This window comes from Aeromonas sp. FDAARGOS 1416 (assembly GCF_019048085.1).
GTDB lineage: Bacteria > Pseudomonadota > Gammaproteobacteria > Enterobacterales > Aeromonadaceae > Aeromonas > Aeromonas veronii.
Genome location: NZ_CP077301.1, coordinates 3,554,054 through 3,610,704, shown reverse-complemented (window position 1 = coordinate 3,610,704; position 56,651 = coordinate 3,554,054). Strand labels below are relative to the sequence as shown.

The window sequence follows — 56,651 nt, the reverse complement described above, 5'->3', positions numbered from 1 at the left end:
TTGTTATGGGTATGCCAGCGTGGTGCATTCTATCGACAGCAAAAGAATCCGATTGTGAGCAGGCTGGCAATTCGGGCTAATTACCCTCCTGTTAATAGAGTTATGATTCTGATTTTCATCTGTTTTTTCTGGTCGCTACCCTCGCTGCTTTTCCGCCGTTAGTCACCGCCGTGCGGTCGGGGCAAGCGGCCAAGCGCTTCTGCGAGGCTGTAATGGTTGGTTACAGATCTCCATTCGACTGATAGATGACCTTTCCCTTAAATTCAGCGGCGATTGATTGCATCTAAAAAATTACAAAGCGACAGCAAGGAATAAAACCTCATGAAAATGCACAACAAAGCGCTGCTGGCCATCGCCTGCGCTGCTGCCCTGTCTGCCTGTGACAGCGAAAAAGCTGCCAACAGCATTGCCAAGCGGGTGCCACTGGCCCTGCCGGAGGCGGGTCTTTACCAAGCGAATCTGATGAGCCGCGACGGCGACAAGGCGACGCCGCGCATGATCAAGGATCTGGATGGTCTGGCGCTGGTCTACCCGAAGGGTGAAACCGTGCAGTACTGGGGTGTCTGGGTGGATCATCAGGTGGGCAAGGTCGAGACCAACAGCCAGTGGCTGGGTCAGGCTGACCAGAAAGCCGACAAAGACGGGATCTACCCGGTGCAGTTGATCCGCAACAGCGAGCGGCTCGGCACCAGCACGGCGCTCAGCTCGGTGACCAACGACCACAACCTCATCACCTTCCAGGATCAGCCGGTCATCGATCTGCAGGGCAAGGAGATCAAGCGCTGGGTTTTTGATTTCACCCGCACCGGCACCAAGTTCTCCGACAACTCCCCCATCTATTCCGGTTTCAGCGGTCATGTGGCGGTGACGGCCCTGACCACCAAAGCGGTGACCACGGCCAGCTGGAGTGCCACGGACAGCGATGGCTTCAGCAGCGACATGGTGGGCAAGGTGGATACCACCAACAACGGCGGCAAGCTGACGGTAGCGATCGAGTTCCCGGCGGCAGGTTGTACGCTGGTGGGCGAGGGGAGTGCCGCTGCAGGGTTGAGCAAGCTGACCATGACCGGGTTTGGCAAGTGCAACTTCAAGCAATCCGCTGCCGCCACGCCGATCGAAAACCTCTGGAATGCTGCTCTGGCCCGGGGGATGGATAACCGCGTCGCTTATGTCACCACCTATACCACGGATGCCAAAAAAGAGGCGCTGGTCATCGGCTTCCCCGACACCAATGGCTTGCTGATCACCGCTGACAAGCGATAAGCAGCTAACGGCAGGGGTGGGCAAACGCGCCTGAAACAACAAGGGAGCCAGTGGCTCCCTTGTTGTTTTCAACGCACGGTTTACAGCAGGAACAGGGTCGCCAGCCCGAGGAAGATAAAGAAGCCGCCGGTATCGGTGATGGCGGTGATCATCACGCTGGCCCCCACCGCCGGGTCGCGGCCGAGGCGGGTCATGGTCATGGGGATGATGACCCCCATCAGGGCGGCCACCAGCAGGTTGAGCATCATGGCCAGGGTCATCACGGCGCCGAGCGCCGCATCCTGATAGAGCAGATAGGTGGCGATGCCCATGGTGCCGCCCCACACCAGCCCGTTGATAAAGGCGACGCCAAGTTCCCGCAGCAGCAGGAAGGAGAGGTTGCCTGCCTGAATGTGCTGCAGCGCCAGCGCCCGCACTATCATGGTGATGGTCTGGTTGCCGGTGTTGCCGCCGATCCCGGCGACGATGGGCATCAGGGCCGCCAGCGCCACCAGCTGGGAGATGGTGTGCTCGAACAGGCCGATCACCCGCGAGGCGACAAAGGCGGTGCAGAGGTTGATGGCAAGCCAGGCCCAGCGGGTCTTGACCGCCTTGGAGACGGGCGCGAATACGTCTTCATCCTCGCTGATACCCCCCATCCGGCGCAGGTCGGTATCACTCTCCTCATAGACCAGATCTACCACCTCTTCGACGGTGAGGCGGCCCATCAGCTTGCCCTTGCCATCCACCACGGCGGCGGAGAGAAGGTCATCCCGTTCGAAGGTGCGGGCCGCCGCTTCGTCGTTATCCTCCGGATCGAAGGTGACCGGATCCCGCTCCATCACATCGCTCACCAGAGTGGCGGGCTTGTGCAGCAGTACAGTGGTGAGGGCCAGCTCCCCCAGTAGGTGGTTGCGCCGATCGATGACGAACAGCTTGTCGGTGTTGGCGGGGATCTTGCCGCGCAGCCGCAGATAGCGCTGCACCGTGGCCAGACTCACCTCGGGGCGGATGGTGATGATCTCGAAGTCCATCATGGCGCCGACGGTGTGCTTGCCGTAGCGGATCACCTCCCGCACCCGATCCCGCTCGGCGGGGGCCATGTAGGTGAGCAGCCGCCCCATCAGGTTGCGTGGCAGGTACTGGCCCAGATAGATCTGGTCGTCGATATCCAGGGTGCGCAGGGCGTGCAGCAGCTCCTTGTCACTCATCCCGCTGATCAGGCTGTCCCACACCGTCTCCGACGCTTCGACCAGAATCTGGCCGCGCTTCTCCTCCTCCACCAGCGCCCACAGGGCATGACGCTCATCGGGCGGCAGCGATTCCAGCGCATCGGCGACGTCGGCGGCGGGCAACCCGTTGACCAGCGCAGTGAGTTCGCTGGTCTGATCGCGTTGCTCGGCATCCTGCACCACCTGCGGATCGAGCAGGCTGTCGGTGAGGGCATCATCGCGCAGCAGCAGGGTGAGAATGCGGGATCTGTCATCCGCGCGCTGCCGGGCGCTGTTTTTGATGGGAAGAGACATGAAGAGGTTCCTGAGCTGGTGGCCATAAGGCCGAATAGCCATAGGATAACAGACCTACCCCCTCTTGTTATGGGGAAGGACGGCCAGTGCAGCGGGCAGAAAAAACGCCTCGTGGAGGAGGCGTCTTGCTATGGAGTTGAGCGGTTCGCTTACAGGATCTTCAACCCCGCAGATTATGATCAGTCTGTTACAGAATAAAGCGGCTCAGATCTTCATCCTCGACAAGCGCACCGAGGTGGGCGTTGACGTAGTCGGTGTCGATGACAAAGGTCTCGCCGGACTTCTCGGAGGCGTCGTAGGAGATGTCTTCCATCAGGCGTTCCATCACGGTGTGCAGACGACGGGCACCGATGTTCTCGGTACGCTCGTTGACCTGCCAGGCCGCTTCGGCCAGACGGCGGATGCCATCCTTGGTGAACTCGATGTTGACCCCTTCGGTGGCCATCAGCGCCTTGTACTGGTCGGTCAGGGAGGCATTCGGTTCGGTCAGGATGCGCTCGAAGTCATCGGTGGTCAGCGCGGTCAGCTCGACCCGGATCGGCAGACGGCCCTGCAGCTCGGGGATGAGGTCAGACGGCTTGGCGATCTGGAAGGCGCCGGAGGCGACAAACAGGATGTGGTCGGTCTTGACCATGCCGTGCTTGGTGTTGACGGTGCAACCTTCAACCAGCGGAAGCAGGTCGCGCTGTACCCCTTCACGGGAGACATCGGGGCCCGAGCTCTCGCCGCGCTTGCAGATCTTGTCGATCTCGTCGAGGAAGACGATGCCGTTGTTCTCGACCGCGGCGATCGCTTTCTGCTTCAGCTCTTCCGGATTGACCAGACGGGCCGCTTCCTCTTCGATCAGCGCCTTCATGGCCTCTTTGACCTTGATCTTGCGCTTCTTCTTCTGGTTCTGGCCCAGGTTCTGGAACAGCCCCTGCAGCTGGTTGGCCATCTCTTCCATGCCCGGCGGGGTCATGATTTCGACACCCATCGGGGAGGCGGAGAGCTCCAGCTCGATCTCCTTGTCATCCAGCTGACCTTCCCGCAGTTTCTTGCGGAAGATCTGGCGGGTGTTGGAGTTATCGGCTTTCTCTTCTTCACCCCAGGTGTTGCGCGGGTTGGGCAGCAGGGCGTCGAGGATGCGCTCTTCGGCGGCTTCCTCGGCGCGGTATTTCATCTTCTCCATCTCGGTCTCGCGCACCAGTTTGATGGCGGCATCGGTCAGATCGCGGATGATGCTGTCCACTTCTTTGCCGACATAGCCCACTTCGGTGAACTTGGTCGCTTCCACCTTGATGAAGGGGGCGTTGGCCAGCTTGGCCAGACGACGGGCGATCTCGGTCTTGCCGACACCGGTCGGGCCGATCATCAGGATGTTTTTCGGGGTCACTTCATGGCGCATCTCTTCGTTGAGTTGCATCCGGCGCCAGCGGTTGCGCAGGGCAACGGCAACGGCGCGCTTGGCATCGGCCTGACCAATGATGTGACGATCCAGCTCGTGGACGATTTCTCTCGGGGTCATCTCGGACATGATGGTGTTCCTGTATCCGGGGCGGGCAGTGCCCACCCCTTGGGAAATTGGGTTTGGCTGGCGGCCTTATTTGGCGGCGTAGTCCAGCACTTCGATGGTGTGGTTGCCGTTGGTGAAGACGCAGATGTCGCCCGCAATCTTGAGGGACTTCTCGACAATGGTCCTGGCATCCAGCTCGGTGTTTTCCAGCAGCGCGATGGCGGCAGACTGGGCGAAGTTGCCGCCGCTGCCGATGGCGATGAGATCGTGCTCCGGCTGCACCACGTCACCGTTGCCGGTGATGATGAAGGATTTGTGTTCGTCGGCCACGGCCAGCAGCGCTTCGAGGCGGCGCAGGGCGCGATCGGTGCGCCAATCTTTGGCCAGCGCCACGGCGGCGCGCTCCAGATTACCCTGATGGGCCTGCAGTTTTGCTTCGAAACGTTCGAGCAGGGTGAAGGCGTCGGCGGTACCGCCAGCGAAACCGGCCAGCACCTTGCCGTTGTAGAGACGATGAACCTTGCGGGCGTTGCCCTTCATGACGGTGTTGCCAAGAGAGACCTGGCCATCGCCACCGATGACGACCTGACCGTTGCGGCGAACTGAAACTATGGTAGTCACTTTACTTACCTCGCTTGAGCCGAATGACGGCCTGACTGTGCATGGCAAGAAAGATGGGGATGGCAAACGGGCTTTTCAACCCTGCCTTTGGTCGGGATAAACGGGGTAGTAAAGAGCGTGGGTGCGAGTGACACCAAAAGAACAGGGCCGGGTGTTGCCACCCGGCCCTGCGTCATCGGTAAGCGTATTACCCTTTCTTGGGAATGCAGCCGCTGATGCCGGAGCTCTGCAGCTTGCTGTTGGCCGCGTCGGCGGCCGCCTTGCCGTTGAAGGGGCCCACCATCACCTTGTAGACGGTGCCGTTGGCGCCATTGATCACCTGCAGGCTGGAAGAGAGGCCGGCGGTGAAGGCGATACGTGCCTTGAGCGACTCTGCGGAATCCTGCGAGCGCAGGGCGGCGCACTGCATCATGTAGCGACCGCTGTCGGCGGCTGCGGTCTGGGCTGGCGGAGTGGCCGCTTTGGCCTTGGCCGCTTCGGCCCGCTCCCGTTCCAGCTCGGCACGGATCTCCCGCTCCATCCGTTCCCGTTCAGCCTTGCGGTCGATCACCTGCTCTTGCGCACTGGCAACCGGTGCACCCGAGGTGGAAGGGGTGGTCGCCGGATTGGGCTGATAGGGCTTGGGCTGGCCGATGGGCGTTCCCGGTTGGGGAATGTCGGTCGGCACCGGCTGCGGCAGCTTCTCCGGCTGCAGGGTCATGGTATCTGCCGGTGGTGGCGGCAGCACACCCGGCTGGGGCGGTGGCTCGATAACATCGACCTGCTTGTTCTCAAGCCGTTCGATGTAGCTCCACTTCTCCTGAGGCAGCCCGTTATTCTGCGCTTTTGGCTTGTTGGCCTTTACCTGCTCCTCAATGGTGGGGGCGTCGTTGCCCTTGCCATTGATCATGTAAAGGAAGCCACCAAAGCCAGCCAGCAGTGCCACGACCAGCAGCACTGGAATAACAGGAAAGCGGCGAGGGGCCGCTTTCTTGGTATTGCGGCCACCCGCCCGACGTCGCGGGCGGCTGCCGACATAATCCCGGGTTGCCATCTATTACATGCGCTCCAGGGTATGGATGCCCAGTACGCCGAGGCCCAGTTTCAGTACCTTGGCGGTGGCGGCGCACAGCAGCAGACGGCTCTGACGGGTTGCTTCGTCCACGCCATCCTTGTTGATCGGGCAGGCTTCATAGAAGGTCATGAAGTTGCCGGACAACTCGTACAGGTAGGTACAGAGCAGGTGCGGCATGCCTTTGTCGGCCACGCCGTTGACCGCGTCGGAGAACTGGATCAGCTTCTGGGCCAGCACCTCTTCGGCCTCTTCGTTCAGGGCCACGTTGCCGGTCAGCGTCTCGGCATCGATGTTGGCCTTGCGGAAGATGGACTGGATACGGGTGTAGGCGTACTGCAGGTAAGGGGCAGTGTTGCCTTCAAAGGAGAGCATCAGATCCCAGTCGAAGATATAGTCGGTGGTGCGGTTCTTGGAGAGATCCGCATACTTGACCGCGCCCATGGCGATGGCGTTGACCACATTGGCCTTCTCTTCGGCAGAGAGGTCGCTGTTGCGGCTCTCCAGCAGGGCGGCGGCGCGCTCTTCCGCTTCGTTCAGCAGATCAACCAGCTTGACGGTGCCACCGGAGCGGGTCTTGTAGGGACGGCCATCCTTGCCCAGCATCATGCCGAAGGCGTGGTGCTCAAGCGGCACTGATTCCGGCACATAGCCCGCCTTGCGGGTGATGGTCCAGGCCTGCATCAGGTGCTGGTGCTGACGGGAGTCGATGAAGTACATGACACGGTCGGCGCCCAGGGTCTCGTAACGGTATTTGGCACAGGCGATATCGGTGGTGGTGTAGAGGAAACCGCCATCGCTCTTCTGGATGATGACGCCCATGGCCTCGCCATCCTTGTTCTTGAACTCGTCCAGGAAGACAACGGTGGCGCCTTCGCTCTCGACCGCCAGCCCCTTGGCTTTCAGGTCGGCCACGATCTCCGGCAGCATGTCGTTGTACATGGACTCGCCCATGATGTCCTTGTTGGTCAGGGAGACATTCAGGCGGTCGTAGTTGATCTGGTTCTGTTCCATGGTCATGTCGACCAGCTTCTTCCACATGGTACGGCAGTACTCGTCGCCGCCCTGCAGCTTGACCACGTAGTTACGGGCGCGCTCGGCGAAGGCTTCGTCTTCGTCGTAGCAACGCTTGGCCTGGGTGTAGAAGGCTTCCAGATCCTTGAGTGCCATGTCGCTGGCGTGCTCGTTGGACATCTTTTCCAGATAGGCGATCAGCATGCCGAACTGGGTGCCCCAGTCACCGATGTGGTTGGCACGGATCACTTTGTGGCCGAGGAATTCCAGCGCGCGCGCAGCTACATCACCGAGTACGGTGGAGCGGATGTGGTGCACCGCCATCTCTTTGGCCACGTTGGGGGCGGAGTAGTCCACCACCACGGTTTGTGGCGCGGGCAACCGTACGTTGGCGTTGGCAGAGGTCACCATGGCCTCGACCTGACCGGCCAGCCAGCGCTGGTCGAAGAAGAAGTTGATGAAGCCGGGACCGGCGATCTCGACCTTGGCGATCAGGTCGGAGGCAGGCAGATGCTCGATGATGGCAGCCGCCAGCTCACGGGGATTCTTGCGGGCCGGTTTGGCCAGCAGCATGGCCAGGTTGGTAGCCAGGTCGCCGTGAGCTTTTTCCTTGCATCGGTCTACTTGCACGCGGGCTTCCAGGTCCGCCGGCAGGACGCCTGCTGACTTGAGATTGGCTACCGTTTGTTCAAGTAGATGATGAATATGCTCTTTCATAACTGACCACCAAGGTTGCGCGTCGAAAAATGACTGATATATAAGGGCGTGAATTTTACCCGCATCGGCCCGAGAAAACTATAGGGATGACCCGCCGCTCGCTGTCGGGCGGATATTTCACTGCGTTTGGCGCCATATTCCAGAATATTGGGCGGAAATTACGGTGCTTATCCATTTCTACTGCATATCGAAGCGGCTTGTCCAGGCTATTTTCCCCTGATTGTTAAGGGTTTTTCCTTTCCGCTGACGGGAATGATCTCCTCCCTCTGGCCCGGCGTATCAACAGAGGTTCCCAACCGAGGAGTTTGCGATGCGACTGGCACTGTTTCCCCTATCAGCCCACCTGCTGCCCGGCGGCATCATGCCGCTGCGGATCTTCGAGCCCAGATACCTGCGGATGGTGGCCGAAGCGGGGGAGGCGGGCTTTGCCCTCTGCATGGTGGATCCGCGCCAGCCCGACGCCCTGCGCAACATGCTGCCCATCGCCACCCGGGTCACCATCATCGATTTCGACCGGCTGCCGGACGGCATGCTGGGGATCACAGTGCAGGGGATGGAGCGGGTGCAGATAGAGGATCTGTGGCAGGAGCCCGATGGCCTGCGTATCGGCGAGGTGACGCCGCTGACGGCCTGGCCGCCCCGCCGGCTCCATCCCGATCAGCAGCCGCTGGTCGAGGCGCTGCGGGAGGTGTTTGCCGACTATCCCGACTACGCCGCCCTCTATCCCGCCCCCCGCTGGGACGATGGCAACTGGGTGGCCCAGCGCTGGCTGGAGGTGCTGCCGATCCCCCCTGAACAGAAACAACTGCTGCTGGCCTCCGCCGACAATCAGCCCGCCATCGCCCTGCTCAAGGGGGTGCTGGTGGCCAGCCACTGATTTTTTCCTGACCCGCTGATCCGCCACTGCCGCAGCGCCGTACAAGTCATCACCACAGCATGTTCGACAGCACACCAAAGGGATGGCGCAATGGCATATACTGGCCAACCACACTCGACCATACGCAGGACCTCGCCCGTGATGGATAACCCGGATGGCGACCTCAAATCTCTGCTGATCAGGGTGGCAGAGCAGGCCGACAAGGCTGCTTTTGCCCGCCTGTTCCAACACTTTGCGCCGCGCATTCGCAGCTACGGCCTGCGCCACCTCGGCAGCGAAGCCAACGCCATGGAGCTGGTGCAGGAGACCATGCTGCTTGTGTGGCAGAAGGCGCGCCTCTACCACCCCGAGAAGGGGGCACCGACCACCTGGATCTACACCGTGATGCGCAACCAGTGCTTCGACATGCTGCGCCGTCGTCGCGCCAGCAAGGAGGATCTCTGTGCCGAGGAGCTGTGGCCCGTGCTGGAGTTTCAGGCGGAAGAGGAGCACCTGAGCGGGGGTGAGGATGCGGTGCTGACTCGTCAGATGGCCCACTATCTGGGCACCCTGCCTGAGCCGCAACAGCAGGTGGTGCGTGGCATCTATCTGCAGGAGTTCTCCCAGCAGGAGCTGGCGGAGCGCCTTGGCGTGCCGCTCGGTACTATCAAGTCCCGTCTCCGGCTGGCGCTACAGAAACTGAAAGAGCAAGTGGAGCAAGGCCATGATTAAAGCCCATCCGACCGACCCTATGCTGCGCGCCTTCGCCGCCGACGAGCTCCCTCTGCCGCTGGCGGTGGGGCTCTCCGCCCACTGTGAACTCTGCCCCGATTGTGCTGCCCGACTAAAGACATTCGAAGAGGAGCTGGCGCAGCAATATCTTGCTTCGCCAGCAGAGCCCGAGCTGGCCTCCCGCGATGAAGTGGGACTGGACGCCGGATTCGACGCCATGCTGGCGGATATTCTGGCGCAGCCGCTGGCAGAGCCCCTCTCCGAGCCAACACATGACCAGCCCCGAGCCCAGCTCGGCGAGCTGGAGGTAGCCGGTCACGCCTACCGTTTGCCACGGGTGCTGGCCCGCTATCGTTCGCCCAAGTGGCGCCATATCGGGGCCATTCGTCAGCAGAGTCTGCCGCTGGACGAGATGGGGGCGCGCGCCAGCCTGCTCCATATCGAAGCGGGCGGTCGTATCCCCGAGCACACCCATCAGGGCTATGAGCTGACCCTGCTGCTGGCTGGCAATATTCAGGATGGCGATACCCTTTACAAGGCGGGAGATTTCATCTGGCGCGATGCCAGCCACTCCCACAGCCCGCATACGCCGGACGGTTGCCTCTGCTACACGGTGCAGGATGCGCCAGTGCAGTTCACCAAGGGGCTGTCACGGCTGCTGAATGGCATCAGCCAGCACCTTTACTAAGCACTATGACGCCATAGAAAAAGGGACCAGATTGGTCCCTTTTGTCATTTCATTGCTGGTTGCCGGTCAGGCAACAAACACCAGATAGACGGCGAATGCCACGATAAAGCGGTAGATGGCGAACGGGATAAAGTCGATGCGGCGGATCAATGTCAGGAAGGTCTTGATCGCAAACATCGCTACCACGAAGGCGGTGATAAAGCCCACAGCAAACATCGGGAAGTCGGCCATCGAGAGGAAATCGCGGCTCTTGTAGAGATCAAGCCCGCTGGCCGCCACCATCATGGGCACTGCCATGATGAAGGAGAACTCGGCGGCGGCGTGACGGCTGATCCCCATCAGCATGCCACCACTGATGGTGGCGCCGGAGCGGGAGAAGCCGGGCCACAGGGCGAGACACTGGAACAGACCGATGCCGAACGCCTGCTTGTAGCTGATGTCATCCAGGGTTTCAGCTGTGACGGCCGGGCGGAACTTCTCGGCGATGATGAGCAGGATGCCCCCCGCGACCAGCGCGTACATGACGGTCTGTGGGCCAAACAGGTTGGCCTTGATCCAGCTGTGGATGGCCAGACCGACCACGATGGCGGGCATCATGCCGAGGATGACATGCACCAGCGACAGGGTCGCGTGATCCCGGGACGGCTTCTGGCCAAAGTGGATGCCAATCAGGCCAAACAGGCGGCGCCAGAAGACGGCGACCACGGCGAGGATGGAGCCAAGCTGGATCACCACTTCGAAAGTGGCAGCCTTGGGCCCTTCAAAGCCCAGCAGATGGCCGACGATAATCATGTGGCCGGTGGAGGAGACGGGGAGGAACTCGGTCAGCCCCTCGACGACGCCCAGAATAAAGGCGACCAGCAGGCTATAAGTGTCAGTCATCGAACAAACAATCCTTAACTTCGTTGATGTAAAAACGCCCCGAAAGGGTCTCGGGGCGGCATATCTTGCTCGATTGTGACTGCTGAGGCTATGTAAAAATCATGAAACCTTTAAGTCAGTCGCGGATAAAGCGGTAGCGGGTCTGGTGGTGATAACGCCCGCCCGGCAGCAGCCAGGGGTTGCCCAGCTCGGGGCGATTGGGGCTGTCCGGCAGCTGTTGCGCCTCAAGACAGAAGCCGTCGTGATCCCGGTGTGACAGGCCGCTGCGGTTCGGGGTATTGGCCAACCAGTTGCCGGTATAGAACTGCAGCGAGGGCTGGTTGGTGTAGACCTCCATCGCCAGCTGTCTGTCACCCGATACCACGCGAGCGGCCCATTCTGATGTCGGGCCGTTGAGCACAAAGGCGTGATCGTACCCCTTGGCCTGTTGTTGCTGGGGATGGTTCAGCCAATCCTGGCCAATCAGGCGCTCGCGGCGCAGATCGAATGGCCCCTCCACCGGAGTGATGGTGATCGGCAAACCGTTCGGGTCGGTCGGCAGGAAGTGGTCGGCATTGATGCTGATGAGGTGGTCACGGACATCGCCGCCATCAGTTTGCCCATCGAGATTGAAGTAGGCGTGGCTGGTGAGGCTGACCGGGGTTGTGGCATTCGTGCTGGCCACAAAATCGACCACCAGATCGCTCTGCTCCAGCCGGTACTCCAGGGTGACCCGCAGATTGCCGGGAAATCCCTGATCCCCCGCCCGGGAGAGCAACGCCAGCTTGACCCGATCCGCCTCCAGCTCCCTGATTTGCCAGCGCTGGCGATGAAAGCCAGCCTGCCCGCCGTGCAGACAGTTGGGTGCCTGATTGGCATCCAGCGGCCAGCGCTGTCCATCACGCACCAGCTCGGCACCGCCGATGCGGTTGGCAAAGCGTCCTGCCACCGCGCCCAGCCACACCTGCTGGGTGGGATAGGCGTCGTCGGCACAGCCCAGCAGCACTTCACGCCGTTTGCCCGCTACCGGCAGGGTGAGGGAGGTGAGGGTTGCGCCGAAGTCGAGGCCGCGCAGGCGCAGCCCCTCCTCGTTTTCCAGTTCGAATGGCGTCATGGCGCTGCTCATAGCTTGCCTGCACCGGCGCTGGCAGAGCAGACGTAGCAGTCGGCCTTGAGGCCCGAGATGGCCGGATACTCTGCCTCGACGGCAGCGATCACCTCGGCCACCTTCTCCGGGCGCAGCAGGGCGACCACGCAGCCGCCGAAGCCGCCACCTGTCATCCGCACGCCGCCATCTGTGCCGATCCTGGCCTTGATGATCTCCACCAGACCGTCGATGGCGGGCACTGTGATCTCGAAGTCATCGCGCATGGCGGCGTGCGACTCGGCCATCAGCTTGCCGAGGCGGGTCAGGTCGTGGCTGGCCAGCGCATCGGCGGCCGCCAGGGTGCGGGCGTTTTCCCCTACGATGTGGCGGGCACGGCGGTAGCAGGCCTCATCCAGCCCGGCCTTGCCCGCTTCCAGTCCGGCCAGATCGAGATCGCGCAGCGCCTTGACCCCGTAGTGACGGGCGGCCTCTTCACACTGCTGGCGACGAGTGTTGTATTCGCTGTCCACCAGACCGCGGCGTACATTGGAGTTGACGATCAGCACCGCCAGATCGCTGGGCATGGGGATGAGGCGAGTCTCCAGCGAGCGACAGTCGAGCAGCAGGGCGTGGTCTGTTTTGCCGCTGGCGGAGATCATCTGATCCATGATGCCGCAGTTGCAGCCGACGAACTTGTTCTCCGCCTGCTGACCGTTGAGGGCGATCTCGGCCTGGCTGATGTCGAGCCCCAGCGCCTCCTTGAAGGCCTGACCGATGGCCACTTCCAGCGAGGCAGAGGAGGAGAGCCCCGCCCCCTGCGGCACGTTGCCGGAGACCACCAGATCGAGGCCGCGCAGGGCATAACCGCGCTCCTGCAGATACTTCACCACGCCGCGGATGTAGTCGCTCCAACGCTGGCTGGGGTGGTGCTCGATGGGCTGGTCGAGGTCGAACTGGTCGCGCTGGTTGTCGTAGTCGGCGGCGATCACCTGCACTTGCCGGTCATCGCGCAGGCCGATGGCAACGCAGGTCTCGTAGTCGATGGCGCAGGGCAGCACGAAGCCGTCGTTGTAGTCGGTATGTTCACCGATGAGGTTGACGCGGCCGGGGGCGCGCACCAGCAGATCGGGCGCTTTGGCAAATTGCTCGGCAAAAACGGTGCTGACGCGTTGGCTGGGGGTCATAAGGCCTCCTCATTGGTGTGGCTGGTCTGGGTGTAGTGAACGGGGCTCAGGGCACGCAGCCGCTCGGCAGCCTGCTCGGGGGTAAGGTCGCGCTGGGTTTCGGCCAGCATCTCGAAGCCAACCATGAATTTGCGCACGGTGGCGGAACGCAGCAGCGGCGGATAGAAGTGGGCATGCAGTTGCCACGCCTCGGGGCAATCCGATTTGGGCGGCGCAAAGTGCCAGCCCATGGAGTAGGGGAAGCTGCACTCGAACAGGTTGTCGTAGCGGCTGGTGAGCTCCTTGAGCGCCACCGCCAAATCCTGTTGCTGGGCCTTGGTCAGGTTGAGCATGGAGGGGACGTGCGCCTTGGGCAGCAGCAGGGTTTCGAACGGCCAGGCGGCCCAGAAGGGGACGACTGCAAGCCAGTGCTCGGTCTCTACCACGATGCGAGAGCGATCCGCCAGCTCCCGCTCCACATACTCCAGCAGCATGGGGCGGCCATGCTCCGCCAGCCAGTCGCGCTGGTGCTGCTCTTCGCGGGCGATCTCGTTGGGCAGGAAGTTGCTGCCCCAGATCTGGCCGTGGGGGTGCGGGTTGGAGCAGCCCATGACTGCCCCTTTGTTTTCAAAGACCTGCACCCACTGCCACTGGGCCGACAGCTCGGCGACCTGATCCATCCAGGTGGTGATCACCCCCTCGATGGCGGGCAGCGGCAGCTCGGGCAGGGTCTTGCCGTGGTCCGGCGAGAAGCAGATGACCCGGCTGGTGCCGCGGGCGGCTTCCAGCTTCAGCAGGGGATCGCTGGCGCTATTGGCGGCCGGGGTATCCTGCATCAGGGCGGCGAAGTCGTTGGTAAAAACGAAGGTGCCCTTGTAGTCGGGGTTGATGTCGCCGGTGACCCGGGTGTTGCCCGCGCAGAGGAAACAGTCGGGATCGTGGGCCTGTTTGGGGGCCTGACTCACCTTCTCCACCTGTCCCTGCCAGGGGCGTTTGGCCCGGTGGGGGGAGACCAGCACATACTGGCCGGTCAGCGGGTTGAAGCGGCGATGGGGATGATCGACGGGGTTGAACATCATCTCTCCTGAATAAGGTATTGAAAAATAGGGTCGTCTATTAACAGGGAGCAGGCAGGCCTACTCTTCGTAACCGTTCGGATTGGCGGATTGCCAGCGCCAGCTGTCGGCGCACATGGCGTCGATGTTGCGGGTCGCCCGCCAGCCCAGCTCGCGCTCGGCCTTGGCCGGATCGGCCCAGCAGGCGGCGATGTCGCCCGGGCGGCGCGGTTCGATGCGAAACGGCAGCGGCTTGCCACAGGCAGCAGAGAAAGCGGCGACCAGCTGCAACACGCTCTGGCCCTGGCCGGTGCCCAGGTTGTAGGTGTGCACGCCACCCTTGTCGGCGCAGTGTTGCAGTGCCTTGACGTGCCCCTCGGCGAGATCCATCACGTGGATGTAGTCGCGCACGCCGGTGCCATCAACAGTTGGGTAATCGTTTCCAAAGACCGACAGGCAGTCGCGACGGCCGATGGCGACCTGGGTGATATAGGGCATCAGATTGTTGGGAATGCCTTGCGGGTCTTCACCCATGGTGCCCGATTCGTGGGCGCCGACCGGATTGAAGTAGCGCAGCAGGGTCATGCTCCAGTGGGGTTCGGCCAGCTGCAGATCTTCGAGGATCTCCTCGATGATCAGCTTGGATCGCCCGTAAGGGTTGGTGGCGCTGCGAGGGAAATCCTCGCGGATCGGCAGGCTGGCGGGATCGCCGTAGACGGTGGCCGAAGAGCTGAACACCAGATTGTGCACGCCAGCCCGCTTCATCGCCTGTAGCAGAGTGAGGGTGCCGCCGAGGTTGTTTTCGTAGTAATCCAGTGGAATGCGGGTCGATTCACCGACCGCCTTGAGGGCGGCAAAGTGGATCACCGCGTCGATCTGCTGCTCGGCGAAGATCCGGTCCAGCAGAGCCCCATCGCGAATATCCCCTTGATAGAACAAGGGTTGCAGGCCGCTGATGGCGGCGACTCGGGCCAGCACGCTGCGCTTGCTGTTGCCGAGGTTGTCGACCACCACGGGATTCATGTCTGCCGCTTGCAGGGCCAGACAGGTGTGGCTGCCGATATATCCGCAACCGCCGGTGACCAGAACGTTCATCTTGCTCTCCACTGAAAAAGTGTCTGGAAGCAGTCTAGCCGAGGGTGTGGCGACCAAACTGTGAGCTTGCTTGCAAAACAGTGTAAACGATTACACTGTTTTTATGGTCATCCTGACGGCAGATATGCGTTTCACCCCTGTTTTCAATGGGTTTGCTGGGTATAATGGCGCTCTATTGCACAGTGAAAGAAGTGAAAACAGCATGAGCACCATCAAGGATGTCGCCCGTTTGGCCAATGTGTCGGTGGCAACGGTTTCACGGGTGATGAACAACTCCCCCAAGGCCAGTGCCGCGTCTCGCGAAGTGGTGCAGAAGGCCATGGCCGAACTGGGCTACACCCCCAACGCCAACGCGCGGGCACTGGTGAGCCAGACTTGCGACACCATGGGGGTGGTGGTCGGTGATGTAGCCGATCCCTTCTTCGGTGCACTGGTGAAGGGGGTCTCCGGCGTGGCCGTCGAGCAGAACCTTCACCTGCTGATGGGTAACGGTTTTCACAAGGCGCGTCAGGAGCGTGAAGCGATCGAGCTGCTGATCGGCAAGCGTTGCGAGGCGCTGGTGGTGCACAGCAAGGCGCTGAGCGACGAGGAACTTTACGATTACGCCATGCGGGTGCCCGGTATGGTACTGATCAACCGCGATATTCCGGCCCTCAGGGGACGCTGCATCGCTCTCAACAACCGGCTGGGGGCGGCTACGGCGACTCGCCACCTGATCGAACTGGGTCACCGCCATATCGCCTTTATCAGCTCGGATCACGCCATCGAGGATGCCACCTTGCGTCTGCAGGGGTATCAGGATGGGCTGATGGAAGCCGGTCTGGCAGCCGATCCCGAGCTTATCGAGAGTGGCACCCCGAACGAGGAGGGGGGCGAGCGCGCCATGCTCAACCTGTTGGCCAAGGGGCTCAAGGTGACCGCCGTGGTGGCCTATAACGATGCCATGGCGGCGGGCGCCATCTCGGTGCTGGCGGACAACGGCCTGCGAGTGCCGGAGGAGGTTTCGGTGGTGGGCTTCGATGACATCATCTATGCCAGATACCTGAGGCCCAAGCTCTCCACCATGCGCTATCCCATCGAGTTGATGGCGGCCCAGGCGGCCAAGCTGGCCATTCAGCTGGCGGCGGGGGAGAGTGACGCGACCCAGAGCAGGATCTATACCCCCACCCTGATCAATCGCCACTCGGTGGCACCGGTTCGGGCTGGATAGCCCCCTTTTACGGCCCTGTTCGGGGCCGTTTCTTGCATAGTTATTGTTTTACCTGTTTTTAATCATTTTTACTCCGCTTTACTTAACAAAATCAGTGTAATCGTTTACATCTGTGTGAGCGAGATCGCCGTTCCCTGCGTCATACTTCTCTAGACTGAATACGTTTTCCAATCAGCAGGGAGAGAGTGAATGCTCAGGGAGATAGTGGCGCGTCAGGATTGGCAGACTCAGGCTATTACGTCGGTAAATCGGCTGGCAGCCCATGCCCCCATGTTCAGCTGGCGCAGCGAAGCGGATGCCAGGGGTGATCTGGCCTCTTCCTCCCGTCTCTTGCTCGATGGCGAGTGGCGCTTCTCCTTCTTTGCCGCTCCCGAATTGGTGCCCGAGAGCTGGCTGGCGCAGGATCTGGTGGATGCTTGCCCCATTACAGTGCCGGGTAACTGGCAGCTGGATGCCGCCTATCCGGCTGCGCGGCCGCTCACCGATGGCCCCATCTACACCAATATCAAATACCCCTTTCCCTGCGATCCGCCCCGGGTGCCAGCAGAGAACCCCACCGGTTGCTACTCCCGCGAGTTCGATCTGCCCGCCGGCTGGCTGGCAAGCGGTCAGAGCCGGATCATCTTCGACGGGGTAAGCAGTGCCTTCCACCTCTTCTGCAACGGCCGCTGGGTAGGTTACTCCCAGGACAGCCGGCTGCCCGCCGAATTCGATCTGACCCCATATCTGCAGAGCGGTCGCAACCGGTTGGCGGTGCTGGTGCTGCGCTGGTCCGACGGCTCCTATCTGGAAGATCAGGATATGTGGTGGCTGTCGGGGATCTTCCGCTCCGTCAGCCTGTTGCACAAACCGTCCCGCCATCTGATGGATATGCGGGTGACGCCTGAGCTGGATGCCTGCTATCGGGGTGGCCGTCTCAAGATTGCCCTGCAGGTGGCCAATGGGGCTGGCCTGTCAGTGGAGGCCAATCTCTATGACGGCGTTGAGCGCGTTGCGACCCTGCGTCAGCCGATCGGCACGCAAGCGATTGACGAAAAAGGGGCTTACGACGATCGTGCCGAGCTGTGGCTCGACGTGGTTGCGCCGCGCAAGTGGAGCGCCGAGACGCCCCATCTCTATCGCCTGACCCTGACCCTGCTGGACGAGCAGGGTCAGGCCATCGAGAGCGAAGCGTGCGATGTGGGCTTTAGGGTGGTGGAGATCCGTGGTGGCCTGCTGCGGGTCAACGGTCAGCCGCTGCTTGTTCGCGGTGCCAACCGTCATGAACACCATCCCGCCAAGGGTTATGCCATCGATCGCGCCACCATGGAGCGGGATCTGCTGCTGATGAAGCGGCACAACTTCAATGCGGTGCGCTGTTCCCACTATCCCAACCACCCCGACTTCTATCGCCTCTGCGATCGACTCGGTCTCTATGTGGTGGACGAGGCGAATCTGGAGACCCACGGCATGACCCCCATGGGGCGGCTGGCGCGGGATCCCGCCTGGAGCAATGCCTTTCTGGAGCGGGCGACCCGCATGGTGGCACGGGATTTCAACCACCCCTCCATCATCATCTGGTCGCTCGGCAACGAGTCGGGTTACGGCCCGGCCCATGATGCCATGTATGGCTGGATCAAGCGCAGCGACCCGAGCCGTCCGGTGCAGTACGAGGGGGGAGGGGCCGATACCCCGGCTACCGACATCATCTGCCCCATGTATGCCAGAACCCATCAGGATCAACCCTTTCCTGCGGTGCCCAAGTGGGCGCTGGCCAAGTGGATCGGCCTGCCCGGCGAGCATCGGCCGTTGATCCTCTGCGAATATGCCCACGCCATGGGCAACAGCCTGGGGGGCTACGCCCACTACTGGCAGGCGTTTCGCGATCATCCACGCCTGCAAGGCGGGTTTGTCTGGGATTGGGTCGATCAGGGGCTCGACAAATACACCGCCGATGGTCGCCACTACTGGGGCTACGGCGGCGACTTCGGTGATGTGCAAAACGATCGCCAGTTCTGCTGCAACGGTCTGCTGTTCCCGGATCGCACCCCCCATCCTGCCCTGTTCGAGGCAAAGCGTGCCCAGCAGCCGTTCCGCTTCACCCTGCTCGAGCACACCCCGCTGCGGGTGCGGATCGAGAGCGAATACCTGTTCCGGGAAACCGACAACGAGCGGCTTTGCTGGCAGCTGTGCGAGAACGGCCATGTGCAGCAGCAGGGGGAGGTTTCCCTTGAGCTGGCGCCACAGGGAGTGGTCGAGTTGACCCTGAGCGAGAGGCTGCCTCCCTTTGCGGCAGGCTCACTGGCCTGGCTCGATCTGGCCATCGTTCAGCCGCAGGCCACCCCTTGGTCGCAGGCGGGTCACAAGGTCGCCCGTCAGCAGTTCACCCTGCCGAGCCCCCTTGCCCTGCCAGCGCCGGTCGCTGCCGCTACCCTGAGCGAGCAGCCGGATGGCTGGCGGATCACTGCCTCAAACAGCCAGTGGTGGCTCGACAAGCAGAGCGGTCGCATCACCAGTTGGCAAAAATCGGGGCAGGAGCAGTTGCTGGCGCCGATCATGGATCACTTCTATCGCGCACCGCTCGACAACGACATTGGCACCAGCGAAGCGGATCACGCCGACCCCAACTCCTGGATTGCTCGCTGGCAGGGCTGTGGCCTCGGTCAGTGGCAGCACCGCTGTCTGGGGATCGCGGTCGTCGGAGGGGATATCCGGGTCAGCCATGGTTACTTCCACCACGATGAGCTGCTGCTGGTGAGTCACTGGCATCACCACTTTACCGACGATGGCGCCATGAGCCTGGAGATAGAAACCGAGCTGGCACAGGTGCTGCCGTCGCTGCCGCGGATCGGTCTGCTGCTTCATCTGGCCGAGGTACCGGCGCGAGCCGAATGGTTGGGACGCGGCCCGCACGAGAACTATCCGGATCGCCTGCTGGGCGCCGATCTGGGGCGCTGGAGTCTGCCGCTGGAGGCGATGCATACCCCTTACATTTTCCCGAGTGACAACGGCTTGCGCTGTGATACCCGCCAGTTGCAGCTGGGCAGCACGACGGTGAACGGCAGCTTCCATTTCAGTGCCAGCCGCTTCAGTCAGCAGCAGCTGGCCGCCGCCCGTCACCAGAGCGATCTGGTGGCCGAAGAGGGGCTGTGGGTTTGCCTCGATGGCGCCCATATGGGGGTGGGCGGGGATGACTCCTGGAGCCAGAGCGTGCGTCCCGAGTATCAACTGCTTGAGCGCCGTTACCGTTGGGGCTGCACTCTCCGTTAAGCCAGCTATGGAGGCGACTGTCGAGCCAGTGCGCCATTTTGACAACAGACCAGTAACGACTAGCCTCAATGCAGTGGGAAAGATTGAGTCTCAAATCTGATTTTTATTTATATGTATTTGAAAAATAAATATAAAGTTTCAATGTAACAGAGTGTAAACGTTTTCATTTTGTCGTCATGATCACAGAAGAAATGACAACAAACTGATTACATTGATTGGCGCTTGCTCAATTGCTCGCCACCCTACAACACAGATAGACACATCGGAGCACACATAATGAAAAAACTGACCACAGTTGCCGCCCTGCTGATGGGCATGATGGCTGGAGCCAATGCCCAGGCTGACACCCGTATCGGGGTAACCGTCTACAAGTACGACGACAACTTCATGGCGGTCGTGCGCAAGGCCATCGAGAAGGAGGCGGCAGCCACTCCGGGGGTGGAACTGCTGATGAACGACTCCCAGAACGACCAGTCCAAGCAGAACGACCAGATCGACGTGCTGCTGGCCAAAGGGGTGAAGGCGCTGGCCATCAACCTGGTTGACCCGGCTGCGGCACCGGTGGTGATTGAGAAAGCCCGTGGCGAAGATATCCCGGTGGTCTTCTACAACAAGGAGCCGAGCGCTACCGATCTGGCCAGCTACGACAAGGCCTACTACGTGGGCACCGACTCCAAGGAGTCAGGGATCATCCAGGGTCAGCTGATTGCCAAACACTGGAAAGCCCATCCGGAGTGGGACCTGAACAAGGATGGCGTGATCCAGTTCGTGCTGCTGAAAGGGGAGCCGGGCCACCCGGATGCCGAAGCGCGCACCTCCTACGTGGTCAAGACCCTGAACGATGGCAGCGTCAAGACCGAGCAACTGCACATGGATACCGGTATGTGGGATACCGCTATGGCGAAAGACAAGATGGATGCCTGGATCTCCGGCCCCAACGCCAACAAGATCGAAGTGGTCATCGCCAACAACGACGGCATGGCAATGGGTGCAGTCGAGTCACTGAAAGCCCAGGGCAAGACTGCCATTCCGGTATTCGGCGTCGATGCGCTGCCGGAAGCGCTGGCCATGGTCAAGAGCGGTGTCATGGCGGGTACCGTGCTGAACGATGCGGCCAACCAGGCCAAGGCCACCTTCGAGCTGACCAAGAACCTGGCTGAAGGCAAACCGGCCGGTGAAGGCACCAAGTGGAATATCGTCGACAAGGTAGTGCGTGTTGCCTACGTCGGTGTGGATAAAGACAACCTGTCCCAATTCGAGTAATTCCCTCCTCCAGGGCAAGGGAGATCCCCTTGCCCTTTTTTCAACCAGATGTGATGGCTGATATGACAACACAGCAACAATCAGAATGGCTGTTGGAGATGATTGACGTCAGTAAGAGCTTTCCCGGCGTCAAGGCACTCGATAATGTCAATTTACGGGTCCGTCCTCATTCTGTGCATGCGTTGATGGGCGAGAACGGAGCGGGAAAATCCACACTGCTCAAGTGCCTGTTCGGCATTTACGAGAAGGATCAGGGCAAGATCTTCTTCAAGGGGCAGGAGATCAACTTCACCTCCTCCAAAGAGGCGCTGGAAAATGGCGTCTCCATGGTGCATCAGGAGCTCAACCTGGTGCTGCAGCGTACCGTGATGGACAACATGTGGCTCGGCCGCTACCCCACCAAGGGGTGGTTTATCGACCACGGCAAGATGTATGACGACACCAAGCGCATCTTCGATGAGCTGGATATCGACATCGACCCCAAGGTGAAGGTCGCGACCCTGTCGGTCTCCCAGATGCAGATGATCGAGATCGCCAAGGCGTTCTCCTACGACGCCAAGATCGTCATCATGGACGAACCCACCTCCTCCCTGACCGAGAAAGAGGTGAACCACCTCTTCAAGATCATCAACAAGTTGAAGGAGAAGGGGTGCGGCATCGTCTACATCTCTCACAAGATGGAGGAGATCTTCCAGCTCTGTGACGAGATCACCATATTGCGGGATGGCCAGTGGGTGGCAACCCAGCCGCTCAAGGGCATGACCATGGATCAGATCATCGGGATGATGGTCGGCCGTGAACTGACCCAGCGTTTCCCGGAAAAAACCAACCAGCCGAAAGAGGTGATCCTCGAGATCGAACACCTGACGGCGAAGAACCAGCCCTCCATTCAGGATGTGACCTTCAACCTGCACAAGGGGGAGATCCTCGGCATCGCCGGACTGGTGGGGGCCAAGCGCACCGATATCGTCGAGACCCTGTTCGGTATTCGCGATCGCAGCCAGGGCAGCATCAAGCTGCACGGCAAAGAGGTGGCCAACCACAACGCCCACGAAGCGATCCGCAACGGCTTTGCGCTGGTGACGGAAGAGCGCCGCTCCACCGGTATCTACTCCCGGCTCGATATCGCCTTCAACTCCCTGATCGCCAACATGGACAGCTACAAGGGCTCCATGGGGCTGCTCAGCGACAACAAGATGAAGAGCGATACCCAGTGGGTGATCGACTCCATGCGGGTCAAGACGCCGACCCAGCAGACCCAGATCGGTTCCCTCTCCGGGGGCAACCAGCAGAAGGTGATCATCGGTCGCTGGCTGCTGACCCAGCCGGAGATCCTGATGCTCGACGAGCCCACCCGCGGCATCGACGTCGGGGCCAAGTTCGAGATCTACCAGCTCATCCTGGAGCTGGCGAAGAAGGACAAGGGGATCATCATCATCTCGTCAGAGATGCCGGAATTGCTGGGGATCACCGACCGCATCATGGTGATGAGCAATGGCCGGGTCGCCGGGATCGTCAATACCAAAGAAACTGACCAGAGCGAGATACTGCGCCTGGCATCTCTGTACCTCTAGAGACAGGAAGACATTTATGGAGTCGGCTAAAAATTTCAATCTGATGCAGGCGCTCAAGGAAAACGCCATCTATCTGGTGCTGCTGGTGCTGCTCATGGTCATCGTGATCCAGGAGCCCTCCTTCCTGAGCCTCACCAACTTCAGCAACATCCTGACCCAGTCCTCGGTGCGGGTCATCATAGCGCTGGGGGTGGCGGGCATCATCATCACCCAGGGGACGGATCTCTCGGCCGGTCGTCAGGTTGGTCTGGCGGCACTCATAGCGGCAACCATGTTGCAGGCGCTGACCAACGTCAACAAGGTGTTCCCGACGCTGGGAGAGGTGCCCATTCCTGCGGTGATCCTGCTGGTGTGTGTGGTGGGTGCCCTGATTGGTCTGGTCAACGGTCTGATCGTGGCCTACCTGAACGTTACCCCGTTCATTACCACCCTGGGCACCATGATCATCGTCTACGGTATCAACTCCCTCTACTTTGACTCGGTCGGGGCCTCGCCGGTGGCCGGGTTTGACCCTCGCTTCTCCAGCTTCGCCCAAGGGTTTATCCGGATAGGAGGATTCAAGCTCTCCTATCTTACCTTCTACGCGGCCATCGCCAGCGTCTTTGTCTGGGTGCTGTGGAACAAGACCCGCTTTGGCAAAAACATCTTCGCCATCGGTGGCAACCCCGAGGCAGCCAAGGTCTCCGGCGTCAACGTGGCGGTCAATCTGGTGATGATCTATGCGCTGGCAGGGGTCTTCTACGCCTTCGGCGGCATGCTGGAAGCGGGCCGGATCGGTAGCGCCACCAACAACCTCGGCTTCATGTACGAGCTGGATGCCATCGCGGCGTGCGTGGTGGGCGGGGTGTCGTTTGCCGGCGGGGTGGGAACGGTCGCGGGTGTGATTACCGGCGTACTTATCTTCACCCTGATCAACTATGGCTTGACCTATATCGGCGTCAGCCCTTACTGGCAGTTCATCATCAAGGGCGGCATCATCATTCTGGCGGTGGCCCTGGACTCCATGAAGTACGCCAAGAAGAAATAACGATTGGCAGGGAGGGTTGGCGTTGCCAGCCCTCTCTTCTGGAGGGAACCCATGCCATTCAAGGTCAAGATTTACCTCTTGCTGCTATTGGCCATTCTGGTCACCATCGGCACCGCCGGGCTCAGCGTGAATCACTTCATCAGTGGTTACATTCGTACTCAGGCCACCCACAACATCACCGAGCAGATCACTCTGGTCAAAGAGAAGCTGGCCAGCGACATCAATCAGAAGATCCTGTTGGCCGCCAACCTCAACTTCGGGGTGACCAACGTCAAGAAGACCCTGCAAGAGACCGGCTTTCACAACATCGTCAAGGTGATCGGCGACATGGCCTTCGACGTGAGCGGGGTCATCAACGACAACGCCAAGGTCGATGCCCTGCGCAAGCTGATCCCCGCCGCCAACCACCAGATCACCGTCAGCCCGCTGCAACAGGTGGATGGCAAGCCGGTCATCACTATTCTGGTGCCGCGCGGTGCCGATTCCGCCTATCTCTACTACCTCGACATGAGCGAGTTCAAAAGCCTGCTGGAGAAGATGAGTGGCGATGGCCGCTACTTCTCGTTGGCCGACAGTCAGGGCAACAGCCTCTATGACAGCAAGCCGCAAGGGGAGAGTGAAGCGCGCCCCAACCAGCTGGATATTCGCGGCAGCAGCTGGACCCTGACCGGCTACATCGACCTCGATTACATCCGTGCCATGACCCGGGCCCTCAACGGCCAGATCATCATGGCGCTGTTCGGTGTGGCGATCGTGGTGATGGTGCTGGCGATGCTGGCGCTCAATGTGGCCTATCGCCCCATCCTCTCGCTGCGGGATCTGGTGCTGGAGCTCTCCCGCGGCAGCGGCGATCTCACCCGCCGGCTGGCGGTGACCAGCAAGGATGACCTTGGCCAAATCTCGGCCGGCATCAACCGCTTTATCGAGCGGTTGCAGGAGATGATGGGGGAGGTGCGACAGGCGAGCGGCCAGCTCAACAGCGGTATCGAGGGGTTGGCCAGCCAGACCGGCGCCGCCCAGTCCCTGTTGGCGGACCACGTGCGTGAGACCGAGCAGGTGGTGACCGCCATCAACGAGATGAGCCGCACCGCGGTCTCCGTCTCCGAGAGTGCGGCCAGCACCGCCCAGCTCACCGGCCAGAGCCAGCAGCTGGCGAGCCAGTCCCGTCAGGTGGTGGATCAGGCGATGGCCAGCGTGATGGCGCTGGTAGACGAAGTGGAAGCCACTGCCCGCTCCATCGAAGCGATGCAGCAGGATGTGCAGCAGATTGGCTCCGTGCTCGGGGTGATCGGCAGCATTGCCGAACAGACCAACCTGCTGGCGCTCAATGCCGCCATCGAGGCGGCCCGCGCCGGTGAACAGGGGCGCGGTTTTGCGGTGGTGGCAGACGAGGTGCGTTCCCTCGCAGCCCGTACCCAGCAGAGCACAGCCGAGATCCAGACCATGCTGGCCAGTCTGCAGCGGGGCACCCGAACTGTGGTGGATGCCATGGGCAACACCAAGCAGAGCTGTCAGGGGGCTGCCGAGAACACCACCAGGGTCAACGAGTCGCTGGATCTGATGGCCGGAGAAGTGGTGGAGATCAACGATCTCATCAGCCATATCGCCACGGCGGCGGAGCAGCAGAGCGCGGTGGCCGAAGAGATCAATCGCAACATGAGCGCCATCGCTGAAGTGATCCGCCAGCTGACCCACAACGGGGAGGCAACGGTCGCCAGCTCCGTGGCGATGCAGCAGACCTACGACCGGCTGCGGGAGATCGTGGGTCACTTCCGGCTGGAGTGAGGCCGATGTTCAGCCAATAACAAAACAGGGCCATCCGGCCCTGTTGTTGTTTTCCTGTCTGCCTGAATCAACCGGCCTTGCGGCGCAGATAGACCCCGGCTTCCATGTGATGGGTCCAGGGGAACTGGTCGAACAGGGCGAAACGGGCGATTTCGTGGGTTTCGCCCAGCACGGCCATGTTGGCCTGCAGTGTCTCGGGGTTGCAGGAGATGTAGAGGATGTTGTCGTACTCCTGCACCAGCTTGACGGTGGCATCGTCGAGACCGGCGCGGGGCGGGTCGACGAAGATGGTGTTGCACTGGTAGCTCTTGAGATCGATCCCCTTGAGGCGGTTGAACTCCCGTTCACCACGCATCGCCATGGTGAACTCCTCGGCCGACATGCGCAGGATGATCAGGTTGTCGACGCCGTTGGCTGCGATGTTGAACTGGGCGGAGTCGACGCTCGGCTTGGCGATTTCGGTGGCCAGCACCTTGCGGAAGTTCTGCGCCAGCGCGATGGAGAAGTTGCCGTTGCCGCAATAGAGCTCCAGCAGGTCCCCTTCGCTCCCCTTGGTCACATCCAGCGCCCAGGCCAGCATCTGCTCGTTGATGGCGGCGTTGGGCTGGGTGAAGCTGTTCTCCACCTGCTTGTAGATGAGCTGGCGACCCGCCACGTTGAGCTGTTCGATGACGAAGTCATCCCCCAGACAGATCTTCTGCTTGTGGGCGCGGCCAATCAGTTGCAGCTCGAACCCCTTGGCGCGCAGATCGGCCTGCAGCGCTTCGGCGGCCTGTTGCCATTCGGCCTCCAGCTTGCGGTGATAGAGCAGGCTGACAATGATCTGGCCGGACTGGGTGGAGAGGTAGTCGATCTGGAACAGCTTGCGGCGCAGCACCGGGTGTGGGCGCAGCCCCTCCAGCAGCAGCGGCATCAACTGGTTGATGAGGCGGCTGGCGGTAGGGAAGTGGTCTATCTTGATGATCTCTTTGGTCGCCGGGGCATACATGCAGTGGAAGAGGTCATCCCCTTCGTGCCAGATGCGAAATTCGGCGCGCATCCGGTAGTACTCCGCCGGTGAGCTGTGCACTTCCAGCGCCGGGAGGGTGAAGCCGGCAAACAGCTCGGTGAGGCGAGCGCGCTTTTCGTCGAGTTGGGCCTGATAGTCGGCCGCGGTTCTAGGCGCCGGAGCGTTCGCGGAAGGCTGTTGGGATTGGGTCATAAATACCTCACATGCACACCGGCCGGGCCGGGTCGAAATCGGGGGAAGGCAACAGGCCACCCAAAGGGGCCCGATTTTAAAAGCCAGCCGCAGATTGTCCAGCATTTTGTGGTCAAGAAGTGTTCAGTCAGGCCGATAGCTGATCTACAGGCATGGTGGGAGGACACATTATGCAGATCGAAGGCGTGGGCGCAGCCCAACCCAAGGGAGTGGGTGTTTCTCCCAAATCGCCCCAACAGGCGGAGCAGAAACAGGTCAAGAGCGAGGAGGCTGTCTCCTTGCACAAGCCGCCCAAGTGGGCGCAGGTGCTGATCCAGCAGGCATTGCAGTTCTCGCTGGAGATCAATGGCCAGGGCTATCAGGCGCCGAAGGTGAAAGAGCCCGAGGAGATCACGCCGGAGACCCTGTTCGACTTCCAGTCGGTGGCTGACAACGTGCTGCAGTTCGTGACCGGACGGCTCGGTGCCGCGCGGGCCGATGGCAAGTCTGACGACGACCTGACCGGGATGATGGAGCAGGCCCGCAAGGGGGTCGACAAGGGCTTTGACGAGGCGAAGAAGCAGCTCGGCAAGTGGGCGACTGACAACGACGATATCAAAACCGGTATCGATCAGAGCTACAAGCTGATCCAGAAAGGGCTCGAGGAGTTCGAGAAGGAGTTCTTCGGCAAGGTCTCTCCGACCGACATGGGACAGGCCGAGATGGCCAGTCGCCAGCAGGGTTATCTGGAGATCCAGACCAAGGATGGCGACAAGGTGGTGCTGCGCTTCAACGACAGCTGGCAGACCAAGTCCCAGAGCAGCGAGAGCGGCAGCCAGTTCAGCCTCAAGTCGAGCCAGAGCTTCAGCTTCTCGCTGGAGGGGGATCTCAGCAGCGACGAGATGGAGTCCATCGGTACGCTGGTCAAGGGGATCGACGAGCTGGCGGGGAGCTTCTTCTCCGGCAATTTCGAGGATCTGCTGGACAAGGCGGGCGAGCTGAAACTGGATGACAGCCAGCTGGCCTCCTACTCCCTCAAGCTCAAGCAGAGCGTCAAGCTGAGCCAGACCTATCAGGGGGCGCACTCCCTGCAGGATCTGATCAAGCCGTTTGCAGACTACCTGCCCAAGCTGGATCAGGTGCAGAAACAGGCAGATACTCTGCTGCCAGCATCCCAGCAACAGGCGCTGACCCCGGCCGTGCTGGCGGCGAGAGGGGAAGGGGAACCTGTACAGGTCGATCGCTTCACCAGCTTCAACCAGCGGATGCTGGAGGCGCTGCGGATGATCAACCAGTTCCAGCCCTCCACCGAGCCCGCCAGTAAGAACGCCTGAGCCACAGCGCGTAACGCAAGTAATTAGCTGCCGTTTGCCAGCCCTTCCCGGGGCTGGCAAACTGGCCTTTTCTCCAATCCGGTTGCCCCATGAACCCTAAGAAGCCAAGAGACAAGCGCGAGCTCTGCTACCCCTTTATCTTCGAAACCTCGCTCAAATGTGATTTTGAAATCGCCACTGACGAGCTCTGCTGTCAGGTCGGGGCCGTGCTGTCACACCTTGCGCCGGATGCGGATACCGAGCCCATGCTGGCGGATCTCGCGGCGTTGCAGCGACTTATCTACAACCTAAACGGCTCGGTACGCGGCAAGCTGGGGATCTTCGATGCAGACCTTGAGTGGCTCAAGGCCCGTTACGACCACTACAACGAGGCGAGTCGCGGCAGCGTCACCGGTTTCGTGCTGCCGCAGGGGCCGCAGCCCATTCCCACCCTCCATCTGTGCCGCTGTGGCAGCAAGAAGGTGGTGCGGCTGCTGGTCCGGTTGGAAGAGAGCGGGGTGGCCTTCGATCCAATTCTCTATCGCTTCGCCAACCTGCTGGCCAACTTCTTCTTCGTGCTCACCGTCTACCTCAAGCAGCGCTGGCAGGTGCCGGAAGTGCCCTACGTCAGCATCAACTACTGATGGTGGCTGGCTAGGGGCCAGACGTCATGATGGATTGAACGGAATAAAAAACCGGAGCCTTGGGCTCCGGTTTTGTTTTTCAGCGCGTCAGTTGCCCGCTCAGCTGGAGATCAGCACTCTCGCCGAGTTGGCAGGGATGGTGAGCTGCACCTCGCCCTGCACCACTTCGAACTTCTCGCCGTTGAAGGCATCGGTGAAGCGGCTGGCGGGGCTGGCGGTCTGCCACAGGGGCAAGCTGATGGTGCGCGGCTCGCTCGGATGGCGGTTGCAGGCCACCACCACCTGATCGCTTTGCAGGGTACGGGCGAATACATAGCTGTGGGGCCCGGCGTAGAGGGTCTGGATATCGCCACGGCGCAGGGAAGGGCGCTGGCGACGGATCTGGATCAGCCGACGATAGTGGTCGTGCAGCACGTGATCCCAGTCTGTGGTATCCCACGGGAAGCAGCGGCGGCAGTCCGGATCGTTGCCGCCGGAGAGTCCCACTTCATCGCCGTAGTAGATGGACGGCACGCCGATATAGGTGAGCAGCAGGGTGGCGGCCAGCTGCATCCGCTGCTTGTCTTCACCCAGCAGATGGAGGAAACGGGCTGTGTCGTGGCTGTCCAGCAGGTTGAACTGGGCCAGCTGGTTCTTGAACGGGATGTGGGCCCGCGCCAGCTTGAGCCAGCGATCCAGCTCTTCGGCGCTGATCTTGATGGGGTGGTAGGCGATGTCCTTACCGGCCAGGAAGGCGCGGATCGGATGGGCGAAGCCGTAGTAGTTCATGGCGCCGTCCTCCTGATCCCCTTGCAGCCACTGGCTCGCCTCGAAGAAGTGTTCGCCGAGCACATAGGCGTCCGGGTTCTCCTGCTTCACTGCCCCGCGAATGGCGCGCACGTGACTGCGATTGCCCTCGGCGGTGCCGCGCTCGCCCAGCATGTGGATGACGTCAAAGCGCCAGCCATCGATCTGGTAGGGGGCGCGCATCCAGTAACGGAGGATGGCGTCGTCTGCCCGATAGACGGCGTCCTGCACCTTCTCGCAGGAGAAGTCCAGCTTGGGCAGGCTGCGAATGCCCTTCCAGCTGACGTAATCCCCTTCCTTATCAAAGGTGTAGAAGCTGCGCCACGGGGAGTCCGGGTTGCTCTGGGCCCCCAGTGGCGGGCAGAACCAGGGGTGCTCGGTAGAGGTGTGGTTGACCACCGCATCGAGGATGATCTTCATACCGCGCTGGTGCAGGTTGCGGGTCAGCTCGGCGAACTGCTCGTTGCTGCCGAGGTGGGCATCCACCTTGAAGTAGTCCTGGGTGTCGTACTTGTGGTTGCTCGGCGAATCGAAGATGGGGTTGAGGTAGAGCGCCGTCACCCCGAGGGATTGCAGGTAGTGCAGCTTGGCATCGATGCCCGCCAGATCGCCGCCGTAAAATTCGCAGGCGCCGTGGCCCTCTTCATGGCGACTGACCGGTTCGCCCCACGCCTTGCTGATCACCGCTTTGCCGCGATATTCGTACTCGTGATGCTTGACGCTCAGCGACGGATCGCCGTTGCAGAAGCGGTCGGGGAAGATCTGATAGAACACCTGATCCTGCACCCAGGCCGGTGGCTGGTGCAGGCTGTTGAAGCGAAAATGCTGCTCCCGTGGCGGCATGGACGCGCTGACGCCCGCCCCGTGCAGCCACCACTGCTCCTCGTCGGTGAGGCACTTGAAGCTGTAGAGGTGGATATCCTGTCCCTTGATGAGCGGCAGGGTCGCCTGCCACACCTGCAGCCGATCGCGGGTGGAGACCGCCGTCATCGGGATCAGGTACTCCTCGTTATCCGGCTCGTGGCGCAGCCACACCTCGCGGATCGGCGCATCCAGCTCGCTAAAGAGGGTCAATTGCAGTGCGTCGGCGCTCTCTTTGAACCAGGGCGCCACCTGGGGATGAAACAGAAACGGATGGGTCATGATGCTTATTGAGTCAGAAGATCGGCGAGGGCATTACCCTGTTCATGCAATGTTTCGAGCTGGCCTGCCAGCGACTTGGGATCCAGTCCCAACTGGTCGGCGAGCGGTTTGGGGAAGCGGGCGATGATGGCCTGGGCAGGCACGCCCGCGTTCCAGGCGAAGGAGATAAACACGGCGAGGCGGATCAGCACCGCCTCCTTGCTGACCGGATCGTGGGAGAGCGGGTCAAGCTGTTGGGAGATGGCATCGACGAAGGCCTCGGAGAGGTTCCAGCGCCGCGCCAACTCGGCACCGAGCTGGGCATAGTCGTAGCCCAGCATCTCCCGCTGGGCCTCGACCCGGCTGCTGCCGTTCTGGATCGCCATGTTGATGAGCTCGGCCTCTTCCGGCAAGGTGCTCTGGATAAGCAGTTCGCCGATGTTGTGGATCAGGGCGCAGGTGAAGGCGGTCTCGGGATCCATCACCTTGGCCTCCTGCGCCAGGGTTTTGGCGATGGTGGCGACCTGGAAGGTCTCGGTCCAGAACTTGTTCTTGTCGAAGCTGGGCGGGGCCTTGAAGGTGCCGATGATGCCGGAAGCGACCACCACGGAGCGCAGCCGGTTGAAGCCGAGCCGGATCACCGCCTGTTCGATGGAGGTCACTTCATTGCCCCGGCGCAGGGCGGCCGAGTTGGCCATCCGCAGCACCTTGACGCTGATCACCTGATCCATGGCGATCTTGGCCGCAATCTCGTCGATGCGGGCATTCTCGTCGTTGAAGCTCTGCATCAACTCGTGCAGCAGCTTGGGAATAGTGGGGAGTTGTTTGATCTTGTCAAACAGGCGATCCATCGACATGGCTGAGGCAGCCTCCGTTGCGAACTCTGCCTCATATTGTGCCACAGCCGGACAACATGTTCCTGTTTGTGATGCGGCTTTGTGAGCGCTAGAACACCCAGTCGCGCAAGGTGTATTCCAAACGGTGCTGTTTGCCCTGCAGGATCAGGTTCTGACTGGTGCCGCTCAGGGTCGCCCCCTCGGTAAGGGTAGTCAGCACGGCCTGCTCTATGGTGTCCAGCGGCGGCATGCAGGCCATTTCGGTGCTGCCCAGACTGGTGACCCACAGTTTGTCATCTTCCAGATGGCCCTGACCGAAGTAGCGGTTGCAACCGGCGATGCCATTGACGGTGAAGTGCTCGCCGATCTCGAAATCGGGGGGATTGTCGCGGGGGGCCTTGATCGGTTCGCCATCCAGTTTGCTCAGTACCCAGTGGTGATGTTGCAGATCTTGCTGAACAAAGGCGGTCGAGCTGCAGCCAGCGAGCAGTAACAGGGGGATCAGCAAAAAGGGCAATCTGGGCATGAGGGGGCTCCGGTTGGGGGAGCGTCAAGAATACCCTTTTTGGGCAGTCGGGAGCAGGGCGGGAGAGGGGACGACCGACCGCTTCTGTCGCCCCTTGTCCCGCGCGACTGTCGCTTAATGGCAACACACGGGTGATGTTGCCATCGATTTACGCTATCTCAGGGCTCAGTTGGCGAATAGCCGCTCGGCATAACGGGCAAGACCCGCAGCCACCGAGCCGAAGTCATCGCCACCCTCAAGCGGGATGGACGGGAGCTTCTGGCGGATAAAGCTGGCGATCAGCGGCGAGCGGGCGCTACCACCGGTGACGAAGATGCGATCCGGCTGCACACCGGCGGCGGCAATCGCTTCGTCCATCAGCTCGCCAATCTTCTCCAGCAGCAGGGCCGAGGCGTTGGCCAGCTGTTCGCGGGTCAGTTCCGCTTCCAGCCCTTTTTCCAGCTCGGCCAGCGACTGGCGATTGAGTTCCTGCTCCGAGAGGGCGATCTTGCCCTGCTCGGCACGCCACACCAGCTGGTGGCTCAGCTTGTGGGCCCGCAGGCTGGCCAGACGCCCCAGCTTGCTGCCGGGCTGGCTGTCGAGCTGCAGATCCTGCAGCTGGCGGGCGGTGTCGAGGCTATAGAAGCGGCTCTGGGCGCTGACGTCGTTGATGGCGGCCGCATCCCAGAACAGCGGATGGGGCAGCGGCTTGCCGGTCTTGAGGGTCTCGTGCATGCCGAGCAGCGGCATCATCCCCTCCACCGTCAGGCGGATATCGAAGTCGTTGCCGCCGATCCGCTGGCCGCTGTGGCCGAGCAGATCGCCGCTACGATCCAGCTGATCGCGGTAGCTGGGGCCCATCCGCAGCATGGAGCAGTCGGTGGTACCGCCGCCGATATCCACCACCAGCACCACGGCGTCTTCGGTGAGGCGCGCTTCGAATTCAAACCCGGCCGCCACCGGTTCATAGAGGAACTCCACCTGCTCGAAACCGGCCAGACGGGCTGCCTCGGTCAGGATGGCGATAGCTTGCTGGTTACTCTCTTCCCCCGCCAGACCCTGGAAGTTGACCGGACGGCCGATCACCGCCTGGCGGATCGGGGCGCCGAGCTGCTGCTCCGCCTGCTGGCGGACATGGAGCATCATGGCGCAGACGATGTCTTCAAACAGGGCGATCTGGGGGGCCTTGAGGCCATAAGCGCCGAGGAAGGATTTCGGCGATTTGATGTAGTAGCCATCGTCCGGCTCTTCCAGATAGCGCTCCAGCGCGGCACCGCCGAAGCTCAGCTCGTCGATCAGTCCCTCTTCGCGCATCTGGCGGCGAACCATCTGGGCGCGGGTGACCACGGGGCCACGCAGCTTGAGGTACTCCGCCTGCTGGGCGGGTGCCAGCCCTTCGGCCAAAAGACCGGCGATAGCATCCCGGTGGGGGGCATGCAGGGTGGAGGGGAGGTAGCGGGATGCACCTAGATTCAGCAGCCTGGGGCTACCTTGTTCCATCACGGCCACGGCACAGTTGGAGGTGCCGTAATCAAATCCGATAAACATGGGCGCCAGACTCCTGAATAAAAAAGGGGGGCTAGCCTACCCGAAGGCGCCGGGTCTCACAACCCGGCGCGTGACGAAGAGAGGGCGAGCCCCTATTCCACTTCGTTGTCGCAGCGGCCCTGGCTCTCGATGGCGCGGATATTACCGAGGGTGGTATCGGCGATGGCGTGCAGCGCCTCGCGGGTCAGGAACGCCTGATGACCCGTGAACAGCACGTTGTGGCAGGCGGACAGACGGCGGAACACGTCATCGGTGATCACCTCGTTGGACTTGTCGGAGAAGAAGAGATCCTCTTCCTCTTCGTAGACGTCCAGCCCCAGCGCGCCAATTCGGGAGGTCTTGAGCGCCTCGATGGCGGCGTTGGAGTCGAGCAGGCCGCCACGGCTGGTGTTGATGATCATCACCCCGTCCTTCATCTTGGCGAACGCCTCCTTGTTCAACAGGTGGTAGTTCTCTTTGAACAGCGGGCAGTGCAGGCTGATGATGTCGGATTGGCGGAACAGGGTATCGAGATCCACGTACTCGGCCCCCAGCTCGATGGCTGCCGGATTCTGGTAAGGATCGTTGACCAGCAGGCGAACCCCGAAGCCCTTGAGGATGCGCAGGGCGGCCAGACCGATCTTGCCGGTGCCGATGACGCCAACGGTCTTGCCATGCATGTTGAAGCCGACCAGCCCTTCCAGCGAGAAGTTGGCGTCGCGGGTGCGCTGATAAGCCTTATGGATGCGGCGGTTGAGGCACATCATCATGCCGACGGCGTGTTCTGCGGTCGCCTCGGGGGAGTAGGCGGGCACCCGCACCACTTTCAGTCCCAGCTCTTTGGCGGCGGCCAGATCCACGTTGTTGTAACCGGCGCAGCGCAGGGCAATCACCTGGGTGCCGTTGGCAGCCAATTCGGTCAATACCTCGCGGTCAGCATCGTCATTGACGAACAGACACACCACCGGGAAGCCGTGAGCCAGTCGGGCCGTTTTGGCCTCCAGCCGCACATCGAAAAACTCCAGGTCGAAGCCGTACTGGCTGTTGGCCTGGTTGAAATGCTCTTTGTCATAGCTCTTGGTACTGAATACGGCGACTTTCATGGTATGTGCTCCGCAGCGTGTGTGTCGTCAAATTACAACAAAATGGGTCAACTATCACCGGGCAAACCGGCTGGTTATTGTCCCCACGGCATAATGGGAACGGCGCTGACTGCACTCTTGTACGAACCATCCACCAGTTTGGTGCTGTAGGTCAGGTAAACCAGTGCGTTGCGTTTCTTGTCGTAAAAACGCACCACTTTCTGCTCCTTGAACACCAGCGAGGTGCTGACATCGAACACCTCTTCCCCCGCCTTCAGCTTTTCGGGCAGGGTGATGGGGCCGATCTGGTGGCACGACAGGGAGGCGTGGGAGGGATCTTCCGCCAGTCCCAGCCCGCCTTTGACGCCACCTGTCTTGGGGCGCGCCAGATAGCAGGCGACGCCGTCGATGCGCGGGTCGTCGAACGCCTCCACCAGGATCTTGTGGTTGGGGCCGAAGAGCTTGAAGGCGGTGCTCACTTCACCGACCGGGTCAGCCTTGTCAGCCAGCGCCGGGCCGGCAAACAGGGCCCCCAGCAGCAGGGGCAGGGCGCGGCGCAGGGCGTTATGTCGCGTGTGGTTATGTGTCATGGTCTCTCCTGTTGGCCCGGCACTCCTCAATAGGGAATGCCCAGGCGACGATAGAGGCTGGCAAGCACCCAGGCGGGGCCTATCAGCAGAAATTGCAGGTCGGCGAGGAAGGAGGGGCGCTTGCCCTCGATCTTGTGGCCGACAAACTGGGCTATCCAGAGAATCACGAACGCCGCCACCGCGGGCCACAGCAGCGGCCCCTGCCATTGGTGGCAGATCCACAATCCCAGCGCGGTCAGCCCGGCCATCCCCGCGAACAGCGAAAACGACAGTTGCAGATAGAACAGCAGCACCGGAATGGCTGCCACTGCCGCCCAGTTGAGGGGCTCTGGCAAGGGCCCGTGTGGCAGACACCAGAGCAGCGCCAGCGAGCAGAGATAGATGCCCGGTACCGCCAGCTTGTGGATGGCGACGTTTATCGGATTGCGATGGCTCTGGCCGTACTGCGCAAACCACTCCTGGATTCCCTTCATGGCACCTCCCTGGCGCACTGTGTTCTCGCTGCCTGACCTTCGTGGTCAGGCGCTCGTGATGCTTATCCCTGCGGTGGATACTCCCAATATTGGGCCGGAATGGATTTTAGCAACGGGGTCATATCCGGATTGGGCAGGGCGATGGTGACCCGCTGATCGAGGTTGGCGCTGGCGAGCGCTTCGCGGATCTTGGGGTTGTCATTGAAGAACTTCATAAAGCTGCCATCGGCATAGGCCCGCTCCAGCCCGGTCTGAATAGCCTTGGCCAGCTTGGGGTATTCGGGGCTGACGAAGAAGAACTGGGCGAAGGGGTAGCGGATCAGCAGATGCTGCTCGATAGCGAGGTTGGGATACTGCGCCACCAGCTCGCTGCGCTCGGCGAAGATCTCCACCAGGGCGCGCGGGAAGAAGTCGATCTTGTCGCCGTCGTTGATAAGGCGAAACAGGCTGCTGTATCGGCCGGAGAAGGTCGGGATGCCCGCATTTTCCAGAATTTTGTTATCGGCCCAACCGACTCCTTGCGCCGCCTTCAGCTGTTTGAGGTCGGCCAGGGTATTGATCTGGTTGAACTTCTCTTGGGCATCCGCGTGGATGAAGGACAGCCGCAATCCTTCCAGCCCGCGAAACAGCGGAATGGGGACGGCAATCAGGGAGGATTCGAGTGTGCTGGAGGTGCCCATCCAGAAGACGTTGATGGTCTTGCCCTTGCTCAGCTGCTGCTGGAGGGTGAACTGGTTGAGGTCGAGTTCGACAGGCTGGATGCGAAAGGGTTGCCCGGAGCGGGTCAGGGCCAGTTCCAGCAGCTTGTACTGGTACTCCTGGTCAAGATTGTTGACGGGACGGCTGGGGACTTTGACCGTCAGAACCTGTGCTTGTGCCAGCAGTGGCAGGCACAAACACAGCTTGATGAGCCATTTCACTCTCTGTTCTCCTGTAGATTCCGGAAGGTGTCCGGAGTCTAACAGAACTTGTCACCATCTTGCTGCGAGGCGTTGTGCAAGGTTTGAGCGCGGGGCCCTGCCTTGCTGGCGTCTGTTGCACCAGAATGGTGACGGTTCTTCGAAGAATCAGGCGACGCGACGGAACACGTGGGTATCGTTAAATTCCTTGGTGCTCTGGCATTCGACGCAGAAACGGGATTCCGGACGGGCATGCAGCCGCTTGAGGGAGATCTCGTCACCGCAAGATTCGCAGTAACCAAAATCCCCTTCGCTGATGCGCTTCAATGCGCCTCGCAGCTTGCGCAGGTGCAGCTTGTCGTGCTCGATGCGGTTCAGCTCCAGACGGCGGGCTTCCTCGATACTGGCACGGTCAATTTCATCAGCCATCTCGTTGGTGTCGGTGGCGATGGCCTGGCTGGCCTGGGAGTTCAGGCGCTCTTCGAGCTCGACGATCTGTCGCTCGATCTGCCCCTTGTAAAAGGCCAGTTGGTCTTCAGTCATGAAATCACACATACGATTAACTACCAGTCAGTTTACTAACCCAATTATCCCTGTTTATGGGGGCTGTCTGCCTACAGACCAAGCCCTTGTATCCCGATTTGCACCTGTTTCATGCAAGAGAGTGCAAATCAGGGCGGGCCTTGTACCAAAAAAATGCAGCCAAGCAAAGCAAATAGGATAAGGATTGTGCGCCCTTGCAAAAAAATGGTCCGTTCCTGCGGGGGATTGGTCGGGATCTGGCGCCTGCTTCACCCTCTGTTGGCATCGCCTTTGCAACGATGAGAAGGGTGGGCTTCGTACGGATTTGAGTGTTTAGTATTTGGTGCCGCCTTGGTCATTATATACGCCGTTATTTATAGTTTTTTAAACACGCCCGCTTGACATTGCCCTTGATGGCGGGCTTTTATGGTGATGTTGATTACAATTTTATAACAAGGGTGTTCCATATATTAGACACCCTTGCCAATGGCAACCGTAAAGTCGGGGTTTAACATGGACAGTATCAAAGGCTGGATGGAGAGCAATCGCATCACGGAAGTGGAGTGCCTGTTCCCGGATTTCACCGGCAACGCCCGGGGCAAGATCATCCCAGCCAACAAGTTTTTGCGCGAAGGGGGCATGCGTCTGCCCGAGGTGATTTTCACCCAGACGGTGACCGGCGAATATCCGGATGACGACAGCATGATCGACCCGCTGGAGCGGGACATGCAGCTCTATCCCGACCCCAACACCATCCGTTTTGTCCCCTGGGCGCTGGAGCCGACTGCCCAGGTGATCCACGACTGTTTCGACGTCAACGGCAAGCTGATCGACATCGCGCCGCGCTCCGTGCTGCGTCGGGTTCTGTCATTTTACGAGAAGCAGGGCTGGAAGCCGGTGGTGGCGCCCGAGCTGGAATTCTATCTGGTCACCCGAAACGAAGACCCCGACTATCCGCTGGTGCCGCCGGTCGGTCGCAACGGCCGCCCTGAGACCGCCCGCCAGTCGTTCAGTATCGATGCGGTCAACGAGTTCGACCCCATCTTTGAAGACATGTATGACTACTGCGAGGCGCAGGAACTGGAAGTGGACACCCTGATCCACGAGTCGGGCGCCGCCCAGATGGAGATCAACTTCCTGCATGGTGATGCCATCGATCTGGCGGATCAGGTGTTCCTGTTCAAGCGCACCATGCGTGAAGCCGCTCACCGCCACGGCATCTATGCCACCTTCATGGCCAAGCCGATGAGTGACGAACCGGGGTCGGCCATGCACATCCACCAGAGTCTGGAAGATGTGAACGGCCACAACCTGTTCGGTACCCCGAACGGCGGCAACAGCGAACAGTTCATGCACTTCATCGCCGGTCTGCAGAAATACACCCCGGCGGTGACCGCCCTGCTGGCCCCCAACGTCAACTCCTACCGCCGCCTCACCTTTGGCGAGAGCGCGCCGCGCAACGTACAGTGGGGGGTTGAGAACCGCACTTGTGGCCTGCGGGTGCCCTTCTCCGACCCGAGCGCACGGCGGGTGGAGAACCGCTTCGCCGGTGCCGATGCTAACCCCTATCTGGCGCTGGCCGCCACTCTGGCCTGTGGCTATCTCGGCATGATGGAGAAGCTGGAGCCGCTGCCGGAGATGAAGTCGAGCGCCTATGACCTGCCCTACAGCCTGCCCCGCTCGCTGGAGGAGGCACTCAGCCATCTCGAACAGTGCGAGCCCATCAAGGAGATGCTGGGGGAGCGCTTCACCCGCGCCTTCGTCGCGGTCAAACGCAAAGAGTACGAGACCTACTTTGGGGTGATCAGTCGCTGGGAGCGGGAGTTCCTGCTGCTGAACGTTTGATCCCCCTGTAACGGGGAGGCCGGAGTCGGCCTCCCCGGTCCCTGTATCGAAGAGACCGGAACGCGAGTCAGGTGGCGGCTGCCACCTGTGAGTGGTTGTGGCCGAAAGAGCGCTGCGACCTGGATTGATTAACGATTGAATCTTGCCAAATCGAAGGCGCAGGGGAGTAACGAATGCAGCAGACACGCCGTGAGTGACTGTGGCTGCGAACGTGCCGACTCATCTGACTATTTGACGACTGAATCTTGCTAAATCGAAGGAACCGAGGAGCAACAAATGCAGCAGACAACCCGTGAGTGGCAACAACTGGATGCCAGCCACCACCTGCACCCCTTTACCGACTTTCAGGCCCTGAACAAGAAGGGCTCGCGCATCATCACCAACGCCAGCGGCGTCTATCTGGAAGACTCCGAGGGAAAACGCATTCTCGACGGCATGGCGGGCCTGTGGTGCGTCAATATGGGCTATGGCCGCCAGGAGCTGGTGGATGCCGCTACCCGCCAGATGCAGCAGTTGCCCTACTACAACCTCTTCTTCCAGACCGCTCACCCGCCGGTGATCGAGCTGGCGACCCTGCTGGCCGAGGTGACGCCAGCCCATCTCAACCACGTCTTCTTCACCGGCTCCGGCTCCGAGTGCAACGACACCGTGCTGCGGATGGTGCGCCACTACTGGGCCAGCAAGGGTCAGCCTGACAAACAGGTGATCATCAGTCGCCATAACGCCTATCACGGCTCCACCGTGGCGGGGGCGAGTCTGGGTGGCATGAAGGGGATGCATGCCCAGGGCGGACTGCCCATTCCCGGCATAGTGCACATCGATCAGCCCTACCACTTCGGTGAGGGGCAGGGGATGAGTGCCCACGAGTTCGGGCTGGAGCGGGCCCGTCAGCTGGAGCAGAAGATTCTGGAGCTGGGAGTGGACAAGGTGGCTGCCTTTATCGGCGAGCCGATCCAGGGGGCGGGTGGCGTCATCATTCCGCCCGACAGCTACTGGCCGGAGATCCAGCGCATCTGCGATCACTACGGCATCCTGCTCATCGCCGACGAGGTGATCTGCGGCTTTGGCCGTACCGGCCACTGGTTTGCCAGCGAAGGGTTTGGCATCAAGCCAGACCTGATGTGTCTGGCCAAGGGGATCACCTCCGGTTATCTGCCGCTCGGCGCCGTCATGGTGAGCGACCGGGTTGCCAAGGGGCTGGTGGAGGAGGGGGGGGAGTTCAACCACGGCTTCACCTATTCGGGTCACCCGGTCTCTTGCGCCGTTGCGGTGGCCAATATCCAGCTTATGCAGAAAGAGAGCATAGTTAAGCGAGTGCATGATACTATCGGCCCCTATTTGCAGCGCCGCTGGGCGGAGCTGGCCGATCATCCGCTGGTGGGAGAAACCCGAGGCAAAGGATTGGTCGCCGCGCTGGAAATCGTTGAGGACAAGCAGACCAACCGGCGTTTCCCGGCTCAGGCAAATGCGGGGATGACTTGCCGGGAGTTCTGCTTTAACAATGGCTTGGTGATGAGGGCGGTAGGCGATACCATGATCATATCGCCCCCCTTGGTCATCACCGAGGAACAGGTTGATGAATTGGTCGATCTGGCCAGGCGCAGTCTGGATCTGACAGCCGCAAAGCTGAAGGGTTGAGGTGGGTCGGGCAGGTTGGCATGCGCATACAATTTGCTTAGGAGACAAGGATGATGTCTTTCAAAACAGGAGTGATCGCTGCCTCTGTGGCTCTGGTCATGGCAAGTGCCGGAGCAATGGCTGAAGAGAAGGTGCTGCACGTCTACAACTGGAGCGACTACATAGCGCCGGATACCCTGGATAACTTCCAGAAGGAGACGGGGATCAAGGTGGTCTATGACGTGTTCGACAGTAACGAGGTACTGGAAGCCAAGTTGCTGGCGGGTAGTTCGGGCTACGACATCGTGGTGCCATCCAACCCCTTCCTGGCCAAGCAGATCAAGGCGGGCGTGTTCCAGAAACTGGACAAGTCCAAGCTCTCCAACTGGCAAAACATGGATGTCGACCTGCTCAAGGCGCTCGAGCCGAGCGATCCGGGCAACCAGTACTCCATCCCCTATCTGTGGGGCACCATCGGCTATGCCTACAACGCCGAGAAGGTGAAAGCCGTGCTGGGGGCTGATGCCCCGGTCAACTCCTGGGATCTGGTGTTCAAGCCGGAGAACATGGCCAAGTTGAAAGAGTGTGGCGTCTCCTTCCTCGATTCACCGACCGAAATGCTGCCGGCTGCCCTGCAATATCTGGGCTTCAAACCGGATAGCCAGAAACCGGCAGAGCTGAAGAAGGCTGAGGAGCTGTTCCTCTCCATCCGTCCCTATACCGCCTATTTCCACTCCTCCAAGTACATCTCGGATCTGGCCAACGGCAACCTCTGCGTCGCGGTCGGTTACTCCGGTGACTTGCAGCAGTCCAAGGCGCGGGCAGCCGAGGCCAAGAATGGCGTAGCGCTCACCTACACCATTCCGAAAGAGGGGGCGGGCAGCTTCTTTGACATGATCGCCATTCCTGCGGATGCCAAGAACGTCGAGGCGGCCCACACCTTCATCAACTACCTGATGAAGCCCGAGGTGATCGCCAATATCACCAACGTGGTGCAGTTCCCGAACGGCAACAAGGCGGCGACCCCGCTGGTGGATGAGGCGATCCGCACCGATCCGGGTATCTACCCTGATGCGGCGACCCTGCAGAAGATCTACACCTTCCCGGATCTGCCGGCCAAGGTGCAGCGTCTGATGACCCGCAGCTGGACCAAGATCAAGTCCGGCAAGTAAGTAACGAATGCCCCTCCCGGTCCGCAGTTCGGCCGGGAGGGTAGTGATGCCATCCATCCGGATGGGCCGCGCGAATGGATGCGCAGACGGTCAACCACTGAAACAGGAGAACTGACACCGTGAATACAACCAGATTGCTAACCGTAGCGCTGACCATGGGATTGGCGAATGTGGCCCAGGCTGCCCCTGTGCTGCACTTCTACAACTGGTCTGACTATATCGGCGAGACCACCCTCAGCGATTTCCAGCAGGCGACCGGGATCAAGACCGTCTATGACGTGTTTGACTCCAACGAGACCCTGGAAGGCAAGTTGCTGACGGGGCGGACCGGTTACGATCTGGTGGTGCCCTCCAATAATTTCCTGGCCAAGCAGATCAAGGCGGGAGCCTTCCAGAAGCTGGATAAATCCCTGCTGCCCAATCTGGCCAACCTGGACCCCGTGCTGCTCAAGCAGCTCGACAAGGTGGATCCGGGTCATCAGTACGCGGTGCCCTATCTGTGGGGGACCAACGGCATTGGCTACAACGTCGACAAAATCAAGGCGGTGCTGGGGGTCGACAAGATTGACTCCTGGGCCACCATCTTCGAACCGGAAAACATGGCGAAACTCTCTCGCTGCGGCGTCGCCTTCCTCGACTCTGCCGACGAGATGATCCCTGCTGCCCTCAACTACCTCGGACTCGATCCCAACAGTCATGCGACGGGGGATATCAAGCAGGCCGAGGCGCTGCTGCTCAAGGTGCGGCCCTATGTGGCCTACTTCCACTCCTCCAAATACATCGGCGATCTCGCCAATGGTGACATCTGCGTGGCGGCCGGTTTTTCCGGCGACATCCTGCAAGCCGCTGCCCGCGCCGATGAAGCTGGCAAGGGGGTGAAAATTGCCTACAGCATTCCGAAAGAGGGGGGCAATCTCTGGTTCGACATGATGGCGATCCCGTCCGATGCCACCAATGTCAAAGAGGCGCACGCTCTCATCAACTACGTCCTGCAGCCCGAAGTGATCGCCAAGGTCAGCGACTATGTGGGCTACGCGAATCCCAACTCAAGGGCGGGCGAGTTTATGGATGAGGCGGTGCGCAACAATGAGGAGGTATATCCCCCTCAGGCCGTGCTGGAGCGACTCTATGTGCAGGAAGCACATCCCCGCTCGGTACAGCGTCTAATCACCCGGAGTTGGACCAAGATCAAGTCCGGTACCTAACCTTGGTGCCCGTTCGGGGGCGCCAAATCGCTTTTATGAATCGGCCGCAAGGCTGGTATCACGTTGGGGAGTTTGGTAATGGCGATAGCCTCCAGTGCCTACAAGAAAGCCCTCGAGGGCAGTCAGCAGCGCAAAGAAGTGCTGGTGAAAATTGATCGGGTAAGCAAGCAGTTCGACGAAACGCTGGCGGTCGATAACGTATCTCTCAATATTCACAAGGGGGAGATTTTCGCCCTGCTCGGCGGGTCCGGTTCCGGCAAATCGACCCTGCTGCGGATGCTGGCCGGTTTCGAGCGCCCGACCGAAGGGCGGCTGTTCCTCGATGGGGTCGACATCACCGACATGCCCCCCTATGAACGCCCCATCAACATGATGTTCCAGTCCTACGCCCTGTTCCCCCATATGACGGTGGCCCAGAACATCGCCTTTGGCCTCAAGCAGGATGGCCTGCCCAAGGCCGAGATCGATGCCCGGGTGGAGGAGATGCTCAAGCTGGTGCAGATGACCCAGTATGCCCGCCGCAAACCGCATCAGCTCTCCGGTGGCCAGCGTCAGCGGGTGGCGTTGGCTCGTTCCCTGGCCAAGCGTCCCAAGTTGCTGCTGCTGGATGAACCCATGGGGGCGCTCGACAAGAAGCTGCGTTCCAAGATGCAGCTGGAGCTGGTTGAGATCATCGAGCGGGTCGGGGTGACCTGCGTCATGGTGACCCACGATCAGGAAGAGGCCATGACCATGGCGGAGCGGATCGCCATCATGCACCTCGGCTGCATCGAGCAGATCGGCAGCCCGATGGATATCTACGAGACTCCGGCCAGTCGGCTGGTGTGCGAGTTCATCGGCAACGTCAACCTGTTTGACGGCCTGCTGGTGGAGGATGAGCAGGACCACGCCACCATCGCTTGCGCCGACTTGGAACAGCCCATCTATGTGGGCCACGGCATCAGCTCCCGCGCCGAGAACAAGAAGGTGACCTACGCCCTGCGGCCGGAAAAACTGCTGATGAGTCTGCAAAAACCGGAGGAGATCGAGCACCCGGACTTCAACTGGACCAAGGGTGAGGTCTATGACATCGCCTATCTGGGCGGTCACTCGGTTTATCACATCCAGCTGCCCTCGGGCAAAATCGTTCAGGCTTTCATCGCCAATGCCGAACGCCACGGCAAGCGGCCAACCTGGGATGACCAGGTGTTCCTCTACTGGGAAGATGACAGCGGCGTGGTGCTGCAATCATGAAGTTCTTGCAACGACTGAAGCGGGTCGGGGGGCGCCGACTGGTGATTGGCATCCCCTTCTTCTGGCTGTTCCTCTTCTTCCTGCTGCCCTTCGTCATCGTGGTGAAGATCAGTTTTGCGGAAGCGGATGTGGCGATCCCGCCCTACACCGATGTGGTGAGCTGGGCCGACAATCAGCTCACCATCCTGCTCAATATGGGCAACTACCTGCTGCTGCAGGAGGATGAGCTCTATATCGCGGCCTATCTGGGCTCCCTCAAGATGGCCTTCGTCAGCACCCTGCTCTGCCTGCTGATTGGCTATCCGATGGCCTACTCCATCGCTCGGGCTAACAAGGAGACCCAGACCGTTCTGCTGCTGCTGATCATGATGCCGACCTGGACCGCCATTCTGATCCGGGTCTACGCATGGATGGGGATCCTCAGCAACAATGGTCTGCTCAACAGCGTTTTGCTGGGGATCGGGGTGATCGACGAGCCGCTGCAGATCCTCAACACCAACCTGGCGGTCTATATCGGCATCGTTTACTCCTACCTGCCCTTCATGGTGCTGCCGCTCTACGCCAATCTGGTCAAACACGATCAGAGCCTGCTGGAGGCGGCCTCCGATCTGGGGGCCCGCAACCTGACCCGTTTCTGGCAGATCACGGTGCCGCTCTCCAAAAACGGCATTATCGCCGGCTGCATGCTGGTGTTTATTCCGGTGGTGGGGGAGTTCGTTATTCCGGAAATGCTGGGCGGCCCGGAGACCCTGATGATCGGCAAGGTGCTGTGGCAGGAGTTCTTCAACAACCGCGACTGGCCGGTGGCCTCTGCGCTGGCGGTAGTGATGCTGGCGGTGCTGATCATTCCGATCATCCTCTTCAACCGTAACCAGGCCAAAGAGCTGGAGGGCAAGGCATGATGAGACGTTTCGGTTTTGCCAAACTGATGCTCTGGCTGGGGCTGCTGTTTATCTACCTGCCCATGATCATCATGGTGATCTACTCCTTCAACGCCTCCAAGCTGGTGACGGTGTGGGGTGGCTGGTCGCTCAAGTGGTACTTCGGCCTGCTCGACAACAAGCAGCTGATTGGATCCGTGTTCCGCTCGCTGGAGATCGCCTTCTACACCGCGATCGCTGCAGTGGCGCTGGGGACGGTGGCGGCCTTCGTGCTGACCCGAATTCCTCACTTCCGTGGTCGCACCCTGTTCGGCGGCATGGTGACGGCGCCGCTGGTGATGCCCGAGGTGATCACCGGTCTGTCGCTGCTGCTGCTGTTCGTGGCGATGGCCCAGCTGGTGGGCTGGCCCGCCGAGCGGGGCATGCTGACCATCTGGATCGCCCACACTACCTTCTGTACCGCCTATGTGGCGATCGTGGTGTCGGCGCGCTTGCGGGAGCTGGATCTCTCCATCGAGGAGGCGGCGATGGATCTTGGCGCCAAGCCGTGGAAGGTGTTCTTCCTGATTACCATCCCGATGATCGCCCCCTCGCTGGCGGCAGGCGGCATGATGTCGTTCGCCCTGTCGCTGGATGATCTGGTGCTGGCGAGCTTCGTCTCCGGCCCGGGCTCCACCACCCTGCCGATGGAGGTCTTCTCGGCGGTGCGGCTCGGGGTGAAACCCGAGATAAACGCGGTGGCCAGCCTGATCCTGTTGTCGGTATCGCTCTTTACCTTCGGCAGCTGGTATCTGATGGCCAGGGCGGAGAAGCGCCGTCGCGCCGAGATAGCCATGACCACCCAGATGCAGGCCGTGGTCTGACGCCATGATAAGATCCGCCTACTCTCGTCAACCTGGAGGATGAGTATGCGGATCTCCCTTTTTAGCGGTCGTGGCACCGAGCTGGTGCCCGGCCTCACCAGCGCCATTCACAAGCAACCGATCTCTGCACCAGTTCGCTGTACTTTTGCCGGTCTGGAAGGAGATGAACAGTGTGACCAGCGCCACCACGGTGGCCCGGATCGGGCGCTCCACTACTATCCTGCCGATCACTATCTCTGGTGGCAGACCTGGCAAACCGCGCTGGGCTTGCCTGCGCCACGCACACCCTGGCAACCTGCCGCCTTTGGCGAGAATCTCTCCGGTCTCGGGCTGACCGAGGTGCAAGCCTGCATTGGCGATGTCTATCGACTCGGCGAGGCGCTGATCCAGATAAGTCAGCCAAGATCCCCCTGCTTCAAGCTCAACCAGCGCTTTGGCTATGGCCAGATGTCGCAGGTGATGCAGCTGAATGGCCGTTGTGGCTGGCTGCTGCGGGTACTGGAGGAGGGCATGATCGCGCCTGACACGGCCATGGAGCTGGTAGACAGACCCTATCCCGAACTGACGGTGAAGCGCACGGCGGATATCCTGTTCAATCAGGTGCGCAATGAAGCGGATCTGCTGATGCTGCTGGAGAATCCTGCTCTCTCCCCCAACTGGCGCCAGCATGCAGCCGACTGGCTGGAGCATGGCACTGTGGCTGACTGGCAGCGCCGTCTGCTGGGGCCGGCATCCCTGCGCCTGGCCTGACGGCCGGTTGCCGGAATGTCACCAGCTGGCTGCAACTCGGTAAACGGATGAAAAGAGTGCTGAATAGTTGAGCGAACGGCACTTTTTTTCCTGCCAAATGCAAAAAAGGCTTGTGTCGGGTCTGGGCTTTCGGTAAATTCCCGTCCCGCAGACATCGGTGTGTAGCGCAGCTTGGTAGCGCACTTCGTTCGGGACGAAGGGGTCGGAGGTTCGAATCCTCTCACACCGACCAAATTTGAAAAGGCCGCTCAATAGAGCGGCCTTTTTGCATTTATCCTTCCTGTTTTCCCGATTTTCTTTAGCTGCTGACCTGTTACCTGGCCAAGTGATCTGACTTGATGTATGCAGGGTCGAAGCAAGCCCATAGACATTAAAAGGGCCACCGCTCGGTGGCCCATCGGTGGAGTCTGATCCTGACTCCGGCACTCTAGATTGTGGCAATCTCGTTATGGGTCTTGTCTATGGTGCCCTCCTTGCGCGCCAGGCGCTTACTCAGATATGCCAGTGCTGATGCCGCAAAGCCTTGAAACTGTGTTGAGGCAGCAAGGCCGCGTGCTTGGGGTACTCACTAATGAAATGTTCTATTCCCTCCATCAGTTGTGCACGTAATGAAATCACGGGCTCATGCCAGGCTTGCAGGCATAGATGGCCGGGGATCAACTGCTCCTGATAATCTTCCAGCAGCTGTTCTGGCCAGGGTTCAATACCGGAATTGCGTTGCAGCAAATAGTGGGCGGCGGGTTCACGGGCATAAATGAACTGAATTTGGGCCAGATCGCGTTGGCATAGCGTTTGACTGTTGATGTGACAGGTCAAATATTTTCCCGTTTTCAGATCCAGAAAGTGACCGCGTTGCCGACAGGGTACGATGCGATACCAAGGCAGGGGTGAGGAGAGAGAATACCCCTCAAGCTCCTGTTCCAACCAGTGGCGACACTCGGGGGTCTGCACCTCGTCGAGCATGGACTCGAGCTGTGTCAACAAGGCTCTGGATGGTTTGATGGCCAGTTTCGCACTCATCGCCTGCAATCCTCCCTCTGCACACAATCCCGACTATCAGTATGGACCTTGTTCGGCCAGAGGGGGTAAGGAATCTAATGATTAAAAGTGGATTAGCCGCATGGTTTTTATGCACTAACTTGGTTCAACCCACCAGATAGGTGCCGGTGCCGAAGGCGATGTGGGTGCCCTCTTCGTTGTGCAGTTCCATCCGGGCGACGGCCACCTTGCTGCCAGCCCGGATGATGTGGGCGGTGGCGATAAACTCGTTGCCGCGCCCCGGGCGCAGGTAATCCACCCGCAGATCTATGGTGCCGAGGCGGGCGAAGCGCTCCTTGAGATAACTGGGGGAGAACTCCTCCAGCTCGTCGATGCAGGAAGCGGCGACGATCATGCCACCCGCTACATCCAGCAGCGTGGCGGTGACGCCGCCGTGCAGGATGTTGTGGAAGGGGTTGCCGATCAGCTTGTCGTCCATCTTGATGCGCAGTTCCACCTTGTCGAAGTCGTAGTGGGTCACCTGCATGCCGATCAGCTTGTTGAACGGCATCTTCTCGGCAAACAGGTTGGCAATGCCACTGAGCGCCATCTTCTTGAGCATCTGTTTCATTCTCTGATCCCAATCCTTGTCATCAAAGCCGAGTAAAAACTCCAGCCAGTCTGCAACAGTTCCTTAACAGTCGCAATGGCAGGTTTATTGTGGGCGGCGGCTGCTTTAGAATGGCGACCCCAAAGGAGAGCCCATGACCGCGATTGCCGAAACCCTGCCAGATCCTCAGCCAGAGAGTCCGCTTGCCCTGCTGCAGGCGGTCTTCGGCTATCAGCAGTTTCGGCCGGGTCAGCTCGAAATCATCGAGCAGATCGTCGCGGGGCGCGATGCGCTGGTGCTCAAGCCCACCGGTGGTGGCAAGTCGCTCTGCTACCAGATCCCGGCACTGCTGCGGCCCGGGCTCGGGGTGGTGGTCTCTCCCCTTATTTCGCTGATGAAGGATCAGGTCGACAGCCTGCGCGCCAACGGTGTAGCGGCGGTCTACATCAACTCGGCCCTCAGTCGGGAGGAGATGATCCAGAACCTCGCCGCCATGCGTCGCGGCGAGATCAAGCTGGTCTATGTCTCCCCCGAGCGACTGTTACAGCACGAGTTTATGGATCGGCTGGCCGAGCTGCCGCTCGGGCTGTTCGCCATCGATGAGGCGCACTGTGTCTCCCAGTGGGGCCACGATTTCCGGCCTGAGTATGCGGCGCTGGGGCGACTCAAGCAGTGGTTCCCGCAGGTGCCGGTGGTAGCGCTTACGGCCACCGCCGATGAGGCGACCCGCAGCGACATGCTGCACCGCCTAGAGCTGAACGATCCCTTCATCCACACAGCCAGCTTCGATCGCCCCAATATCCGCTACAGCCTGGTGGAGAAGTTCAAGGCGGCGGAGCAGTTGCTGCGCTACGTGCAGAGCCAGAAGGGCAACTGCGGCATCGTCTACTGCTCCAGTCGAAACCGGGTGGAGGAGGTGGCCGAGCGGTTATCTCGCCACGGCTGCAAGGCCGCGCCCTATCATGCGGGGCTGCCGCTCGAGCAGCGCCAGCAGACGCAGGATGCCTTCCTCAAGGACGACATCGAGATAGTGGTGGCGACGGTGGCGTTCGGTATGGGCATCGACAAACCCAATGTGCGCTTCGTGGTGCACTACGACATCCCGAAGAACATCGAATCCTATTATCAGGAGACCGGTCGCGCTGGGCGCGATGGCACTCCCGCCGAGGCGCTGCTGCTCTACGATCCCGCCGACATCGGCCGAGTGCGCCGCCTGCTCGACAACATCGAGAACCCGCAGCAGTTGCAGGTGGAGCAGTACAAGCTCAACGTGATGACAGCCTTTGCCGAGGCGCAGACCTGTCGCCGCCAGGTGCTGCTCAACTACTTTGGCGAGTACAACGACAAGCCGTGCGGCAACTGCGATATCTGTCTCGATCCGCCCAAGAGCTATGACGGCACTGAAGATGCCCAGAAGGCGCTCTCCTGCGTCTGGCGGGTGGGCCAGAATTTCGGGGTGGGTTATGTGGTGGAGGTGCTGCGCGGGTCGCTGAACCAGCGCATCAAGGATCATGGCCACGATAAGCTGTCGACCTACGGCATCGGCAAGGATCAGAGCCACGAATACTGGATGAGCGTGATCCGCCAGCTGATCCACAAGGGGCTGCTGACCCAGAACATCACTCGCAATCTGGTGCTGCAGCTGACTGAAGCGGCCCGCCCAGTACTGCGTGGCGAGGTGAAGCTGGAACTGGCGGTACCCCGCCTGCAGCCTATCTCCAGCCGCAAGGAGAAGCGCAATGGCCTGCTCGACAACGCCAACTACGACAAACGGCTGTTCAAGGAGTTGCGCGGCCTGCGCAAGCAGATTGCCGAGGACGAAGAGGTGCCGCCCTACGTGGTGTTCAACGATGCGACCCTGGTAGAGATGGCTCAGCTGATGCCGATGACCGAAGACGAGATGCTGGCCATCAACGGTGTCGGGCACCGCAAGCTGGAGCGCTTTGGCGAAGCCTTTATGGATCTGATCATCGACTACTGCCGTCGTTAGGGTCGATTAGGCAGCCTAATCGACCACGGTAAGCGCGGCTCGGAAGAACCTGGGGTCAGACGCGAGGTTATTTCAGGCTGGCGTAGAAGGCGGCCAGATTGTCGATATCCGCATCGGTCAGCGGCGCCATGAAGGGGTCCATCAAGGGCTCTTTGCGAGTGCCATCCTTGAACGCTTTCAACTGTTTCACCAGATAGGCGGCATTCTGACCCGCCAGATGGGGATAGTTGGGGATCATCGCCTTGCCTTCCACGCCGTGACAGGCGGCACAGACCGCCGCTTTGGCTTTGCCGGCTTCAATATCGGCAGCCTTGGCCTGATGACCCCACGCCAGTGCCAGCAAGGGCAGGGCATATACCCATTTTTGCATCTTCTTCTCCTTGAATTGAAAAATGATGGTTGCCAGTGAGCACAAGCATGGCTGACGGCAGTATAAAGAGTGACACGAGCATACGCAGGGACGAATGGCACAACCATGAAGTTGATCAACACTTTTGCGACCGAGTTGCCCTGGGCCTGTGAACCCGTGGTCCCCCAGCCGCTGCAGCAGCCCCGGTTGCTTCATCTCAACCGGGCTTTGCTGGATGAGTTGGGGCTGGGAGGCGTCAGCAAGGCTGACTGGATCGCCTGTTGTGGCGAGGGAAAAGTGCTGCCAGGCATGCAGCCGGTAGCGCAGGTCTATGCGGGCCATCAGTTCGGGGGTTATAGCCCGCGGCTTGGAGATGGTCGCGCGCTGCTGCTGGGTGAGCAGCTGGCGCCGGATGGGCAGCGCTGGGATCTGCACCTGAAGGGGGCGGGTAAAACCCCGTTCTCCCGTTTTGGTGACGGCCGCGCCGTGCTGCGCTCCAGCATTCGCGAATATCTTGCCTCCGAGGCGCTCCATGCTCTCGGCATCCCGACCACCCGTGCGCTGGTATTGGTGGGGAGTCAGGAGCCCGTTTATCGCGAGCAGGTTGAGACAGGGGCGACTGTGCTGCGCACCGCCCCCAGCCATCTGCGCTTCGGTCATATCGAGTATTTCGCCTGGAGCGGGCAGGGGGAGAAGATCCCGCCGCTCATCGACTATCTGCTGCGCCACCACTTCCCAGAACTGGAGAGTGGTGCCGAACTGTTTGCCGAGGTAGTGCGCCGCACCGCGCGGTTGATTGCCAAATGGCAGGCGGCGGGCTTCTGTCACGGGGTGATGAACACCGACAACATGTCGCTGCTCGGCCTGACGCTGGATTACGGCCCCTACGGCTTTATCGATGCCTATGTGCCGGACTTTGTCTGCAACCACTCGGATCCGGCGGGCCGTTACGCGCTGGATCAGCAGCCCGCGGTCGGTTACTGGAATCTGCAAAAGCTGGCGCAGGCGCTGGCTGGCCATGTAGACGGTGATGCGCTGGCTGCAGCGTTGGCTCAGTACGAGCAGCAGCTGATGTTGCACTACTCCGAGTTGATGCGGGCCAAGCTCGGACTGGCAGTGTGGGAGGAGAATGACCCGGCGCTGTTCCGCGAGCTGTTCCGGTTGCTGGCGGCTAACAAAGTGGATTACCACCTGTTCCTGCGCCGTCTCGGTGAGGTGACGCAAGAGGGGGCGTGGCCTGCGTCTCTGCTGGCCCTGTTGTCTGGACCAGGTGTTTGGCAGGCGTGGCTGGAGCGCTATCGGGCGCGGCTAATGCGCGAAGGCAGCGAGGATGTCGTGCGCAAGGCGCAGATGGATGCCATCAATCCCAAGTATGTGCTGCGCAATGCGCTGGCCCAGCAGGTGATAGACGCCGCCGACGCAGGGGATATGCAGCCGTTCGAGCGGCTGTTCGCCGCCTTGCAGCGCCCCTTTGATGAACAACCCGAATATGAGGATCTCGCCACCCCGACTCCGGCATGGTATTGCGGTGGTGAGCTCTCCTGCAGTAGCTGAGAGACAGGGAATGAGTTGGCAAATCAAACAGGTAGATAGCAAAGCTGGCGTGGTGACGCTGGATTGTCCGGCACTCGACTGGGACACTTTTCCGCTGTTGGCGCAGGCCTTGCTGCGAGAGTGGGAGCTGCAGCCGCTCGAGCAGGATGCGGGGGCCGACCGCCATAGCTGGTTGCTGGTGTTTGAAGGGAGCCAGTTTCGGCTGGAGTACGAACACTACAGCGGCTGCTGGCTGGAGGCGGTGCGCCCGGCGGATCGGGAGGCGCTGCTCTGGCTCGCCAGACAGCACAAGGTGTGACTATCGCCCACAAGGCCTGTTCTGCCGCTGGCCAACTTGGATGAGCCTAATCGCATAAAGATTGAACTATCGGTTTGGGGGCGTATAATCTCGCCCCTCGATTATCGCCAATGGTGGCGATATGGGTTCCCTAACCCCATTAACCAAAAAGGTCACAAGATGAATCTGGCCCCCGCGCAGTACCAAACGGCGCTCGTTCGCCTATCGTTGTTCCACATTCTGATCATTGCCAGCAGCAACTATCTGGTGCAGCTGCCGATCACCGTGTTTGGCTTCCATACCACCTGGGGTGCGTTCAGCTTCCCGTTTATCTTCCTGGCGACCGACCTGACGGTGCGGATCTTCGGTGCTGGTCTGGCACGCAAGATTATCCAGACCGTGATGCTGCCAGCGCTGGCGGTCTCCTATGCGCTCTCCGTGCTCTTCTTTGAAGGGAGCTTCCAGGGCGTTGGTCATCTGGCCGAATTCAACCTGTTCGTGGCGCGTATCGCGCTGGCCAGCTTTATGGCCTATCTGGTAGGGCAGTTCATGGATGTGGTGGTGTTCAACCGCCTGCGTCTGCTCAAGCAGTGGTGGATTGCGCCAGCGGCCTCCACCCTGTTCGGTAATCTGGTTGATACCATCGCTTTCTTCAGTGTGGCCTTCTGGCGCACCACAGATCCTTTCATGGCAGAGCACTGGGTCGAGATCGCAACCGTCGATTACGTATTCAAGTTGCTGATAAGCCTTGGTTTGTTCGTGCCGCTCTACGGTGTCTTGTTGCGCTACCTCAGCCGCAAGCTGGTGGGCGAGGCCGGATTATCCAGCCTGCAAACGGCCACCCGGCAAGCCTGACCAGATTGACCACCCTTCGCGGTGGTCAATTTTTTGCACTTTCTGCAAATAGCGCTTGCCTAGTTAAATGAGAATGATTATTGTTAACTTGTTTTCCGGGAAAGACTTCATTCGTTCCAACGTGATGGACTTCTTGTGAAGGCACGACATTGCTCACATTGCTTCCAGTTAAGGGCCAGTTTATCTGGCCCTCTTTTTTTGTCATTTTTCAGCAAGTTGCAGGCATAAAAAACGGGAGCCAAGGCTCCCGTCGTCACGCTGTCTGTGGCTTACTCGATATCGAGTGCCTCGGGGGAGAGGATCACCCCTGTGGTATCGGCGTAGAGGTGGTCGTCAGGCAGGAAGGTCACGCCACCGAAGTTGACCGGCAGATCGGTCTCCCCTACATCCTTGCTGTCGGCACCGACCGGAATGGCTGCCAGTGCCTGAATACCGATATCCAGATCTTCAAGAATATCGACTTCGCGGACGCAGCCGTAGCAGACAATCCCTTCCCAATCGTTCTCGGCCGCCGTGGTGGCGATGTCGCTGTCGATCAGAGCTCGGCGCATGGAGCCACCGCCATCGATCAGCAAGACGCGTCCAAGTCCGTTCTCTTTGACGAGTTCACGGATAAGACCATTCGATTCGAAGCATTTGACGGTGGTGATGACGCCGCCGAAAGAGGCGCGGCCGCCGAAGGAGCAGAGCATGGGTTCAAGCACATCCACCATGTCCTGATAGATGTCGCACAGTTCAGAAGTATTGTATTCCATAGTGTCAAATCCACGGCTGGAAACAGGTGCAACCAGTATAAGGAGTGGGTGTGGCATTTCAATGAATATTCCTTGCACAGATCACCTGTCGCCGCTTTTCTGCATAAGCTCAATGCAGTTCACTACCAGTTTGCGAGAGGTCCATCGTGCTTATCCGTCATAAGTTGATCCTGAATACCGTGCTGGTTGCCGTTGCCATGCTGGTACTGAGCGGCCTGTTTATCTACTCCAGCCAGGTGCACCGTCACCTGACCGAAGCCCAGCGCAATATCGACCAGCTGGAGATCGCCATGCTCAACCTGCGGCGGGCCGAGAAGGATTTTCTGATCCGCAAGGATATGACCTTCGTCGAGCGCTTCAATCAGGGGCTCTCTGACTTTCACCAGCACAACCGGGAGCTGGTGACCGATGACAATCTGGCGGCTGTCGAGGGGGAGCTGACCAGACTGGATCAGCAGATCAGCGGCTATGGCAAAGCCTTCAACGATCTGGTGGCCCAGCAGCAGAAGATTGGTCTGGGACCGGAGGAGGGGCTCTATGGCAAGCTGCGGGCGGCGGTGCATGAGGTGGAGAATGGGCTCAAGCAGCTGGATCAGCAGGTGTTGCTCATCACCATGTTGCAGCTGAGACGGGCGGAGAAAGACTTCATGCTGCGCTCCGATATCCAGTATCTGGAGCGTTTCGAGACCTTGCACAAGAGTTTTCAGGATAGTCTTGCCACTTTGCCGGAGGCGGATCGCGGCAAGCTGGAGCAGGCCAGCAAGCAGTACCGGCAGGACTTTGTGGCGCTGGTGCAGGGGATGCAGGTACTGGGACTGAAAGAGGATGAGGGGCTGCGCAACCAGATGCGGGATCTGGTGCATCAGACCGAACAGGGGTTTGCTGCCGTCGATCAGCACATTGTCGCTGAACTGGAGCGGCAGAGCGCTCGCCTCAACAGCCTGATGCTGGTCTGTGGCGGGGTGATTGTGGTGCTGATCGGCATCATGAGCGTGTTGCTGGGGCGCAGCATCGACCGTCCCATTACTCAAGTGAATGATACCGTCAACCGCATTCGTAAGGATAATGACCTGCGCCTGAAGATAGATCTGCGCGGGGCAGATGAAATGGCCCAGCTGGCAGGCAATCTCGACGTGATGCTGGGCGGGTTTCGCGATCTGATCGGCGATGTGAAGCAGAGCGTGCACACCCTGACCGAAGCGGCGGATCACCTCTCGGCCAACGTCAAGCGCACCAGTGAAGGGGCGGCGCGCCAGCTGCAGGAGACCGACATGGTGGCGACCGCTTCCACCGAGATGGGCTCCACCATCGAAGAGATCGCCCGCAACACCGAGCAGGCGGCCAACAATGCGCAGGCGACCAACAACAAGGCGATGGAAGGGCGGACTGCGGTCGAGAATACTGTCGAGCAGATCCGCTCGCTGGCGGGCAATCTGGAGAGCTCATCCCGCGAGGTGAGCCAGCTGCAAAAAGAGAGCGAGACCATCGGCTCCGTGCTTGACGTGATCCGTGGTATTGCCGAGCAGACCAACCTGCTGGCCCTCAACGCAGCCATCGAAGCAGCTCGGGCAGGGGATCAGGGACGTGGTTTTGCGGTGGTGGCCGATGAGGTGCGCAATCTGGCCATCCGTACCCAGAAATCGACCCAGGAGATCGCCGGCATCATCAGCTCGCTGCAGAAACAGACCGGCAGCATCGTCGAGGTGATGGCAACCTGCCGCGAGCAGGGCAACCGCAGCTCGGATCAGGCCAGTACAGCAGGGGAGTTGCTGGGGCAGATCACTCAGGATGTTACCAACATCATGGACATGAGCACCCAGATTGCCGCCGCCATCGAACAGCAGAGTCTGGTGGCCAACGAGGTGAACCGCAACGTCAACAACATCCGTGACATCGCCCAGGAGTCGAGCATCATGGCGGAGGAAAATGCGAGATCCAGCGAGGGTCTCAACGAGCAGGCCCAGCTGCTCAACAAGGCGGTGGCAAAATATCGGGTTTAGTGAGCGGACTGGCATCCTTGTGAGGTTTTTGCACCAGAGTGGCAATGATTTGATCGTAATGGCTGTTATTGGGGAAATTCGCTCATATAATCGCCGCCACTATGATGATTCGGAAGGATTCGATGGCAAAGTTGTTGGTGGCCGTCTTCGGGCTGCTCTGTTCCTGTCTGGTGTTGGCAGGTTCGGCGCCTCAGGCTACCCCACTCAAGCCCGGTATGGAGCCGCTACTCAGCTGGTTCAACGGGGCCTTTACGAGCCGGGAGCAGGCCAGTTACGACAGCCGCTTTACCAGTGCCGAGCTGCGCCTGATGGAGATCTGGCCTGGCTATCAGGGCTATCGCTGGGTCTATGCCGAGCAGTACCTGAGTCTGCGCTCCGTCCGTCCCTTCCGCCAGCGCATCTATCGCTTCTCCCCCGCCCCTGACGGGCGGATCCTGATGGCAGAGCTGACCATGCCCCGTGCCACCGATTTTGCCGGTGCCTGGCATGATCCCGCCCTGCTCGACAGTCTGACCCCGCAGCAGCTCTCCTTGCGCCACGGATGCGAGATCTGGTTGACCCGTACCCCCTCCGGCGAATATGCCGGTCACACCCGGGTGGGCCACTGCTCCACCGATTTTGGTGGTGCCACGACGCTGGTGCAGCATATTTGGATTGGCCCCGACAGCGTCAGACTGCTGGATCGCGCCTATGACAACGCAGGGAGCCCGCGCTGGGGTAGCCCGGGTGAGGGGTATGTCTATTTGCGTCGTTCCAAAGGGTTTGGCCAGTAGGGGAGAGTGCGTCTGGCTGCGGGAACATGAAGGATGAAAAACAGGGATCGTAAAAAAGGCGCCCGATGGGCGCCTTTTTCAGAATTCTTCAGAAGTAAAATTACTTCTTGGTGGTCATCGCACCGAAACGCTTGTTGAACTTGTCTACGCGGCC

General features: G+C 60.5%; 51 protein-coding genes and 1 tRNA gene (1 of these 52 cut by a window edge). 27 read left to right on the top strand and 25 right to left on the bottom strand.

Annotation, left to right across the window (positions count from 1 at the left end; translation table 11 throughout):
- The first annotated feature begins 321 nt into the window (after positions 1-321).
- Positions 322-1,263, top strand: coding sequence for a hypothetical protein (locus tag I6L46_RS16385; RefSeq protein ID WP_216976359.1), 942 nt, complete (start codon positions 322-324; stop codon positions 1,261-1,263).
- An 80-nt stretch (positions 1,264-1,343) separates the two neighbouring features.
- Here the strand turns inward: I6L46_RS16385 and mgtE are convergent, their stop codons facing one another.
- The 5 genes from mgtE to argS all read right to left on the bottom strand — a co-directional run bounded on the left by mgtE (position 1,344) and on the right by argS (position 7,666).
- Positions 1,344-2,768 carry a magnesium transporter gene (mgtE, locus tag I6L46_RS16380; RefSeq protein WP_005340782.1) on the bottom strand — a complete coding sequence of 475 codons (1,425 nt, stop codon included), beginning with the start codon at positions 2,766-2,768 and terminating at the stop codon, positions 1,344-1,346.
- A gap of 187 nt (positions 2,769-2,955) precedes the next feature.
- A complete protein-coding gene (gene hslU, locus I6L46_RS16375; protein ID WP_005340773.1) occupies positions 2,956-4,284 on the bottom strand; it encodes an HslU--HslV peptidase ATPase subunit in 1,329 nt (442 codons plus the stop codon).
- Between the two features lie 66 nt (positions 4,285-4,350).
- On the bottom strand, positions 4,351-4,884 hold the full coding sequence (gene hslV, locus I6L46_RS16370) for an ATP-dependent protease subunit HslV (RefSeq protein WP_005342555.1): 534 nt from the start codon (positions 4,882-4,884) through the stop codon (positions 4,351-4,353).
- A gap of 187 nt (positions 4,885-5,071) precedes the next feature.
- Positions 5,072-5,917, bottom strand: coding sequence for an SPOR domain-containing protein (locus I6L46_RS16365; RefSeq protein WP_115544233.1), 846 nt, complete (start codon positions 5,915-5,917; stop codon positions 5,072-5,074).
- 3 nt (positions 5,918-5,920) lie between these two features.
- Positions 5,921-7,666 (bottom strand): arginine--tRNA ligase, encoded by a 1,746-nt coding sequence (gene argS / locus I6L46_RS16360; protein WP_216976357.1) that lies wholly within the window; start codon positions 7,664-7,666, stop codon positions 5,921-5,923.
- A gap of 310 nt (positions 7,667-7,976) precedes the next feature.
- On the opposite strand from argS, the gene I6L46_RS16355 reads away from it, so the two are divergent.
- From I6L46_RS16355 to I6L46_RS16345, 3 genes are all read left to right on the top strand, one after another.
- The gene (locus tag I6L46_RS16355; RefSeq protein WP_216976355.1) at positions 7,977-8,543 is read left to right on the top strand and encodes an LON peptidase substrate-binding domain-containing protein; all 567 of its coding nucleotides are present in this window, start codon (positions 7,977-7,979) and stop codon (positions 8,541-8,543) included.
- Between the two features lie 141 nt (positions 8,544-8,684).
- Positions 8,685-9,254 (top strand): sigma-70 family RNA polymerase sigma factor, encoded by a 570-nt coding sequence (locus tag I6L46_RS16350; protein ID WP_005355542.1) that lies wholly within the window; start codon positions 8,685-8,687, stop codon positions 9,252-9,254.
- Complete coding sequence (locus I6L46_RS16345; protein WP_216976352.1) at positions 9,247-9,942, top strand: ChrR family anti-sigma-E factor; 696 nt, start codon at positions 9,247-9,249, stop codon at positions 9,940-9,942. Before I6L46_RS16350 ends, I6L46_RS16345 begins: the two co-directional genes overlap by 8 nt.
- Positions 9,943-10,008: 66 nt before the next feature.
- Here the strand turns inward: I6L46_RS16345 and bacA are convergent, their stop codons facing one another.
- From bacA to galE, 5 genes are all read right to left on the bottom strand, one after another.
- Complete coding sequence (gene bacA / locus I6L46_RS16340; RefSeq protein ID WP_005355537.1) at positions 10,009-10,824, bottom strand: undecaprenyl-diphosphate phosphatase; 816 nt, start codon at positions 10,822-10,824, stop codon at positions 10,009-10,011.
- Positions 10,825-10,939: 115 nt separating this feature from the next.
- Positions 10,940-11,929, bottom strand: coding sequence for a galactose-1-epimerase (gene galM, locus I6L46_RS16335; RefSeq protein ID WP_216976350.1), 990 nt, complete (start codon positions 11,927-11,929; stop codon positions 10,940-10,942).
- A complete protein-coding gene (galK, locus tag I6L46_RS16330) occupies positions 11,926-13,074 on the bottom strand; it encodes a galactokinase (protein ID WP_216976349.1) in 1,149 nt (382 codons plus the stop codon). The genes galM and galK overlap by 4 nt, the downstream gene beginning before the upstream one ends.
- Complete coding sequence (locus tag I6L46_RS16325; RefSeq protein ID WP_216976347.1) at positions 13,071-14,129, bottom strand: UDP-glucose--hexose-1-phosphate uridylyltransferase; 1,059 nt, start codon at positions 14,127-14,129, stop codon at positions 13,071-13,073. Before I6L46_RS16325 ends, galK begins: the two co-directional genes overlap by 4 nt.
- Before the next feature lie 60 nt (positions 14,130-14,189).
- Positions 14,190-15,203 (bottom strand): UDP-glucose 4-epimerase GalE, encoded by a 1,014-nt coding sequence (gene galE / locus I6L46_RS16320; protein ID WP_216976345.1) that lies wholly within the window; start codon positions 15,201-15,203, stop codon positions 14,190-14,192.
- 202 nt (positions 15,204-15,405) lie between these two features.
- Between galE and I6L46_RS16315 the strand changes: the two genes are divergently transcribed.
- The 6 genes from I6L46_RS16315 to I6L46_RS16290 all read left to right on the top strand — a co-directional run bounded on the left by I6L46_RS16315 (position 15,406) and on the right by I6L46_RS16290 (position 25,311).
- The gene (locus tag I6L46_RS16315) at positions 15,406-16,413 is read left to right on the top strand and encodes a substrate-binding domain-containing protein (RefSeq protein WP_042081762.1); all 1,008 of its coding nucleotides are present in this window, start codon (positions 15,406-15,408) and stop codon (positions 16,411-16,413) included.
- Between the two features lie 189 nt (positions 16,414-16,602).
- Positions 16,603-19,662: a beta-galactosidase gene (locus I6L46_RS16310; RefSeq protein WP_216976343.1), complete on the top strand. Its 3,060-nt coding sequence runs from the start codon at positions 16,603-16,605 to the stop codon at positions 19,660-19,662.
- Positions 19,663-19,938: 276 nt separating this feature from the next.
- On the top strand, positions 19,939-20,925 hold the full coding sequence (gene mglB, locus I6L46_RS16305; protein ID WP_216976341.1) for a galactose/glucose ABC transporter substrate-binding protein MglB: 987 nt from the start codon (positions 19,939-19,941) through the stop codon (positions 20,923-20,925).
- Positions 20,926-20,978: 53 nt separating this feature from the next.
- Positions 20,979-22,499 carry a galactose/methyl galactoside ABC transporter ATP-binding protein MglA gene (gene mglA / locus I6L46_RS16300; protein WP_041234376.1) on the top strand — a complete coding sequence of 507 codons (1,521 nt, stop codon included), beginning with the start codon at positions 20,979-20,981 and terminating at the stop codon, positions 22,497-22,499.
- A 16-nt stretch (positions 22,500-22,515) separates the two neighbouring features.
- Positions 22,516-23,526: a galactose/methyl galactoside ABC transporter permease MglC gene (mglC, locus tag I6L46_RS16295; protein WP_005342585.1), complete on the top strand. Its 1,011-nt coding sequence runs from the start codon at positions 22,516-22,518 to the stop codon at positions 23,524-23,526.
- Between the two features lie 51 nt (positions 23,527-23,577).
- Positions 23,578-25,311, top strand: coding sequence for a methyl-accepting chemotaxis protein (locus I6L46_RS16290; RefSeq protein ID WP_216976339.1), 1,734 nt, complete (start codon positions 23,578-23,580; stop codon positions 25,309-25,311).
- A gap of 67 nt (positions 25,312-25,378) precedes the next feature.
- On the opposite strand, the gene trmA is transcribed toward I6L46_RS16290, so the two are convergent.
- Entirely contained in the window at positions 25,379-26,512 is a 1,134-nt protein-coding gene (trmA, locus tag I6L46_RS16285) for a tRNA (uridine(54)-C5)-methyltransferase TrmA (protein ID WP_042656544.1), read from the bottom strand.
- Positions 26,513-26,682: 170 nt separating this feature from the next.
- Between trmA and I6L46_RS16280 the strand changes: the two genes are divergently transcribed.
- Positions 26,683-27,825, top strand: a complete 1,143-nt coding sequence (locus I6L46_RS16280) for a DUF5610 domain-containing protein (protein ID WP_216976337.1) — start codon at positions 26,683-26,685, stop codon at positions 27,823-27,825.
- Between the two features lie 89 nt (positions 27,826-27,914).
- Positions 27,915-28,448 (top strand): ATP--cob(I)alamin adenosyltransferase, encoded by a 534-nt coding sequence (locus I6L46_RS16275; RefSeq protein ID WP_043821496.1) that lies wholly within the window; start codon positions 27,915-27,917, stop codon positions 28,446-28,448.
- 99 nt (positions 28,449-28,547) lie between these two features.
- Here the strand turns inward: I6L46_RS16275 and malZ are convergent, their stop codons facing one another.
- The 9 genes from malZ to I6L46_RS16230 all read right to left on the bottom strand — a co-directional run bounded on the left by malZ (position 28,548) and on the right by I6L46_RS16230 (position 36,823).
- Positions 28,548-30,377 carry a maltodextrin glucosidase gene (gene malZ, locus I6L46_RS16270; protein WP_005355500.1) on the bottom strand — a complete coding sequence of 610 codons (1,830 nt, stop codon included), beginning with the start codon at positions 30,375-30,377 and terminating at the stop codon, positions 28,548-28,550.
- Positions 30,378-30,382: 5 nt separating this feature from the next.
- Positions 30,383-31,213 carry an HDOD domain-containing protein gene (locus I6L46_RS16265; RefSeq protein WP_005355498.1) on the bottom strand — a complete coding sequence of 277 codons (831 nt, stop codon included), beginning with the start codon at positions 31,211-31,213 and terminating at the stop codon, positions 30,383-30,385.
- A gap of 88 nt (positions 31,214-31,301) precedes the next feature.
- The gene (locus I6L46_RS16260) at positions 31,302-31,718 is read right to left on the bottom strand and encodes an META domain-containing protein (protein WP_005340725.1); all 417 of its coding nucleotides are present in this window, start codon (positions 31,716-31,718) and stop codon (positions 31,302-31,304) included.
- A gap of 165 nt (positions 31,719-31,883) precedes the next feature.
- Positions 31,884-33,245 (bottom strand): molecular chaperone, encoded by a 1,362-nt coding sequence (gene yegD / locus I6L46_RS16255; protein ID WP_064339148.1) that lies wholly within the window; start codon positions 33,243-33,245, stop codon positions 31,884-31,886.
- A gap of 92 nt (positions 33,246-33,337) precedes the next feature.
- A complete protein-coding gene (locus I6L46_RS16250; RefSeq protein WP_005340720.1) occupies positions 33,338-34,327 on the bottom strand; it encodes a 2-hydroxyacid dehydrogenase in 990 nt (329 codons plus the stop codon).
- A gap of 74 nt (positions 34,328-34,401) precedes the next feature.
- Positions 34,402-34,896 (bottom strand): CreA family protein, encoded by a 495-nt coding sequence (locus I6L46_RS16245; protein ID WP_005355485.1) that lies wholly within the window; start codon positions 34,894-34,896, stop codon positions 34,402-34,404.
- Between the two features lie 26 nt (positions 34,897-34,922).
- The gene (locus I6L46_RS16240) at positions 34,923-35,369 is read right to left on the bottom strand and encodes a DUF962 domain-containing protein (RefSeq protein ID WP_042081789.1); all 447 of its coding nucleotides are present in this window, start codon (positions 35,367-35,369) and stop codon (positions 34,923-34,925) included.
- Between the two features lie 62 nt (positions 35,370-35,431).
- Complete coding sequence (locus I6L46_RS16235; RefSeq protein ID WP_150389955.1) at positions 35,432-36,289, bottom strand: amino acid ABC transporter substrate-binding protein; 858 nt, start codon at positions 36,287-36,289, stop codon at positions 35,432-35,434.
- A gap of 147 nt (positions 36,290-36,436) precedes the next feature.
- Positions 36,437-36,823, bottom strand: a complete 387-nt coding sequence (locus tag I6L46_RS16230) for a TraR/DksA C4-type zinc finger protein (RefSeq protein WP_005356952.1) — start codon at positions 36,821-36,823, stop codon at positions 36,437-36,439.
- Between the two features lie 480 nt (positions 36,824-37,303).
- Here I6L46_RS16230 and I6L46_RS16225 point away from each other — a divergent pair, with 480 nt between their 5' ends.
- The 9 genes from I6L46_RS16225 to I6L46_RS16185 all read left to right on the top strand — a co-directional run bounded on the left by I6L46_RS16225 (position 37,304) and on the right by I6L46_RS16185 (position 46,588).
- Complete coding sequence (locus tag I6L46_RS16225) at positions 37,304-38,635, top strand: glutamine synthetase family protein (protein ID WP_013723370.1); 1,332 nt, start codon at positions 37,304-37,306, stop codon at positions 38,633-38,635.
- 276 nt (positions 38,636-38,911) lie between these two features.
- On the top strand, positions 38,912-40,273 hold the full coding sequence (locus I6L46_RS16220; protein ID WP_144715679.1) for an aspartate aminotransferase family protein: 1,362 nt from the start codon (positions 38,912-38,914) through the stop codon (positions 40,271-40,273).
- A 53-nt stretch (positions 40,274-40,326) separates the two neighbouring features.
- On the top strand, positions 40,327-41,424 hold the full coding sequence (locus I6L46_RS16215; protein ID WP_005340709.1) for an extracellular solute-binding protein: 1,098 nt from the start codon (positions 40,327-40,329) through the stop codon (positions 41,422-41,424).
- 119 nt (positions 41,425-41,543) lie between these two features.
- Positions 41,544-42,629, top strand: a complete 1,086-nt coding sequence (locus tag I6L46_RS16210) for a polyamine ABC transporter substrate-binding protein (protein WP_108612035.1) — start codon at positions 41,544-41,546, stop codon at positions 42,627-42,629.
- Positions 42,630-42,707: 78 nt separating this feature from the next.
- A complete protein-coding gene (gene potA, locus I6L46_RS16205) occupies positions 42,708-43,862 on the top strand; it encodes a polyamine ABC transporter ATP-binding protein (protein ID WP_005340704.1) in 1,155 nt (384 codons plus the stop codon).
- Positions 43,859-44,764, top strand: a complete 906-nt coding sequence (locus I6L46_RS16200; protein ID WP_005340703.1) for an ABC transporter permease subunit — start codon at positions 43,859-43,861, stop codon at positions 44,762-44,764. The genes potA and I6L46_RS16200 overlap by 4 nt, the downstream gene beginning before the upstream one ends.
- Entirely contained in the window at positions 44,764-45,606 is an 843-nt protein-coding gene (locus tag I6L46_RS16195; RefSeq protein ID WP_031227712.1) for an ABC transporter permease subunit, read from the top strand. The genes I6L46_RS16200 and I6L46_RS16195 overlap by 1 nt, the downstream gene beginning before the upstream one ends.
- A gap of 45 nt (positions 45,607-45,651) precedes the next feature.
- Complete coding sequence (locus I6L46_RS16190) at positions 45,652-46,356, top strand: MOSC domain-containing protein (protein WP_216949967.1); 705 nt, start codon at positions 45,652-45,654, stop codon at positions 46,354-46,356.
- A gap of 155 nt (positions 46,357-46,511) precedes the next feature.
- A tRNA-Pro gene (locus tag I6L46_RS16185) sits at positions 46,512-46,588 on the top strand.
- Between the two features lie 260 nt (positions 46,589-46,848).
- On the opposite strand, the gene I6L46_RS16180 is transcribed toward I6L46_RS16185, so the two are convergent.
- Complete coding sequence (locus I6L46_RS16180; protein WP_005356927.1) at positions 46,849-47,376, bottom strand: hypothetical protein; 528 nt, start codon at positions 47,374-47,376, stop codon at positions 46,849-46,851.
- Positions 47,377-47,500: 124 nt separating this feature from the next.
- Positions 47,501-47,965, bottom strand: a complete 465-nt coding sequence (locus I6L46_RS16175) for a thioesterase family protein (protein WP_042054246.1) — start codon at positions 47,963-47,965, stop codon at positions 47,501-47,503.
- 133 nt (positions 47,966-48,098) lie between these two features.
- Here I6L46_RS16175 and recQ point away from each other — a divergent pair, with 133 nt between their 5' ends.
- Positions 48,099-49,934, top strand: a complete 1,836-nt coding sequence (gene recQ, locus I6L46_RS16170; protein WP_216976335.1) for an ATP-dependent DNA helicase RecQ — start codon at positions 48,099-48,101, stop codon at positions 49,932-49,934.
- Positions 49,935-50,001: 67 nt separating this feature from the next.
- Here recQ and I6L46_RS16165 read toward each other — a convergent pair whose 3' ends face one another.
- Positions 50,002-50,304, bottom strand: coding sequence for a cytochrome c (locus I6L46_RS16165; protein WP_005340687.1), 303 nt, complete (start codon positions 50,302-50,304; stop codon positions 50,002-50,004).
- Positions 50,305-50,409: 105 nt separating this feature from the next.
- Between I6L46_RS16165 and I6L46_RS16160 the strand changes: the two genes are divergently transcribed.
- From I6L46_RS16160 to I6L46_RS16150, 3 genes are all read left to right on the top strand, one after another.
- On the top strand, positions 50,410-51,837 hold the full coding sequence (locus tag I6L46_RS16160; protein ID WP_216976333.1) for a YdiU family protein: 1,428 nt from the start codon (positions 50,410-50,412) through the stop codon (positions 51,835-51,837).
- A 10-nt stretch (positions 51,838-51,847) separates the two neighbouring features.
- Positions 51,848-52,135: a DUF3630 family protein gene (locus I6L46_RS16155; protein ID WP_216976331.1), complete on the top strand. Its 288-nt coding sequence runs from the start codon at positions 51,848-51,850 to the stop codon at positions 52,133-52,135.
- A 159-nt stretch (positions 52,136-52,294) separates the two neighbouring features.
- Positions 52,295-52,969, top strand: a complete 675-nt coding sequence (locus tag I6L46_RS16150) for a 7-cyano-7-deazaguanine/7-aminomethyl-7-deazaguanine transporter (protein WP_216976329.1) — start codon at positions 52,295-52,297, stop codon at positions 52,967-52,969.
- Positions 52,970-53,238: 269 nt separating this feature from the next.
- Here I6L46_RS16150 and rraA read toward each other — a convergent pair whose 3' ends face one another.
- A complete protein-coding gene (gene rraA, locus I6L46_RS16145; RefSeq protein WP_005340678.1) occupies positions 53,239-53,724 on the bottom strand; it encodes a ribonuclease E activity regulator RraA in 486 nt (161 codons plus the stop codon).
- A gap of 146 nt (positions 53,725-53,870) precedes the next feature.
- Between rraA and I6L46_RS16140 the strand changes: the two genes are divergently transcribed.
- Complete coding sequence (locus I6L46_RS16140; RefSeq protein ID WP_216976328.1) at positions 53,871-55,724, top strand: methyl-accepting chemotaxis protein; 1,854 nt, start codon at positions 53,871-53,873, stop codon at positions 55,722-55,724.
- Between the two features lie 122 nt (positions 55,725-55,846).
- Positions 55,847-56,497: a chromophore lyase CpcT/CpeT gene (locus I6L46_RS16135; RefSeq protein WP_005340675.1), complete on the top strand. Its 651-nt coding sequence runs from the start codon at positions 55,847-55,849 to the stop codon at positions 56,495-56,497.
- Positions 56,498-56,597: 100 nt separating this feature from the next.
- Here the strand turns inward: I6L46_RS16135 and rpmE are convergent, their stop codons facing one another.
- A protein-coding gene (gene rpmE, locus I6L46_RS16130) for a 50S ribosomal protein L31 (RefSeq protein WP_005340673.1) crosses the window boundary here: on the bottom strand, positions 56,598-56,651 show its end. Its footprint extends 162 nt past the window's final position; the window shows 54 of its 216 coding nt (coding positions 163-216); the start codon falls outside the window, past its right edge; its stop codon occupies positions 56,598-56,600.

What these genes read in the sequence shown, in the direction of transcription:
- I6L46_RS16385 (WP_216976359.1), top strand. Translation starts at nt 322, where the DNA reads ATGAAAATGCACAACAAAGCGCTGCTGGCCATCGCCTGCGCTGCTGCC.
- mgtE (WP_005340782.1), bottom strand. Translation starts at nt 2,768, where the DNA reads ATGTCTCTTCCCATCAAAAACAGCGCCCGGCAGCGCGCGGATGACAGA.
- hslU (WP_005340773.1), bottom strand. Translation starts at nt 4,284, where the DNA reads ATGTCCGAGATGACCCCGAGAGAAATCGTCCACGAGCTGGATCGTCAC.
- I6L46_RS16365 (WP_115544233.1), bottom strand. Translation starts at nt 5,917, where the DNA reads ATGGCAACCCGGGATTATGTCGGCAGCCGCCCGCGACGTCGGGCGGGT.
- argS (WP_216976357.1), bottom strand. Translation starts at nt 7,666, where the DNA reads ATGAAAGAGCATATTCATCATCTACTTGAACAAACGGTAGCCAATCTC.
- I6L46_RS16355 (WP_216976355.1), top strand. Translation starts at nt 7,977, where the DNA reads ATGCGACTGGCACTGTTTCCCCTATCAGCCCACCTGCTGCCCGGCGGC.
- I6L46_RS16350 (WP_005355542.1), top strand. Translation starts at nt 8,685, where the DNA reads ATGGATAACCCGGATGGCGACCTCAAATCTCTGCTGATCAGGGTGGCA.
- I6L46_RS16345 (WP_216976352.1), top strand. Translation starts at nt 9,247, where the DNA reads ATGATTAAAGCCCATCCGACCGACCCTATGCTGCGCGCCTTCGCCGCC.
- bacA (WP_005355537.1), bottom strand. Translation starts at nt 10,824, where the DNA reads ATGACTGACACTTATAGCCTGCTGGTCGCCTTTATTCTGGGCGTCGTC.
- galM (WP_216976350.1), bottom strand. Translation starts at nt 11,929, where the DNA reads ATGAGCAGCGCCATGACGCCATTCGAACTGGAAAACGAGGAGGGGCTG.
- galK (WP_216976349.1), bottom strand. Translation starts at nt 13,074, where the DNA reads ATGACCCCCAGCCAACGCGTCAGCACCGTTTTTGCCGAGCAATTTGCC.
- I6L46_RS16325 (WP_216976347.1), bottom strand. Translation starts at nt 14,129, where the DNA reads ATGTTCAACCCCGTCGATCATCCCCATCGCCGCTTCAACCCGCTGACC.
- galE (WP_216976345.1), bottom strand. Translation starts at nt 15,203, where the DNA reads ATGAACGTTCTGGTCACCGGCGGTTGCGGATATATCGGCAGCCACACC.
- I6L46_RS16315 (WP_042081762.1), top strand. Translation starts at nt 15,406, where the DNA reads ATGAGCACCATCAAGGATGTCGCCCGTTTGGCCAATGTGTCGGTGGCA.
- I6L46_RS16310 (WP_216976343.1), top strand. Translation starts at nt 16,603, where the DNA reads ATGCTCAGGGAGATAGTGGCGCGTCAGGATTGGCAGACTCAGGCTATT.
- mglB (WP_216976341.1), top strand. Translation starts at nt 19,939, where the DNA reads ATGAAAAAACTGACCACAGTTGCCGCCCTGCTGATGGGCATGATGGCT.
- mglA (WP_041234376.1), top strand. Translation starts at nt 20,979, where the DNA reads ATGGCTGATATGACAACACAGCAACAATCAGAATGGCTGTTGGAGATG.
- mglC (WP_005342585.1), top strand. Translation starts at nt 22,516, where the DNA reads ATGGAGTCGGCTAAAAATTTCAATCTGATGCAGGCGCTCAAGGAAAAC.
- I6L46_RS16290 (WP_216976339.1), top strand. Translation starts at nt 23,578, where the DNA reads ATGCCATTCAAGGTCAAGATTTACCTCTTGCTGCTATTGGCCATTCTG.
- trmA (WP_042656544.1), bottom strand. Translation starts at nt 26,512, where the DNA reads ATGACCCAATCCCAACAGCCTTCCGCGAACGCTCCGGCGCCTAGAACC.
- I6L46_RS16280 (WP_216976337.1), top strand. Translation starts at nt 26,683, where the DNA reads ATGCAGATCGAAGGCGTGGGCGCAGCCCAACCCAAGGGAGTGGGTGTT.
- I6L46_RS16275 (WP_043821496.1), top strand. Translation starts at nt 27,915, where the DNA reads ATGAACCCTAAGAAGCCAAGAGACAAGCGCGAGCTCTGCTACCCCTTT.
- malZ (WP_005355500.1), bottom strand. Translation starts at nt 30,377, where the DNA reads ATGACCCATCCGTTTCTGTTTCATCCCCAGGTGGCGCCCTGGTTCAAA.
- I6L46_RS16265 (WP_005355498.1), bottom strand. Translation starts at nt 31,213, where the DNA reads ATGTCGATGGATCGCCTGTTTGACAAGATCAAACAACTCCCCACTATT.
- I6L46_RS16260 (WP_005340725.1), bottom strand. Translation starts at nt 31,718, where the DNA reads ATGCCCAGATTGCCCTTTTTGCTGATCCCCCTGTTACTGCTCGCTGGC.
- yegD (WP_064339148.1), bottom strand. Translation starts at nt 33,245, where the DNA reads ATGTTTATCGGATTTGATTACGGCACCTCCAACTGTGCCGTGGCCGTG.
- I6L46_RS16250 (WP_005340720.1), bottom strand. Translation starts at nt 34,327, where the DNA reads ATGAAAGTCGCCGTATTCAGTACCAAGAGCTATGACAAAGAGCATTTC.
- I6L46_RS16245 (WP_005355485.1), bottom strand. Translation starts at nt 34,896, where the DNA reads ATGACACATAACCACACGCGACATAACGCCCTGCGCCGCGCCCTGCCC.
- I6L46_RS16240 (WP_042081789.1), bottom strand. Translation starts at nt 35,369, where the DNA reads ATGAAGGGAATCCAGGAGTGGTTTGCGCAGTACGGCCAGAGCCATCGC.
- I6L46_RS16230 (WP_005356952.1), bottom strand. Translation starts at nt 36,823, where the DNA reads ATGTGTGATTTCATGACTGAAGACCAACTGGCCTTTTACAAGGGGCAG.
- I6L46_RS16225 (WP_013723370.1), top strand. Translation starts at nt 37,304, where the DNA reads ATGGACAGTATCAAAGGCTGGATGGAGAGCAATCGCATCACGGAAGTG.
- I6L46_RS16220 (WP_144715679.1), top strand. Translation starts at nt 38,912, where the DNA reads ATGCAGCAGACAACCCGTGAGTGGCAACAACTGGATGCCAGCCACCAC.
- I6L46_RS16215 (WP_005340709.1), top strand. Translation starts at nt 40,327, where the DNA reads ATGTCTTTCAAAACAGGAGTGATCGCTGCCTCTGTGGCTCTGGTCATG.
- potA (WP_005340704.1), top strand. Translation starts at nt 42,708, where the DNA reads ATGGCGATAGCCTCCAGTGCCTACAAGAAAGCCCTCGAGGGCAGTCAG.
- I6L46_RS16200 (WP_005340703.1), top strand. Translation starts at nt 43,859, where the DNA reads ATGAAGTTCTTGCAACGACTGAAGCGGGTCGGGGGGCGCCGACTGGTG.
- I6L46_RS16195 (WP_031227712.1), top strand. Translation starts at nt 44,764, where the DNA reads ATGAGACGTTTCGGTTTTGCCAAACTGATGCTCTGGCTGGGGCTGCTG.
- I6L46_RS16190 (WP_216949967.1), top strand. Translation starts at nt 45,652, where the DNA reads ATGCGGATCTCCCTTTTTAGCGGTCGTGGCACCGAGCTGGTGCCCGGC.
- I6L46_RS16180 (WP_005356927.1), bottom strand. Translation starts at nt 47,376, where the DNA reads ATGAGTGCGAAACTGGCCATCAAACCATCCAGAGCCTTGTTGACACAG.
- I6L46_RS16175 (WP_042054246.1), bottom strand. Translation starts at nt 47,965, where the DNA reads ATGAAACAGATGCTCAAGAAGATGGCGCTCAGTGGCATTGCCAACCTG.
- recQ (WP_216976335.1), top strand. Translation starts at nt 48,099, where the DNA reads ATGACCGCGATTGCCGAAACCCTGCCAGATCCTCAGCCAGAGAGTCCG.
- I6L46_RS16165 (WP_005340687.1), bottom strand. Translation starts at nt 50,304, where the DNA reads ATGCAAAAATGGGTATATGCCCTGCCCTTGCTGGCACTGGCGTGGGGT.
- I6L46_RS16160 (WP_216976333.1), top strand. Translation starts at nt 50,410, where the DNA reads ATGAAGTTGATCAACACTTTTGCGACCGAGTTGCCCTGGGCCTGTGAA.
- I6L46_RS16155 (WP_216976331.1), top strand. Translation starts at nt 51,848, where the DNA reads ATGAGTTGGCAAATCAAACAGGTAGATAGCAAAGCTGGCGTGGTGACG.
- I6L46_RS16150 (WP_216976329.1), top strand. Translation starts at nt 52,295, where the DNA reads ATGAATCTGGCCCCCGCGCAGTACCAAACGGCGCTCGTTCGCCTATCG.
- rraA (WP_005340678.1), bottom strand. Translation starts at nt 53,724, where the DNA reads ATGGAATACAATACTTCTGAACTGTGCGACATCTATCAGGACATGGTG.
- I6L46_RS16135 (WP_005340675.1), top strand. Translation starts at nt 55,847, where the DNA reads ATGGCAAAGTTGTTGGTGGCCGTCTTCGGGCTGCTCTGTTCCTGTCTG.